The organism is Paenibacillus profundus (assembly GCF_021369635.1).
Lineage (GTDB): Bacteria > Bacillota > Bacilli > Paenibacillales > Paenibacillaceae > Paenibacillus_B > Paenibacillus_B profundus.
The window spans coordinates 1-57,671 of sequence record NZ_JAJNBZ010000029.1 but is presented as its reverse complement, the minus strand read 5'-3'; the positions used below and the strand labels follow the sequence as shown (position 1 = coordinate 57,671).

The 57,671-nt window shown below is 48.6% G+C and carries 52 protein-coding genes, 1 tRNA gene and 1 pseudogene (1 of these 54 running past the window's edge); 44 read left to right on the top strand and 10 right to left on the bottom strand.

Going from position 1 to position 57,671, the window contains the following annotated elements:
• Positions 1–315, bottom strand: the 5' portion of a protein-coding gene (gene dnaA / locus LQV63_RS24495) for a chromosomal replication initiator protein DnaA (protein WP_019423238.1). The gene continues 1,041 nt to the left of window position 1, outside the view; the window shows 315 of its 1,356 coding nt (coding positions 1–315); it begins with the start codon at positions 313–315; its stop codon lies off the left edge, out of view.
• Between the two features lie 898 nt (positions 316–1,213).
• On the opposite strand from dnaA, the gene rpmH reads away from it, so the two are divergent.
• The 13 genes from rpmH (at position 1,214) to LQV63_RS24430 (ending at position 16,145) form a co-directional block, all read left to right on the top strand.
• Complete coding sequence (gene rpmH, locus LQV63_RS24490; protein WP_019423239.1) at positions 1,214–1,348, top strand: 50S ribosomal protein L34; 135 nt, start codon at positions 1,214–1,216, stop codon at positions 1,346–1,348.
• Between the two features lie 214 nt (positions 1,349–1,562).
• A complete protein-coding gene (rnpA, locus tag LQV63_RS24485; RefSeq protein WP_026011241.1) occupies positions 1,563–1,901 on the top strand; it encodes a ribonuclease P protein component in 339 nt (112 codons plus the stop codon).
• 90 nt (positions 1,902–1,991) lie between these two features.
• Positions 1,992–2,780 carry a YidC/Oxa1 family membrane protein insertase gene (locus tag LQV63_RS24480; protein WP_019423241.1) on the top strand — a complete coding sequence of 263 codons (789 nt, stop codon included), beginning with the start codon at positions 1,992–1,994 and terminating at the stop codon, positions 2,778–2,780.
• Positions 2,777–3,556: an RNA-binding cell elongation regulator Jag/EloR gene (gene jag / locus LQV63_RS24475; protein ID WP_019423242.1), complete on the top strand. Its 780-nt coding sequence runs from the start codon at positions 2,777–2,779 to the stop codon at positions 3,554–3,556. Before LQV63_RS24480 ends, jag begins: the two co-directional genes overlap by 4 nt.
• Before the next feature lie 257 nt (positions 3,557–3,813).
• Positions 3,814–5,190 carry a tRNA uridine-5-carboxymethylaminomethyl(34) synthesis GTPase MnmE gene (gene mnmE, locus LQV63_RS24470; protein ID WP_233698644.1) on the top strand — a complete coding sequence of 459 codons (1,377 nt, stop codon included), beginning with the start codon at positions 3,814–3,816 and terminating at the stop codon, positions 5,188–5,190.
• A gap of 101 nt (positions 5,191–5,291) precedes the next feature.
• Entirely contained in the window at positions 5,292–7,199 is a 1,908-nt protein-coding gene (gene mnmG, locus LQV63_RS24465; protein WP_233698643.1) for a tRNA uridine-5-carboxymethylaminomethyl(34) synthesis enzyme MnmG, read from the top strand.
• A 72-nt stretch (positions 7,200–7,271) separates the two neighbouring features.
• Positions 7,272–7,994, top strand: coding sequence for a 16S rRNA (guanine(527)-N(7))-methyltransferase RsmG (gene rsmG, locus LQV63_RS24460; protein ID WP_019423245.1), 723 nt, complete (start codon positions 7,272–7,274; stop codon positions 7,992–7,994).
• A gap of 222 nt (positions 7,995–8,216) precedes the next feature.
• Positions 8,217–10,592, top strand: coding sequence for a S8 family serine peptidase (locus LQV63_RS31570; RefSeq protein WP_325175917.1), 2,376 nt, complete (start codon positions 8,217–8,219; stop codon positions 10,590–10,592).
• A gap of 567 nt (positions 10,593–11,159) precedes the next feature.
• On the top strand, positions 11,160–11,975 hold the full coding sequence (gene noc, locus LQV63_RS24450) for a nucleoid occlusion protein (protein WP_019423247.1): 816 nt from the start codon (positions 11,160–11,162) through the stop codon (positions 11,973–11,975).
• A gap of 369 nt (positions 11,976–12,344) precedes the next feature.
• On the top strand, positions 12,345–13,106 hold the full coding sequence (locus LQV63_RS24445) for a ParA family protein (protein WP_019423248.1): 762 nt from the start codon (positions 12,345–12,347) through the stop codon (positions 13,104–13,106).
• Complete coding sequence (locus tag LQV63_RS24440; RefSeq protein ID WP_019423249.1) at positions 13,099–13,953, top strand: ParB/RepB/Spo0J family partition protein; 855 nt, start codon at positions 13,099–13,101, stop codon at positions 13,951–13,953. Before LQV63_RS24445 ends, LQV63_RS24440 begins: the two co-directional genes overlap by 8 nt.
• A 499-nt stretch (positions 13,954–14,452) precedes the next feature.
• Positions 14,453–15,604 carry an aminotransferase class V-fold PLP-dependent enzyme gene (locus tag LQV63_RS24435; RefSeq protein WP_233698642.1) on the top strand — a complete coding sequence of 384 codons (1,152 nt, stop codon included), beginning with the start codon at positions 14,453–14,455 and terminating at the stop codon, positions 15,602–15,604.
• Positions 15,605–15,638: 34 nt separating this feature from the next.
• Positions 15,639–16,145, top strand: a complete 507-nt coding sequence (locus LQV63_RS24430) for a DUF4446 family protein (RefSeq protein WP_233698641.1) — start codon at positions 15,639–15,641, stop codon at positions 16,143–16,145.
• Positions 16,146–16,172: 27 nt separating this feature from the next.
• Here the strand turns inward: LQV63_RS24430 and yyaC are convergent, their stop codons facing one another.
• The gene (gene yyaC, locus LQV63_RS24425; RefSeq protein WP_233698640.1) at positions 16,173–16,760 is read right to left on the bottom strand and encodes a spore protease YyaC; all 588 of its coding nucleotides are present in this window, start codon (positions 16,758–16,760) and stop codon (positions 16,173–16,175) included.
• An 89-nt stretch (positions 16,761–16,849) separates the two neighbouring features.
• Here yyaC and LQV63_RS24420 point away from each other — a divergent pair, with 89 nt between their 5' ends.
• From LQV63_RS24420 to LQV63_RS24405, 4 genes are all read left to right on the top strand, one after another.
• Entirely contained in the window at positions 16,850–17,137 is a 288-nt protein-coding gene (locus tag LQV63_RS24420) for a DUF3343 domain-containing protein (RefSeq protein WP_233698639.1), read from the top strand.
• A 19-nt stretch (positions 17,138–17,156) separates the two neighbouring features.
• On the top strand, positions 17,157–18,086 hold the full coding sequence (locus LQV63_RS24415) for a mechanosensitive ion channel family protein (RefSeq protein WP_233698638.1): 930 nt from the start codon (positions 17,157–17,159) through the stop codon (positions 18,084–18,086).
• A gap of 2 nt (positions 18,087–18,088) precedes the next feature.
• Positions 18,089–18,292 carry a DUF951 domain-containing protein gene (locus LQV63_RS24410; RefSeq protein ID WP_019423255.1) on the top strand — a complete coding sequence of 68 codons (204 nt, stop codon included), beginning with the start codon at positions 18,089–18,091 and terminating at the stop codon, positions 18,290–18,292.
• A 60-nt stretch (positions 18,293–18,352) separates the two neighbouring features.
• Positions 18,353–18,443, top strand: a tRNA-Ser gene (locus tag LQV63_RS24405).
• A gap of 389 nt (positions 18,444–18,832) precedes the next feature.
• On the opposite strand, the gene LQV63_RS24400 is transcribed toward LQV63_RS24405, so the two are convergent.
• Positions 18,833–19,027, bottom strand: a complete 195-nt coding sequence (locus LQV63_RS24400; RefSeq protein WP_019423256.1) for a YjzC family protein — start codon at positions 19,025–19,027, stop codon at positions 18,833–18,835.
• Positions 19,028–19,337: 310 nt separating this feature from the next.
• Here LQV63_RS24400 and rpsF point away from each other — a divergent pair, with 310 nt between their 5' ends.
• The 18 genes from rpsF to LQV63_RS24310 all read left to right on the top strand — a co-directional run bounded on the left by rpsF (position 19,338) and on the right by LQV63_RS24310 (position 38,174).
• Positions 19,338–19,622, top strand: a complete 285-nt coding sequence (rpsF, locus tag LQV63_RS24395) for a 30S ribosomal protein S6 (RefSeq protein ID WP_019423257.1) — start codon at positions 19,338–19,340, stop codon at positions 19,620–19,622.
• Positions 19,623–19,670: 48 nt separating this feature from the next.
• Positions 19,671–20,168, top strand: coding sequence for a single-stranded DNA-binding protein (ssb, locus tag LQV63_RS24390; RefSeq protein WP_019423258.1), 498 nt, complete (start codon positions 19,671–19,673; stop codon positions 20,166–20,168).
• Positions 20,169–20,236: 68 nt separating this feature from the next.
• Complete coding sequence (rpsR, locus tag LQV63_RS24385; protein ID WP_019423259.1) at positions 20,237–20,509, top strand: 30S ribosomal protein S18; 273 nt, start codon at positions 20,237–20,239, stop codon at positions 20,507–20,509.
• A 322-nt stretch (positions 20,510–20,831) separates the two neighbouring features.
• Positions 20,832–21,053 carry a hypothetical protein gene (locus LQV63_RS24380; RefSeq protein WP_233698637.1) on the top strand — a complete coding sequence of 74 codons (222 nt, stop codon included), beginning with the start codon at positions 20,832–20,834 and terminating at the stop codon, positions 21,051–21,053.
• Positions 21,054–21,850: 797 nt separating this feature from the next.
• Positions 21,851–22,828 carry an LCP family protein gene (locus LQV63_RS24375; RefSeq protein ID WP_233698636.1) on the top strand — a complete coding sequence of 326 codons (978 nt, stop codon included), beginning with the start codon at positions 21,851–21,853 and terminating at the stop codon, positions 22,826–22,828.
• Positions 22,829–22,952: 124 nt separating this feature from the next.
• Positions 22,953–23,375 (top strand): CBS domain-containing protein, encoded by a 423-nt coding sequence (locus tag LQV63_RS24370; RefSeq protein ID WP_019423262.1) that lies wholly within the window; start codon positions 22,953–22,955, stop codon positions 23,373–23,375.
• A 145-nt stretch (positions 23,376–23,520) separates the two neighbouring features.
• Entirely contained in the window at positions 23,521–24,447 is a 927-nt protein-coding gene (locus LQV63_RS24365; RefSeq protein WP_233698635.1) for a DUF2232 domain-containing protein, read from the top strand.
• A gap of 11 nt (positions 24,448–24,458) precedes the next feature.
• Entirely contained in the window at positions 24,459–26,417 is a 1,959-nt protein-coding gene (locus LQV63_RS24360) for a DHH family phosphoesterase (protein ID WP_233698634.1), read from the top strand.
• A complete protein-coding gene (rplI, locus tag LQV63_RS24355; RefSeq protein ID WP_019423265.1) occupies positions 26,414–26,857 on the top strand; it encodes a 50S ribosomal protein L9 in 444 nt (147 codons plus the stop codon). Before LQV63_RS24360 ends, rplI begins: the two co-directional genes overlap by 4 nt.
• Position 26,858: 1 nt before the next feature.
• Positions 26,859–28,214, top strand: coding sequence for a replicative DNA helicase (gene dnaB / locus LQV63_RS24350; protein WP_019423266.1), 1,356 nt, complete (start codon positions 26,859–26,861; stop codon positions 28,212–28,214).
• Positions 28,215–28,383: 169 nt separating this feature from the next.
• Complete coding sequence (locus LQV63_RS24345; protein WP_233698633.1) at positions 28,384–29,667, top strand: adenylosuccinate synthase; 1,284 nt, start codon at positions 28,384–28,386, stop codon at positions 29,665–29,667.
• A 182-nt stretch (positions 29,668–29,849) separates the two neighbouring features.
• Complete coding sequence (locus LQV63_RS24340) at positions 29,850–30,656, top strand: spore coat protein (RefSeq protein WP_233698632.1); 807 nt, start codon at positions 29,850–29,852, stop codon at positions 30,654–30,656.
• A 239-nt stretch (positions 30,657–30,895) separates the two neighbouring features.
• Positions 30,896–32,434 (top strand): peptidoglycan DD-metalloendopeptidase family protein, encoded by a 1,539-nt coding sequence (locus LQV63_RS24335; protein ID WP_233698631.1) that lies wholly within the window; start codon positions 30,896–30,898, stop codon positions 32,432–32,434.
• Between the two features lie 234 nt (positions 32,435–32,668).
• On the top strand, positions 32,669–33,397 hold the full coding sequence (gene yycF, locus LQV63_RS24330; RefSeq protein WP_233698630.1) for a response regulator YycF: 729 nt from the start codon (positions 32,669–32,671) through the stop codon (positions 33,395–33,397).
• Entirely contained in the window at positions 33,398–35,260 is a 1,863-nt protein-coding gene (gene walK / locus LQV63_RS24325; RefSeq protein WP_233698629.1) for a cell wall metabolism sensor histidine kinase WalK, read from the top strand. It abuts the gene before it with no gap.
• Positions 35,257–36,564, top strand: a complete 1,308-nt coding sequence (locus tag LQV63_RS24320; protein ID WP_233698628.1) for a YycH family regulatory protein — start codon at positions 35,257–35,259, stop codon at positions 36,562–36,564. Before walK ends, LQV63_RS24320 begins: the two co-directional genes overlap by 4 nt.
• 51 nt (positions 36,565–36,615) lie before the next feature.
• Complete coding sequence (gene yycI, locus LQV63_RS24315) at positions 36,616–37,356, top strand: two-component system regulatory protein YycI (protein ID WP_233698627.1); 741 nt, start codon at positions 36,616–36,618, stop codon at positions 37,354–37,356.
• Entirely contained in the window at positions 37,353–38,174 is an 822-nt protein-coding gene (locus LQV63_RS24310) for an MBL fold metallo-hydrolase (protein ID WP_233698626.1), read from the top strand. Before yycI ends, LQV63_RS24310 begins: the two co-directional genes overlap by 4 nt.
• Here the strand turns inward: LQV63_RS24310 and LQV63_RS24305 are convergent.
• The gene (locus tag LQV63_RS24305) at positions 38,128–38,352 is read right to left on the bottom strand and encodes a hypothetical protein (RefSeq protein WP_233698625.1); all 225 of its coding nucleotides are present in this window, start codon (positions 38,350–38,352) and stop codon (positions 38,128–38,130) included. The two genes, LQV63_RS24310 and LQV63_RS24305, sit on opposite strands and share 47 nt — an antisense overlap.
• A 300-nt stretch (positions 38,353–38,652) precedes the next feature.
• Here LQV63_RS24305 and LQV63_RS24300 point away from each other — a divergent pair, with 300 nt between their 5' ends.
• The 4 genes from LQV63_RS24300 (at position 38,653) to LQV63_RS24285 (ending at position 41,883) form a co-directional block, all read left to right on the top strand.
• Positions 38,653–39,897: a S1C family serine protease gene (locus LQV63_RS24300; RefSeq protein ID WP_233698624.1), complete on the top strand. Its 1,245-nt coding sequence runs from the start codon at positions 38,653–38,655 to the stop codon at positions 39,895–39,897.
• Positions 39,898–40,091: 194 nt separating this feature from the next.
• Positions 40,092–40,262 carry a CxxH/CxxC protein gene (locus LQV63_RS24295; RefSeq protein WP_019423277.1) on the top strand — a complete coding sequence of 57 codons (171 nt, stop codon included), beginning with the start codon at positions 40,092–40,094 and terminating at the stop codon, positions 40,260–40,262.
• A 330-nt stretch (positions 40,263–40,592) separates the two neighbouring features.
• Positions 40,593–41,330: an MBL fold metallo-hydrolase gene (locus tag LQV63_RS24290; RefSeq protein ID WP_233698623.1), complete on the top strand. Its 738-nt coding sequence runs from the start codon at positions 40,593–40,595 to the stop codon at positions 41,328–41,330.
• The gene (locus tag LQV63_RS24285; protein ID WP_233698622.1) at positions 41,308–41,883 is read left to right on the top strand and encodes a TetR/AcrR family transcriptional regulator; all 576 of its coding nucleotides are present in this window, start codon (positions 41,308–41,310) and stop codon (positions 41,881–41,883) included. The genes LQV63_RS24290 and LQV63_RS24285 overlap by 23 nt, the downstream gene beginning before the upstream one ends.
• A gap of 82 nt (positions 41,884–41,965) precedes the next feature.
• Here the strand turns inward: LQV63_RS24285 and LQV63_RS24280 are convergent, their stop codons facing one another.
• Together LQV63_RS24280 and LQV63_RS24275 are read right to left on the bottom strand one after the other, a co-directional pair.
• A complete protein-coding gene (locus tag LQV63_RS24280; RefSeq protein ID WP_233698621.1) occupies positions 41,966–43,240 on the bottom strand; it encodes an MFS transporter in 1,275 nt (424 codons plus the stop codon).
• Between the two features lie 161 nt (positions 43,241–43,401).
• On the bottom strand, positions 43,402–45,630 hold the full coding sequence (locus LQV63_RS24275) for a YhgE/Pip domain-containing protein (protein ID WP_233698620.1): 2,229 nt from the start codon (positions 45,628–45,630) through the stop codon (positions 43,402–43,404).
• A 207-nt stretch (positions 45,631–45,837) separates the two neighbouring features.
• Between LQV63_RS24275 and LQV63_RS24270 the strand changes: the two genes are divergently transcribed.
• The 4 genes and pseudogenes from LQV63_RS24270 (at position 45,838) to rlmH (ending at position 53,631) form a co-directional block, all read left to right on the top strand.
• Positions 45,838–46,755 carry a response regulator transcription factor gene (locus LQV63_RS24270; RefSeq protein WP_233698619.1) on the top strand — a complete coding sequence of 306 codons (918 nt, stop codon included), beginning with the start codon at positions 45,838–45,840 and terminating at the stop codon, positions 46,753–46,755.
• Complete coding sequence (locus LQV63_RS24265) at positions 46,742–46,849, top strand: AraC family transcriptional regulator (protein ID WP_233698618.1); 108 nt, start codon at positions 46,742–46,744, stop codon at positions 46,847–46,849. The genes LQV63_RS24270 and LQV63_RS24265 overlap by 14 nt, the downstream gene beginning before the upstream one ends.
• Positions 46,850–47,095: 246 nt before the next feature.
• Positions 47,096–52,335 (top strand): annotated as a pseudogene (locus LQV63_RS32155) (phosphodiester glycosidase family protein); the annotation flags it as partial.
• 816 nt (positions 52,336–53,151) lie between these two features.
• Entirely contained in the window at positions 53,152–53,631 is a 480-nt protein-coding gene (rlmH, locus tag LQV63_RS24250; protein ID WP_233698615.1) for a 23S rRNA (pseudouridine(1915)-N(3))-methyltransferase RlmH, read from the top strand.
• A gap of 507 nt (positions 53,632–54,138) precedes the next feature.
• Here rlmH and LQV63_RS32150 read toward each other — a convergent pair.
• From LQV63_RS32150 to LQV63_RS24245, 3 genes are all read right to left on the bottom strand, one after another.
• A complete protein-coding gene (locus tag LQV63_RS32150; protein WP_407672963.1) occupies positions 54,139–54,345 on the bottom strand; it encodes a zinc ribbon domain-containing protein in 207 nt (68 codons plus the stop codon).
• A 32-nt stretch (positions 54,346–54,377) separates the two neighbouring features.
• Entirely contained in the window at positions 54,378–54,650 is a 273-nt protein-coding gene (locus tag LQV63_RS32145) for a recombinase family protein (RefSeq protein WP_407672965.1), read from the bottom strand.
• Positions 54,651–54,911: 261 nt separating this feature from the next.
• On the bottom strand, positions 54,912–56,297 hold the full coding sequence (locus LQV63_RS24245) for a hypothetical protein (protein WP_233698614.1): 1,386 nt from the start codon (positions 56,295–56,297) through the stop codon (positions 54,912–54,914).
• 504 nt (positions 56,298–56,801) lie between these two features.
• Between LQV63_RS24245 and LQV63_RS24240 the strand changes: the two genes are divergently transcribed.
• Positions 56,802–57,125 carry an ABC transporter ATP-binding protein gene (locus LQV63_RS24240; RefSeq protein ID WP_267934188.1) on the top strand — a complete coding sequence of 108 codons (324 nt, stop codon included), beginning with the start codon at positions 56,802–56,804 and terminating at the stop codon, positions 57,123–57,125.
• A gap of 103 nt (positions 57,126–57,228) precedes the next feature.
• On the opposite strand, the gene LQV63_RS24235 is transcribed toward LQV63_RS24240, so the two are convergent.
• Positions 57,229–57,671 (bottom strand): transposase (locus LQV63_RS24235; protein WP_233698613.1); only part of this gene is annotated, 443 nt, incomplete at its 5' end.

The following is a 57,671-nucleotide window of genomic DNA, read 5'->3' as shown; positions in this document are numbered from 1 at the left end:
ATCATGGACCGCTTTGCTAATTAGCGGAGTCTGTGGCTGCACGATTTCCGGCTCTGCTTGGGCCGCTTCTTCGATTATGAACTTGACGTCCACTTGTTTGCCCGTCATTTCCATGATCGTCGAGCTAACCAGCTTCGTATAGCGGCTTTCCAGCCATTCGACCGCAAAAGTGGTCGGCGCGGTGATGAGTAGTTGCGTGTCCGTAAACTTGACCGCTTTTGTGGCCTTAAACCAAGTATCGAAGCTTGGCTTGCTTAGCTTGGTCTGGATGACGGACAATATTTCCTGCCAATGTTCATTCGCTTGGCGCTCCACAGATTGCTTCACTCCTTCAAACCTGCTGCGTCGTCACATGACGCGCTTACCGGCGTTAAACGCCTTACGTACGGCTCAGCCCTTGTAAAATGGACGTGTGTTTCTAAGCGATGAATAGAATTCGATGAGTATTCATCAAAAAAGGACAATTGCCCCGACAAGACGCAAAGAAGGCTCTCCAAGGCGCAGAAAGCCCTCTTTATAAGGGCGTTTTGTCGGGGTCTATGCTGACATGACATGACAATATTCCGCTTCATCGCGTACGTGAAACGGACATAAAAAATGTCGAAGTATACCGTTTCGTGCTATTATTTATCCACAATACGCAGAGTGTGTCGGACAATTTATAACAACAAAAACTGAATTGTTCACAACTTTATCCACAGGTTGTTGATAATTATATATCCACAATCACTATTCACAACCGAAAAGCAATATAATCATAGCAGATGAGCCCTTATTTTTCAACGACAGCCCGTTTTTTATCCACAAATTCAATAACTTGTGTATAAAAATTATATACACCACTACATATTGTTCATAACATGTTGTCTTTCGACAGCTGTGGACAAGATCGTTCGAATTGTTATACACAAGATAGAATGGTAAATTGTCGATTTTCAAAATGTTTTGCACATGTGTGTAACTAAAAACGGAGAAATGAATAGACTCGGACTGTGGATAGGAAGACGATGCGTATGAATCCGATGGAACATAAAAGAGTGATGCAAAAATGAGCAAGTGGAAAGACACCACCAGATGATGGATAAATATTGACTTTTCATCGGGATTCTGATTAACTATATAAAGGAATTTTGCGCAATCAGACCGAAAAGAGATATAATGAAACAATGGATTGGTTCACCATGACATATATCATTTGAGGAGGTGCAGTACGTTGAAACCGACATTTAAACCAAACGTGAGCAAACGCAAGAAAGTTCACGGTTTCCGTAAAAGAATGAGCACGAAAAACGGCCGCAAGGTGTTAGCTGCTCGTCGCCAAAAAGGCAGAAAAGAATTGAGCGCATAATAGGCGTGAATGCAAGACCACTGCGGTGGTCTTTTTTTCTTATTTTACTAAAGAGGTTGTTCAAGAGGCTCCTTTTGAACTCTTACTTTAAGGAAATAAGGGTAACGTTTATTCCTTTTGACAGTAGCGCATACTTTGTTAATGTATTTTGTCGGCATCATTGCGGTGGTACATACAGGTGATTGCTTGTCAGAGGAAAGATAGGAGAATGGACGTGCAGAAAAAGTATCGGCTTAGGGACCGCGCAGATTTTACCCGGGTATACCGCTACGGTCGCTCATTCGCGAATCACCAGCTGGTTCTTTATGTTTTTAACCGCCCTCAAGTGGACAGATTTCGCGTTGGGGTGTCGGCGAGCAAAAAGATTGGCAATGCCGTCATGCGCAACCGCATGCGCCGAATGATTAAAGAAATTGTCAGACTTCAATCCGACCGCGTGGTTGATCATGTCGATTTGATTTTTATCGTGCGCAAAGGGGCGACGACGATGAATTATGAGCAGCTGTCCAAAAGTGTTCATCATGTGCTCCGCAAAGCTTCCGTACTGAAATAAATGGTGCGGCGGTACGTGATCGAACCGTTTCCTTTGACGCTGGAAATATGATATATTTACTTTGGAATCGGATGGTTGAAGAGAGGGGTTATGCTATTGTCGTTATTGTCGCTGAAGAAGTTGTTTTCGAACCGCAAATGGCTCTTAGTGGCGGTATCTGTTCTGTTACTAGTTGTACTGACTGGATGTACGTCATCGACCACTACGCTGAAGACTGAAGACTTGCTGCAGGGAAACTTCTGGGAGCGTAATGTGGTCTATTATTTTTCGTTGGCGTTGGATACGTTTGCAGGGTGGTTTCAAGGAGAATACGGGTTTGCTATCCTGCTCCTGACCGTTATCGTGCGTGCTTGTATTTTACCGCTTACGATTAAACAAATGCGCAGCTCGAAGGAAATGCAGAAGCTGCAGCCTCAGCTCGCTGAAATAAAGAAGAAGCATAAAGACAATCCGCAAAAGCAGCAGGAAGAGACGATGAAGCTGTTCCAGCAGCACAATGTCAATCCGCTTGCCGGTTGTTTGCCGGTATTTATTCAAATGCCGGTGTTTATCGCATTGTATAACTCTATCTATATGAACTCGGCAATTCGCGAGCATACATTTTTATGGCTGAAGTTGGGACAACCTGACCCATATTATGTGCTCCCGATTATTGCTGCTCTGACGACGTTCGTGCAGTCGAAGATGATGGCTAGCCAAAATCCGATGCAGTCATCGATGCAGTTCATGATGCTGATTTTCCCTGTACTGATTTTTGTCATGTCGCTCAACTTTCCAGCTGCGCTCCCATTGTACTGGGTATTTAGCAACACGTTTACCATTGTACAGAACTATTTCCTTTATCGTTCCAAAGATAAGGAGGTTCAACCGGCGAAATGAAGACGCTGATTGTATCAGGAAAAACGATCGAAGATGCAGTACAAAACGGATTGGAACAATGGAACGTTACGGCAGATCGAGTAGCGGTTCGCGTGTTGGTCAAGCCATCGCGCGGACTGTTCGGTCTTATCGGAGTGCGTCCTGCGAAAGTGGAACTCACGCTCCGTGCGGATGCTTCAGCATCGCCGCACCCTGAACCAAAGTCAGAATCAACATCGTTTGCTAAGCCGGTTCATGTCGCGGCAGTAAAGGTGGAAGAGAGCGCAGCTAGCTTGTCGTCAAGAGAAGAGGGCACATTCAATGTATCTTCGGATTCCTCTATCGACGGGAAAGACCCGATTGAGGAAGCGAAACAGTTCATTACCGATGTGGCGCGCTCGATGGGGCTTGAAGTAGAAGTTACGGTACATAAACGCAAAGATACCGTTACTTTGGATATATGCGGCTCGGATTTGGGGCTTATTATTGGGCGCCGGGGTCAAACCTTGGATTCGTTGCAATATTTAACGAACCTGGTTGCCAACCGTTATTCCAAGCATCATCTCCGTATTATCCTTGATGCAGAGCAATTTCGCGAGCGCCGGAAGAAGACGCTTGAATCGCTTGCCGACCGTCTGGCGAGCAAAGTGATTCGCACACGGCAAGAGGTTGTATTGGAACCAATGACACCGCAGGAACGCAAGATCATTCATGCGAAGCTGCAGGATCACCAGAAGGTGAAGACCTTTAGCAAAGGCGAAGATCCTAACCGCCGCGTCGTCATTACGTTGAAATAAACACGATTGCCATTATGAATCCATATTTATAAATGCGTAAAGACAGACTCAAGATGCAATGGTTGCGCCTGATTCAGGAGTAATCATTGCATTTTTTTAACCAATAAGAAATGGTTAAGTTCTGTAAATCGATAAAGCGAAACCAAACATTCCTTAAGAGAAAGTAAAGGTGAAAAATAATCTGCTGAAAGGCAGATAAACGGGTTATAACTTGATATATAGAACATGGATGGCTCATGTAAGGAGGGTATCATAGCATGATGTATGAAACGATTGCGGCGGTGTCAACTCCGCTTGGCGAAGGTGGCATTTCCATTATACGTGTAAGCGGGGAAGGGGCGCTTACCGAGGTGGAGCGCATTTTTCGCTCGAAGACGAAGCTGACGGAGGCGGACAGCCACACGATTCACTACGGTCACATCGTTGACCCTGATAACGGTGAAAAAGTGGAAGAGGTGCTGGTGACCGTCATGAAAGGGCCGCGTTCGTTCACGGCCGAGGATGTGGTGGAGATTAATGCGCATGGCGGCATTATCTCGGTGCGCAAGGTGATGGACCTGCTTCTGCAGCAGCAAATTCGCGTTGCGGAGCCAGGAGAATTTACGAAGCGCGCATTCCTGAACGGGCGTATTGACCTGTCCCAAGCTGAAGCAGTCATGGATTTGATTCGCTCCAAGTCGGACCGCGCCTTCTCCGTAGCGATGAAGCAAGCGGAGGGACAGTTGTCCACACGTATCAAACAGCTGCGGCATATTTTAATCGAGACGCTTGCCCACATTGAGGTTAATATCGATTATCCGGAGCATGATGTGGAGGAATTGACGAGCCTCTTCATTCAAGAGCGGTGTGGACAAGTGATATCGGAAATTGAAAAGTTGTTAAAGACGGCCTCAGAAGGGAAAATATTAAGGGAGGGCATCGTGACCGCCATCATTGGGAGACCGAATGTGGGAAAATCATCGCTGCTGAACGCCCTCGCTCAAGATAATAAAGCGATTGTGACGGATATTCCTGGCACAACCCGCGACGTTATCGAGGAATTCGTGACGATAAATGGAATTCCGCTTCGTCTACTCGATACGGCAGGCATTCGCGAAACTTCAGACATTGTCGAACGCCTCGGGGTGGAGCGGTCCAGAAGCGCGCTGCAGGAAGCCGACCTTGTTCTGTTCGTCGTGAACCACAATGAACCTCTTCATCCGGATGAACGGGAGTGGATGCAGCAAATTGTGGGTAGACAAGTGATTGTAATTGTGAATAAAATGGATCTGCCTAAACGGTTAGAGGAAGATGAATTGAAAGCCGTGTTTGGAGAGGGCAGTATCGTAACGATGTCTGTCAAAGAGCAAGAGGGGATGGACTCCCTGGAGAAGTCGATCTCCGCTCTCTTTTTCAGCGGCAGCATCGAGTCAAACGACATGACGTATGTCAGCAACGTTCGACACATCTCCCTGTTGAAAAAGACGCTGCAGTCGCTTCATGATGCGGTTGAGGCCTCTGAACAAGGCATTCCTATCGATATGATTCAAATTGATGTACGCACTGCGTGGGAGCTGCTTGGAGAAATTATTGGCGATGCCGTAGGGGATTCGTTAATTGATCAGATCTTCTCCCAATTCTGTCTAGGCAAATAATTTTAGTGCGAGTTCAAAAAAAGGTTCGTGATCAAAAGTGGACTTTTTGAACAACCTCTAATGGTAACAGAGCAAGTGTGCAGGATAAAGGAGGGAGACGCATGTCATTTGTAGCAGGACAATATGACGCCATCGTTATCGGTGCCGGTCATGCAGGCTGTGAAGCCGCGTTGGCGGCCGCACGCATGGGCTGCAATACGCTGCTGTTAACGATTAATTTAGATATGGTTGCTTTCATGCCGTGCAACCCGTCGATCGGCGGACCAGCCAAAGGGCACGTCGTACGCGAAATTGACGCGCTCGGTGGTGAAATGGGGCGCAACATTGATAAGACATTCGTCCAAATGCGGATGCTGAATACCGGTAAAGGACCGGCCGTCCACGCATTGCGCGCGCAGGCGGATAAATTTTTGTACCAGCAAACGATGAAGGAAACGATAGAATCGACACCAAACTTGACACTGCGTCAAGGCATGGTGGAGGAGCTTATCGTAGAAGACGGCAAATGCGTAGGCGTTGAGACAAAGACGGGCGCCCAGTACCTTGCGAAAGCCATTGTGCTGACGACAGGAACTTATTTGCGCGGAAAAATCATTATGGGCGAGTTAATGTATGAGAGCGGCCCGAATAACCAGCAGCCTTCTTTGAAGCTGTCGGAGAGCTTGCGCAAGCATGGCTTTGAGCTAGTGCGCTTCAAGACGGGAACGCCGCCGCGCGTCCATAAGCATTCGATCGATTTTTCCAAAACAGAGATCCAACCTGGAGATGAGAATCCGAAATTTTTCTCCTATGAGACCAAGTCCTCGGACAATGAACAGCTGCCGTGCTGGCTTACGTACACATCGGAAGACACGCACCGGATCATTAACGAGAATTTGCACCGCGCCCCGATGTTCTCTGGGGTTATTGAAGGAACGGGACCGCGTTATTGTCCGTCTATAGAAGACAAAATAGTGCGTTTTGCCGATAAACCGAAGCATCAAGTGTTTCTGGAGCCGGAAGGGAAGAATACGGCTGAATATTACGTGCAAGGATTATCGACAAGTATGCCAGAAGACGTGCAGTTAAAGATTTTGCGTTCGGTTCCCGGCCTGGAAAACGTAGAAATGATGCGGACTGGGTATGCGATTGAATATGACGCGGTCGTTCCGACACAGCTCTGGCCTACGCTGGAGTCGAAGAAGGTCGAGGGCTTGTTCACAGCAGGACAGATTAACGGAACATCCGGTTATGAGGAAGCGGCTGCGCAGGGAGTAATGGCGGGTATTAACGCCGCTCGTAAAGTACAGGAGCAGCCTCCTGTCATTTTGGACCGCTCGCAAGCTTATATTGGCGTTCTGATTGATGATTTGGTCACGAAGGGAACGAACGAGCCATATCGTCTGCTCACTTCACGTGCTGAGTATCGTCTGCTGTTGCGTCATGATAATGCTGATCTGCGGCTCACGCCAATTGGTTATGATATCGGACTTATTACCGAGGAGCGCTATACATCGTTCAAGTGTAAGGTGGAATTGGTGGAGCAGGAGCTGGATCGTCTGAAGACGACGAAGGTGAAGCCGGATGAAGCGGTGCAGGCGATGCTCGCCGAAGTAGGATCGGCCCCGCTGGTAAACGGCTGTGATGTAATGACGCTGTTGCGTCGTCCTGAAGTGACCTACGCTCATGTGGAGCAGCTCTATCCGTCCACGCTGGAATTGGATGAAGAGATGAAGGAACAGGTCGAGATCCAGATCAAATATTCTGGATATATTGAGAAGCAGCTTCTGCAAGTGGAACGGCTGCGCAAGATGGAGAAGAAGCTGATTCCACATGATATCGATTATCATGACGTGCACGGAATCGCTTCGGAAGCGAAGCAGAAGCTGGCGAAGATCCGACCGCTCTCTATCGGCCAGGCTACCCGCATATCTGGGGTATCGCCTGCGGATATTTCCATCCTGCTCGTTTATTTGGAGCATTATAACCGTGTAACGGCAATTAAGCAGTCTCAGAGCGACGAGGAATAATCGCAGTCGGCTTAGCTAGCGGCTGTAAGGCACATAAATTGTGCACATATTGCTGTATAGGAGATTCAGATGATGGATGCCGTACAAGAACAGTTTGCGGGCTGGTTATCCGAGCACGGATGGTCAGTCTCGGACACACAGTGGGAACAGTTTGATATGTATCACCGCATTTTGGCGGATTGGAATGAACGAATGAACTTGACGGGCATTACGGAGCGGGCTCTTGTGTATGAGAAGCATTTCTATGATTGCTTGACGCTCGGCTTCCATGTTCCGATGGCCGACGTTCAGTCGATGGCCGATATCGGATCTGGCGCGGGATTTCCCGGGATTCCGTTAAAAATCATGTTTCCGCATATCCAGTTGACGATTGTGGATTCGCTTAATAAACGAGTCCAATTTTTAAACCATTTGTCGCAGGAACTAGGACTAATCGGCGTCACCTGCATTCACGGGCGGGCGGAAGAGGTGGCGCGCAAGCCAGAGCATCGCGATCGTTATGATTTGGCTACGGCGCGTGCGGTAGCAAGGTTGAATGTATTGAACGAGTTCTGCTTGCCTTTCGTCAGACCAGGCGGTACATTCGCTGCCATGAAGGGGACGAATCCACAGGAGGAATTGGTGGAAGCGAAGCGTAGTCTACAGGTGCTGCAGGCACAGTTCGTGTCTGATTGTGCATTGAAGCTGCCCATTGAGCAAGCGGAACGCCACATTGTAATCGTGAAGAAGACAGGGCCTACACCTAAGGCATACCCGCGGAAGCCCGGAACTCCGTTAAAGTCCCCGATAGTATAATTTTATAGTTTGAAATGGTAGAAGAGTCGAGCAATCGGCTCTTTTTTTATATATTTTTGTAGTATTTTCTAAAAAAAGTAACAAATTATTTAATTGTGCGTCAAAAGATTAAGTTACTATAAATGCGTGATCGGAAAAAATAGTGCTAAAAGTACGTTAGAACAACCTTTATAAACAGTACCAAACACATCTTAGAACAACTTAGAAAGAGGGAATCAAGTAATGTCCACATCATCTTGGCGGCATCGCATGATTGCAGTGACTTGTGCGTTCGCTATGGCCGCTTGCTTATTTGCGCCGTTCTTCCATGCGGGTACGGCTTCGGCTGCAGGAGGGTCTCAAGGAAAAATAGCGAAGGCGGAACAACCGGATAAGCAAGGAAATGGCTCCTCTCCAACGTCATCCAGCATCCCCTATACGGGAAAAGGGGTTAAGGTTGCGATCATTGATTCGGGAGCAGACGTCAATCATCCATTACTAAAAGATCGGATATCCGGCGCCTATGACTTTGTGGAAAATGATGCGAATCCACAGGATGAGAAGGGCCACGGCACACATGTCGCTGGCATCGTAGCTCAACAAGCCTCTGGCGCTTCATTGCTTGTGTATCGCGCTATCGGTACCAAAATTCATGATAACACGACACCGGTCGTCGCTGCGTTGAAGCAAGCTGTGAAGGATGGAGCGAAAGTTATCAATTTGTCGATGCGTGCTGATATTAACGCTCCGGGCGAACCATTGTCTATCGCAATTGCCGATGCGGTCAAGCAGGGGATCGTCGTCGTGACATCTGCCGGCAATGACGGCATTGAAAAATGGAACATTACGGCTCCTGGCGGAATGGACGAGATCATTACGGTAGGGGCGGCGACCTTGACACAAGAGATGCCGCTGCTGCAGCACGAGGATAGAACGGTGCGGCTTATTCCAGCCAAAGATGTGCGGGCATTCCCTAACAATGGTACGGTAGAACCGACCTTCCTGAACAAGGTTACGGCCGAGCAATTGGCGAAGCAGTCTCATAAAGGAAAACTGCTGGTCGTTAATGCGGGGGAGGAATGGCCGAGCGATTGGTATGAAGCTGCAGTCAAATCCGGGGCAAGCGGCCTGCTGCTGTACAAGGACGGGAAGCAAGAGTGGGAATTGGAACTTGGAATAACGGGCGGAGATGAATCCAAATCGATTCCAGCGGCCAGTCTTTCAGCGCAAGGCGTCGAACAATTGCGGACGTCTGGACAAGCGGATTGGAATTGGAAATCGGAGAAGCGAGCTCGCGTGTCCGATATGAGCTCCCGCGGTCCAGCTATCGGCACATGGCTTATGAAGCCGGATTTGGTTGCTCCGGGCATCGACATTCGCAGTTCCTTGCCGCTTGACTTGAAAGACGAAGGATACGGCAGGATGAGCGGAACAAGCATGGCTTCCCCTCAGGTGGCTGCGGCTGCAGCTATTCTAATTGAGGCGCATCCTGATTGGACGCCGGCCATGATTAAGTCGGCGCTCGTCGCGCATGCCGAATCATTAATAGACGTGAATGGAAATCCTTATCCACGGAGCGCCCAAGGGGCCGGGCTGCTGAACCTTGAGCAGGCTTTAAACACTGACGTATTCGTACAGCCGGCTGCGCTTTCCTTTGGCTTGATGACAGAAGCAGATCAAAATAAGACGTCACGCGAACAATCGTTCACGATTACGAACCGTTCCGAGGAGACGCAAACATACGAGATTAAAGCAGAACGAGAAAATATGACATCTGAGTTAAGCATGGAATTCCCGGCATCGGTTACGGCTCGTGCGGGAGAGACGGTATCGGTGCCCGTAAAATGGAATGTCGGTGGATTGCAAGAAAACGGATTGCTGACAGGACTTTTACTTCTTACGAGCGGAATGGGGCAGATTGAAATTCCGTTCCAATTGATTGCCGGCGCGAATGATTATCCGCTTGTGACGGGGCTGTTCGCTGATGGGCAATTGTTGACGCCAAACGGTGATTTTAGCAAAGCGATACAGTTTCATTATTACATTACCGTTCCTTCTGACAGAGTTGTCATGACGGCTGAACGGATTGACGACACGGAGAAGGCAAGAGGCAGACAATACATTATCAAGAATGAAAAGCAGCATGCTGCTGGTTTATTTGATATGTCTTGGGGCGGTATGGATGTTGTCGGCAACAAGGTACCTGACGGTTTATACAATATAAAGGTTAAATCTTTTGTGGAACAACGCCAAGGCATGGATGATGACCAAATCATTCTCATTGACCGTAAGGCTCCACAAGCCGTCGTCGATCAGAAAAAAGCAGCTAAGGGCGTGTTAAACGGCAAGCTTCAAGACTTGATGCTGGCGCTCGATTATGCTGCCCGCCCGATGTTTGGTGAAGCGGGATATGATGAGAGCAAGCCGCTCGTTACCGTGCAATGGAGCTTGTCTAACCAAGGCGAATGGAAGCCGGTGCATGTCAATGAAGAAAACAAGGCGTTTTATGTCTCCTTGGACAAGGCCGGTCTGAAAAAAGGCAAGCATACCGTGTGGCTGAGACTGGCAGATGCCGCCGGAAATACGCAAAATCAAGCCATTACCGTAATTATTAAGTAGTAAATTTGAATGTTAAATTATGGAGGTAGAGTGGCGAGCACTCTACCTTTTTACATAGAAGTTCATGTATCAATTTACATGTATTCATATGCACAAACAATGCATGAATAAATAAAGTTGGCAGTCCCGTCTCTTTTTGTCAGAAATATATGAAATAAACTCGCTATTTGTGATAGGATAGAGAAGCAAGCTTTTGATGATTTGGGGAAATGTTCCACGTGAAACATTATTTTTTTACTCATGTTCCCAAAAGGCAGGAAAAAGGCAGGAGCTTGGAGAATACATATATAGCGGAAAAGCATTCATTCTGTCGAAGAAAAGATTTGTAGAACTCATTGCAACTCTAATGCATTCACGACATCGTGAATGATAATGGGTGATTACGTCGTTGTTACATGACAGCATCTTTGTCCTGGTTTACTATAGGAAGCGCTTAGGAAAGAACCATTTCATGTCCCTAATTGCGCTTACGTATAGTGAAGGACTAACGCAATGAGAGTGGAGCAGAGCACTACCGCTTCTTCATGTGCCTGGCATTATTTTGAAGTTAGGTGGTATTATACGGAAATGAAAGAACAACTGTCTCGGTTATTCGGTTTTGCGGAGCGTCAATCGCTGGATGAGGTGAAACAACTTCCGGTGGACGAGATTGTCACCAGTCCTTATCAACCACGCACAATTTTTGATGATGATAAAATTGATGAATTATGTCAGACCATTAAAACACATGGTGTAATTCAACCCATCGTCGTCCGGCAGCGTAATGGGAAATTCGAAATTATCGCCGGTGAGCGTCGTTGGCGTGCTGTGAAAAAATTAGGTTTGGATACAATTCCGGGTATCGTCCGAGAAATTAATGACTCCCAGGCGGCATCCATTGCCTTAATCGAGAATTTGCAGCGTGAAGGACTTACAGCAATAGAAGAAGCGATTGCGTATCAGAAATTAATTGATTTACATGAGTTAACGCAGGAGAGCTTGGCGCAGCGGTTGGGCAAAAGCCAATCCACCATCGCCAATAAGATTCGTCTCTTGCATTTGCCGGATGGAGTCAAACAAGCTTTAATGGGACGTAAAATTACGGAACGCCACGCAAGGGCGTTGCTTGGGCTTGATTCGGAAGAGATTCAATTGAAGCTTCTGGAAGAGATTATTGCAAAAGAACTGAATGTGAAGCAGACGGAAGCAAGGGTTGCTTTTTATAAAGAAGTCCATAAGTCCAAAAAATCAAAGCGGGTTTCCTTTACGAAGGATGTTCGTTTAGCGCTCAATACGATTCGTCAATCGATTGAGATGGTGTCAGGATCGGGGCTACAGATAAAGACAGATGAACATGATCATGAGGATCATTATGAGATTGTCATTAAAATACCAAAACGATAAACGATAACATACAACATAGGATCGTGTTCAAAAAGATCACTTTTCGGCACCGAGAAGCACAAGTTTTCGCAAGAAAACTAGATCGGAAGCAAAGCTCTTCAAGAGTGAATGCAAGATTCGATGTCGAATGACAACTTTGGAAGATCAAAAGTTTTTTTGAACAACCTCAACTAGATTCACCTGGTACACGTATCGTTGATTTTCTTTAATAAGGTGTTGCTCGAGTAAGAACAAAGCCACGATTTGGTTGTCATGCGTAGTGCTAATTAAAGTGCGGCAGCAGGCAAGAGGGCCGCTCTTTTTCTGTTTTACGAAACAATATAGTAATGCAACTAGAATCGCGAAGAAACAACATTGAGGTGAAGAGGAATGGCTAAAGTCATTGCCATTACCAACCAGAAGGGCGGCGTCGGCAAAACAACGACGACGGTAAATTTGGGTGCAGGTTTGGCACTGTTGGGGAAGCGGGTATTACTTGTAGATATTGACCCGCAAGGGAATACGACCAGCGGGGTTGGTATCAACAAAGCAGATGTGGCGAATTGCATCTATGACGTCATTATTAACGATGTGCATCCGAAAGATGCAACCATTCCGACTATGGTGGAAGGTCTGCATATTATTCCAGCAACGATCCAATTGGCTGGTGCAGAGATCGAGTTAGTGCCGACGATTTCTCGTGAAGTTCGTCTTAAGAAATCATTGCAGCTCGTCGCTCATCTTTATGATTACATTTTGATAGATTGTCCACCTTCATTAGGGATTTTAACGATTAACTCGTTGACGGCTTCACACTCGGTCATTATTCCGATTCAATGCGAATATTACGCATTGGAGGGTTTAAGCCAATTGTTGAATACCGTGCGCTTGGTACAGAAACATTTGAACACCTCATTGCAAATTGAAGGTGTACTGTTGACTATGCTCGATGCCCGTACGAATCTAGGAATTCAAGTCATTGAAGAAGTGAAAAAATACTTCCAGCAAAAAGTGTATCAGACGATCATTCCACGAAACATTCGTTTAAGCGAAGCACCGTCGCATGGTCAATCCATAATGACCTATGACCCTAAATCTAAAGGGGCGGAAGTATATTTGGAACTTGCGAAGGAAGTGATTTCGTATGAGTAAGCGCTTAGGACGTGGATTGGACGCACTTATTCCGTCGCTGTCCGTGAACGATGATGATAAGGTGGTCGAAGTATCACTGCAGCAACTGCGTCCCAATCCTTATCAACCGCGAAAAAATTTCGATGAGCAATCGATCCAAGAGTTGGCCGAATCGATAAAGCAGCATGGTGTCATTCAGCCAATCATTGTACGCAGTGTATTAAAAGGATATGAAATCATTGCAGGTGAGCGTCGTTTCCGTGCTTCTCAACTGCTAGGACAAGCAACGATTCCAGCAGTCGTTCGTAATTTCTCGGATCAGCAAGTGATGGAGATTGCCCTGATCGAGAACTTGCAACGTGAAAACTTGAATGCAATTGAACTTGCGCTTGCGTATCAAGCATTGATGGACCAATTTGCATTAACACAAGAAGAGTTGTCTGTAAAAGTAGGGAAGTCGCGCTCTCATATTGCCAATTTCCTGCGCCTGCTGCAACTTCCAGAAGAAGTAAAGGAATATGTTTCACGTGGAACACTATCGATGGGACATGCCCGCGCTATCGTTGGAGTGAAGGATCCAGTGAAGGTGAAGCAATTGGCTAAGTCCGCCATAAGCCAAGAGTGGAGTGTGCGACAGCTGGAAGAAGCGATTCAGCAGCTTCATAAAAAGGGAAAAACGGCTGATAAGGCGAAAACAGCGCGTAAGGATCCATACTTGGATGAGTTAGAAGAAAACTTAAGAGAACGGTTTCGCACAACCGTTAAAATAAAGCAAAACAAAGATAAAGGAAAAATCGAAATTGCTTATTTTAGCAAACAAGATTTAGAACGTTTATTAGAGATGCTGCAGACGTTATCTTCCAACTAAAAGGTGAGAGTTCAAAAAGCCTCTGGGGCCTTTTTGAGCAACCTCTAAAAAGAATAAAAATGATTGAAAATACACTAGTATTGTTAGTTGTCATCCGATGCAGGAAGGATTAAACTAGGAATGCTAGTTTTTTTTGTGTAACAGCTAAAAGGTTACAAAATTGTACTATATACACGTAACCATTTGCGATAAAGTTATAGATATTAAAATGCATCTGTAAGCTAGAAATGAGAGTTCAAAAAGGACCCTTTTCAGCACCGAGAAGGTTGCAAGAACTTGAAGCGTATGCTTCCGAAGCGAGTTTTGCTCCGCAAAACTTGAAAGGGGGAGCGTAGTGTAGGCAAGACTACATGAACACCTTAACTGTTTTCAAAGGAAACATACTGCGGAAGCATAAGAACTTCGAGAGTGAATGCAAGATTCGATGCCGAATCATATCTTGGGATGCTTCGTGATCAAAAGGGAACTTTTTGAACAACCTCTAGAAGGAGGAATTCATATGCCGCATTCCCCTATAATTTATTTCGATCATGCGGCAACTTCATGGCCTAAACCCCAAGCCGTTGCGGAAGCGGTGCAAGCCTCCATGCTAGAAGAAGGAGCAAATCCGGGGCGCGGTGGACATGTAATGGCTAATCGCGCAGGCAAGCGTCTGCTGCGGGCAAGAATGGCGCTGGCAGAGCTGTTCCATGTATCTAATCCCATCGATATTGCCTTCACGTACAATACGACGATGGCACTCAATATGGCGATACATGGCTACGTTCGGCCAGGGGATCATGTTGTGGCAACAGCGGTTGAACACAACTCGGTCAGAAGGCCTCTCGAAGTGTTGAGGCGAAAGCACGGGGTTCTGGTTACTTATGTGGATACAGATACACAGGGGCACTTACATGTAAAGCAATTGGAACAGGCGATGACTGCCCGCACGAGGCTAGTCATCTGCAACCATAGCTCAAACCTGTTTGGGTCCATCATTCCTGTAGAAGAAATTTCCGTTATTTGCCACCGTCATGGGGCGAAATTGTTGGTCGATGCGGCGCAATCTGCTGGACTGCTGCCGATCCAGGTGGAACAAATGGGAATAGATATGCTGGCGTTCCCAGGACATAAGGGGCTGCTCGGCCCTCAGGGGACCGGTGGCTTGTATCTTCATCCAGATATAGATATTGAGCCCTTGATTCAAGGGGGAACGGGAAGTCACTCGGAAGAGGTGACTCAGCCATTAACCCGGCCTGATCGATATGAAGCAGGAACACCGAACACGGCGGGAATTGCTGGATTGGAAGCTGGAGTAAAGTATGTTCTGAATGAGTCCGTTGAAAAAATTTATACTAAGGAATGGAACTTATCACAGCGTATTATGGAAACGCTGCTGTCCTTGGATGGAATACGAGTGTTGGGACCGGAACTGGGGCGCCCGCGTACCGGAATTGTGTCCTTTGTGTCAGAACAGGCAGATAGTGCTGCGATCGCCCATCGTCTAGATCGAGAATTCGGGATTGCCGTAAGAGCGGGTTATCACTGTACACCGTTGGCGCATGGGGTAGCTGGCACGCTCGGGCAAGGAGCGGTTCGCATTAGTGCAGGTTGGAATACGTCTGAGGATGATGTGGATCGTTTGTTGGAAGCCGTACAGTGGATTTTGTAAGGGATAAGTTAGAGGCAGGAGAGAACTGAGACCTATGATGAATGAAGTCAACGAGTGGTTGCCGTGGATCGTTTTATGTACAGCAGGTTTGTCATTGATGCTAGTTATTATTGTTCTTGTCCAAGGGGCGAAGCTGCGCAAGCTTCGTCGTCAATACTCAGCTATTATGGGCGATAGTGGGGTTGAACATTTGGACATGGTCTTGTCCAGCATGCATGAGGATGTTGCCAAACTTCAGCATGCCAACGAATTGCACGATATGGACTTGAAGCAAGTTCGCAAGTCATTGAAAAAGATGAAATCCCATGTTGGCATTCAGCGTTATAACGCCTTTGCGGAGCATGGGAGCGATTTGAGCTTCTCGATTGCATGGATTGACGATGAGCAGGATGGCATCGTAATAACAGGGATACATGGACGCGAACACTCCTATGTATATGCGAAGCCGCTTGAGAAGGGGCATTCCCCATATTCTTTATCTCCGGAGGAAAAGCAAGCGATTGAAGTAGCTGAAGCCCAGCGACGTGCAGTCGCCAACTAGCTTGGACAAGGATGAGGCGACAGTATTTCAATTTAATCTACCCGTACTTGTAACGGATTGATGAACGGTCTCTGCAATTATTTCTGCCATGCTCATCACAAGGTGGAGCCGTGTGTTTTGCAATACAAAATATTCCATAAAGCCTCCGACGTTGACGATTCCAGTAATATGCATATCGCCGACCGGGGGCAATTGTTTGTTTACCCCTGCACCAGGGCGCACTGGACCTTGTTGAATCTGGACGGCCCCGACGCTGCTGCTCTGGCCAAGACAGGCATCTACGGCAACGATAAACGAATGGGGGTCTGCCGCTTGCAATGATTCTATCGTTTCCTGCAAATTCATAGCATGAACCGGTTGATTAAGCGTGCCGAGCACCTGATAATAGGGAGAAGACTGCTTAACAAGGTGCGTGCCTACTAACGGACCTAAGCAGTCTCCGGTGGAGCGGTCCGTTCCGATACATACGACGGTTACCGAGCGATATGGGGCCCGTAATGTCAAATGCTCCTGACAGGAACGAATCAATAAAGGCAGAGCATCAGGTGAATCATGAGCGACTTTGCAAGGATGACATTCGATAGGAGCTGGGTCGTTGAATAAGGGATAAGACATCGTGCAGCCTCCGTTTCTACTAATGGTAGTAACTAGTATATGGATGAAAGAGAACTTTTATACTTCTGTGCTAGGAAAATGTATCCTCGATGGAAGAAGGGGAAGATATGGAAAGCGGTCATGCGAATGAAGAATTAGTAATGGCATTTGATTCCACGCAGCAAGCATTGCGGGCCGAAATGCTGATGGAATATGTCGGCTTGGACATTGATACCTGTCCGACACCGAAAGAAATTACGGCTGGCTGTGCACTATCGATCCAATTTCATTCCGATAATCTGGAACAGGTGAAGTCGTTAGTTGCAACAGAGCATATTGAAATAAAAGGAATCTTTTGTAAGCAAGGAGCGGAATATATAATCATAAGCATTACGTAGTTATTAGGGAGTGAAGTCAATGTTATGGGCAGAACCGGCTACCCCACCAACAGTGGAAGATAATATCGAAAATACGTTATCCTTGTTCGAAAAATGGCAGCATGGGATTATTGATTGGCTGACCGATAGCGGAACTTGGGAAATGATTTTGGTCAAAGCGATCAAAATCGCACTTATTGTGCTCATTACGCGCATCGTAATTCGAGTGGTGTACCGGATGATTAACCATACGGTAATCAAGCGTGAGAAGAATAGAATGGGAATGAACCCGAGGCGTCTCCTTACGGTAGGGAAGTTATTGAAAAATGTAACTTCGTTAGTTATGAATTTCATTATGATCTTATTGATTCTATCCGAATTCAATGTGAACTTAGCGCCGCTGCTGGCTGGGGCGGGGGTCGTAGGCCTTGCCGTCGGTTTCGGGGCACAGAGTCTGGTGAAGGATGTGATGACTGGTTTTTTCATTATTTTTGAGGACCAGTTTGCGGTAGGGGATGTAATCAAAGTAGGCCAGTTCCAAGGAACGGTCGAGATGATTGGATTGCGCTCCACTCGCATTCATAGCTGGACGGGAGAGGTTCATATTATTCCGAATGGAATCATTACAGAAGTAACGAATTTTTCGCTTAACAATTCCATTGCTGTTGTCGATATTTCCATTGCTTATGAGGAGAATGTGGAAGAAGCGATTGATGTCATGTCGAAGGCATTAGAAACGCTGCCAGAACGCAATGAGAATGTCGTCACCTTACCGCAAGTATTAGGGGTGCAAATGTTAGCGGCATCTGAAGTGACAATTCGTGTTATCGCAGAATGCAGACCGTACACGCAGGCGGGCGTATCCCGGCAAATGAATGCAGAAATGAAGAAGGCGCTTGAAGATCATGGTATTGAAATACCGTATCCGCGCCTCGTAACGTATCAGCGAGTGGAACAGGGGGAGAGTTGACCATGGAGCGTAAAACCTTTGCCTTGGGTGACATTGTGCAGATGAAAAAGCCTCATCCGTGCGGCACAAATGAGATGGAAATTATCCGCATGGGGATGGACATTCGGATTAAGTGCGTCGGCTGCAAGCACAGTGTGCTCGTTCCGCGTGCCAAGTTCGAAAAAAACATGAAAAAAGTGCTGAAATCGGCCCAAGCGGAAGAGTAAGGGAAAAACAGAAAGGGATATTGCAATTCAGTGGAGCCTATGGTAAAATAATTTTGCTATGGAAAGGTACCCAAGAGGCCCAAGGGGGCTGACTCGAAATCAGCTAGGCGTCGCAAGGCGTGCGTGGGTTCGAATCCCACCCTTTCCGCCATTTTATTGCAAATGAGTCTCCGGAGCGATATGCTTCGGAGTTTTTTGTATATTTACCGGTTCATAAAGAATGAAGGGACTTTGCGTACGCAAAGTCCCTTCCTCGTTGACGGTGCTTTATTTGACTTCTACACTTCACTTCTTCAGATGGCTTAGGCTATCGCATATGGTTTACGCCATACAGGAAACTCGTGTGTCAGACAGAATAGTCTTTAGCACAACCCCTCGCTTCTCTTGTGTCGTAAAGAGTTGATGTCTCCACTTGGTTTCTTCGCTCCATCATTCAACGGAACCCACCTCGCTTCGCACCGTCAGTTGTTATTATGGCCGAACTCATCTTTTATATACATCGTTTTGCACAAAAATTAATGTAAAAATGGAAATGTACAATCAGTGCGTCAGCGCATGCGATTTTTTCTTCCATTTGCGGTCTTTGTTTGTGGTCTCAGGAAATCGCTCGCCTTTTTTGAGTCTGATCTGCTTTGGATCTTGAATTTCCGTATGGAAGCTCACTTCACCCACTTCCATATAGACAGCATCGTTCGGTGCTTTATCGCCTGGCTCGAATTCGGTTTTTTCGCCCATATTGAAGACCTCCTGTACATTAATGATATGTGGATCGATATCGTCTTTAGTGTACTCGGGTGGATTGAGCTTCATGAGTGGAGAAATGTACAAGTAGATCAAACTTCTTTTGTATGGTGAACTTGGGTTTCCCATGGAGAACGTCATGTGGACTGTAATTTGTCTAATGGATGAGACAAGGGGGATGACTAAATCTGATTTAGACTTGCGTCATGCGGTTCATTTTGGTATATTATTTTAGTGCGAGTTTTCTCGCTCCTTGCTCCTGACTTGATCAGGGGCCTGAAGTCCAAGAGGAGGTGAACGTGAAATGCGCAAATACGAATTGATGTACATCATTCGTCCGGACATCGAGCAAGAAGCTGTTCAAGCTATAGTCGATAAATTCCAGGGCGTCATCTCTAACGGCGGTGAAATTACGAAACACGACGTGATGGGTAAACGCCGTCTTGCGTATGAGATTAAGAAGTTCCGTGACGGTATCTATGTTCTCGTGAACTTTACTGCAGAACCTGCAGTAGTAGCGGAGTTGGAGCGTCAATTGAAGATCTCTGACGAAGTTATCCGCCATCTCGTAGTAAGCGACGTGGCTTAATTGCCAACCATCGTGAGTTCGTAAGGAAACGTCGAAGGAGGGGATATCATGTTGAATCGCGTGATTTTGATTGGTCGTCTGACGCGTGACCCTGAATTGCGCTACACACCATCTGGAGTTGCGGTAACGCAATTTACGTTGGCGGTCGATCGGCCGTTCTCGAGTCAGAGTGGTGAACGTGAAGCGGATTTCATTCCAGTCGTCACTTGGCGGCAGTTGGCAGAGACATGTGCAAACTACTTGCGTAAAGGTCGGCTGACAGCAGTAGAAGGACGCATCCAGGTACGTAACTATGACAACAATGAAGGTAAACGTGTATACGTGACGGAAATTGTTGCAGATAATGTGCGTTTCTTGGAATCCAACCGCGACAGCGGTGGAACGCGCGACGATATGGGTGGGGGTTATGGTGGCGGTGCACCTGCGCCGAACAACAACTCGCAACCGCGCGGTGGCGGTTCGAACTATTCTCGCGGGCAAGCAGCGGATCCTTTCTCTGACGACGGCAAACCGATCGATATTTCAGATGACGATTTGCCATTCTAAGGGACCGATTACGAATTGATTCGTAAAGTTGCCTGGAACGGAATTTTAACGACAAGGAGTTGAATAGAATGAGCTTCAGAAGCGAAGGCGGCGAACGTCCAGAACGTAAGTTTGGCGGTCGTAAAGGCCGTAACAAGCGCCGTAAAGTGTGCTACTTCACAGTGAATAAAATCACTCACATTGACTATAAAGACATTGAGTTGTTGAAGAAATTCGTTAGCGAGCGCGGCAAAATTTTGCCACGTCGTGTAACTGGCACAAGCGCGAAGTATCAACGTGCATTGACAATAGCGATCAAACGCTCTCGTCAAGTAGCATTGCTGCCATACACAACGGAATAATAGGACAAGCCGGGATAACCGGGTTGCCTTTATTACAGAAACCCTACATTCAGTTGTAGGGTTTTTCGTTTTTCACATTTTATTTTTTTCAGGTCAGTCCAGAGACCGAAGCCACGATTCCGTTCAGGGACCGATTTCACAGTGAAGAGATGGTGCTACAATGAGAAGCAGTAACTCATGATGAAGGGGGATGCTTCATGTGGTGGAATAACCGATTGTTTACAACGTTGCGGGGGGCATTTTTAGTATCGGCCTGCTATCGCTCGGAGTGTTTACGGTTGGCTGGTTGATGGCGCTCGGTGCCGTCGCATTAAGTGGAGTTATGTCTGTAGGAGCAGTATCGATTGGAAGTGCCTTCGCGTTAGGGGCGGTAGCAATATCTGCGGAAGTGGCTGTGGGAGCCATTGGCATCGGAACATGGGGGATAGGGGCCATCGGTATTGGCCAATACGCTTACGGGGTCATTGCGATTGGCAATCATGGCTTTGGTATTATTCCATTAACGCTGGATGCGGCACGTTGGTTCAGAAGTTGGTTTGACTAGCTTTCCGTACTTGTGATGGGGTAATCGTGAGGGTCGGTTTCTCTTTCAAATAAAGACGTGAATTAAGTGTTAAATAATGGGATATATTGCCGGTCATACTGTTCGGATTGTGCGCAAGGAATCATAATCTGACTTAAACGATAGGGATACTATGACCAACACAGCTACATAAGTCAATTAACGATGTAACGCAGCATAAAAAGTCATTATTGAATCCGTATTTATTACGTATTTATACAGTTTTTATCGCCTATCTATTCGTTACGAAAGCCGCCTTTATAGGCGGCTTCTTCCTTTCCTGCTGCTTTATTTCCATAAATGTGACGAATCTTTATTTTATTTTTCGATCGATTGCATGTAAAATAAAAATATTGTTTCTTGCATAAACATCACAACAACATCGAACTCACAGAAAAGGGCTTAATTTCAAGGACCGAAAAAGACAGATAAAATCGGTCACGCATGCTCATCCTAATTCCGATCCGTTTTCCCGCCATACGAGATAAAGCGCAAGCAAGCGGGATGATTGCTGAAGGAGGACAGGAGCACGTCTGTTGGATCATGGAACATGTGCCAGACTTGGAAGGACAAAGGTTTCTAGGGGAGTATTATAGTCCGTGTGAGTGCTTACTTCTTTTTGTATGTTGGCAGCTCTAAGAACAACGATTCCGAGGTGCTGCATACCCAAAGTCCGCCTGTTATTCATTATGTTCAAATATGGGAACAAAATATGCATAAACAACGATTATGGTTTGATGGGAACCGTATAACACATCATTAGGAAGAAGTGGTTTTGAATGAAAAAATATAAAAAATGGGGAATAGCGTTTGCAGTCATAGCCATTATAGGTTTTAGCGGATTTTTCTTCCGTAAGCAAATCGCTGTCTTGGCCTTTGATATGTTCTTGTCGGGCCATGTGGAGGAAACGTTAGATAAGTCTTATAAGCCGATTGAGGGAAAAGAAGAAGTTGTCCGCAAAGTAACGGAACCGTTCTCGGTGCTGCTGCTCGGGGTGGACCAGCGGGATAAGGAGATAGGCCGCTCCGATACGATCATTTATTCTGTTGTCCGGCCGCAAGATAATAAGGTGCTGCTGCTCTCGATTCCGCGGGATGCGTACACGGAAATTATCGGAAAAGGGTTTAAAACGAAATTAAATCACGCATACGCTTATGGCGGTGCCAAAATGAGTATGGAGTCGGTAGATAACCTGCTTAATCACAAAGTGGACCATTACGCGACAATTAATTTTAACGGGCTAAAGGACGTCGTTGATGCGTTGGACGGCGTGAAGCTGCCGATAACGAAGGATATCGTCAACAAGGACCCGAATCACGAGAAGTTCAGAATTGAAGCCAACAAGCCGATTTATAATGGGCAAGAAGCGTTGTACTTCGTTCGTTACCGTGAGGATTCTGATATGAATCGGACTATGCGTCACCGCATCTTTTTGAATTCGGTTATGGAACGGGCTATCGAAATGGATAAAATCGCACGCATTCCGGAGCTTATTGAAATTATGGGTGATAATTTTACAACGGATATGCGTCCAAAATATATGATTGATTTGGCCAAGACGATGTTCACGCAAGATGCTCCACCGCAAATTAGCAGTTACATGCTGCACGGCGATGGTAAAATGATGGATAACGTCTGGTACTACATGGTGGATGACGAAGATTTGGAATATGTGCAGAAGCTGCTTAACAATTGGTTGGATGCAAGTACGCCAAAAGCAGAGTTAATGGCGCCGCGTCCTATGCGTGAAGATTGATGAATAGCAAGTCAGCCGTATTTACGGCTGACTTTTTGTTTTTGATCCGGGAAATGTGTTAATTTAGTCTTAGGGAGTTATGGATAAATACGGCCCCTGCTTGATTGAGGAGGAGACCACACGGATGAATATCGCTTTTTTCTTAACACCGAAACATGAAGTCGTCTGCTTAACCTTGAACGCAACGCTGCGCCAGACGCTTGAACGGATGGAATATCATCGTTATACCGCGGTGCCCATTTTGAACGAAGGCGGGGAATATGTCGGCACCGTGACTGAAGGAGATTTACTATGGCATATGAAAAATTCAAATGGCGAAGTCACATTTGAGAACGCTTCAAAGTTTATGCTTAAGGAAGTCTCGCTCAATATGCGCAATAAAAGTGTTCGCATTGATTCAAATATGGAGGATTTAATCAATCTCGCCAAAATGCAGAACTTCGTTCCGGTTGTAGACGATATGAACCGATTCATCGGTATTGTGCGCCGGAGTCAGATCATCGAATACTGTGAGCAGTTCGTTACCAAAGCTATGGACGTGAAATAATTATGGTATAATGAAAGATGACGGTTTTTTAGAGGTTAAGGTAAAAAATAGAAAAACCAAACTGCTGATCCGCCCTAAACCGCCACGGGTTTTATAAGCATCGAATGGAATAAGGAAACAATTTTTGCGCAAGAGGTGAACATTTTTGAAAAACCGCTGGTCATCGATTACATGGGCGATTGTCGCGCTCGTGTTGCTACTATCTATCTTTCAGCCGATACAGGTGTTGACGATGAGCTTTATGGCGGTTCCGTTTGTAATGCTCTACGCGACGCAATCGACGCGCAGGTTCGCATTATTTGTGGTGCCGGTGCTGGTCATCATATTTTTCTTGTTGGGCAACTTAGGGTCAATTGCCGTGCTTACGGCGCTCTATTTCATGATTCCGGGTATTGTATTCGGGCATATGTTTAAAAAGAAGAAGCCTGCACTGAATGTTTATTTTGCAGGAACGGTCACGTTTCTCATTCAGTCCTTGGTTGTGCTGGCTTTAGCCAAATGGGCGCTTAATTTCAACTTTTACGATTATATTATGACGATCATGAACGAGTCCCTGCTGGGACTTGAACAGACTGCACTGTTCCCTACGGGGATGACGTCCGATATGAAAGAGCAGTTCGTTCTGCTGCTCAGTCAAATGATTCCGTTCATGCTTATCATCAGCGCGCTTTATATGGGTACGATTACGTATGCGATCAGCAGACCGCTGTTAACGGCCCAAGGCGCCGGTGTGCAGAAGATGAAGCCGCTTCATCAATGGATGCTGCCGAGATCGCTGCTCTGGTATTACTTGATTACGATTATTTTGGATTTGGTTGTGACGAAATCGTCGGACAGCTTCTTGACACTCATTTTATTAAACTTGGCGCCTCTGCTTCAGATGGCGTTTATGCTTCAAGGGATTTCTTTTCTCTTCTTCTTGGCGAATGCAAGGCGGTGGAATAAGGGAATACCTATCGTTATGACAATAGCGGTCATATTCCTGCCAGTGCTTCATGCAATATTACGTATTATTGGAATTGTGGATTTGGCGTTTCCTATACGGCAATCCATTTCCAAACCAAGAGTATAGGGTGAGAAGGCATGCCTAAACTATTGTTCCATCGCTGGTATACGAAGTATACGAGCTGGACGTTTGTCTTGCTGTCAGCCTTAACCATTGTCGTGACTTTCTACAATTGGATTGTTGGCATACTGGCGTTTGTCGCCATTGTTGTGCTTGCGATTGCGTCACTTGCGGCGGAGCGCAAATTCCGTCATGAGATGGAGTCATATTTGACAACGCTAGGGTTAAGGGTGAAACGAGCAGGAGAAGAAGCAGTTGTTGATTTGCCTTACGGCATTTTGTTATATAGTGATGAACGGGTTATTGAGTGGCATAATCCTTATTTGGCGCAGCTAGCTGCTCTACCCTCCCTAGTGGGGGAAGATCTGTCCGAAGCCTTTCCTCAGCTTCATATCGGGAAGGAGAAGGAACGATCGGTAGAGCTGTTTATCGGCGGACGCATCCTGCATGCGGACATCGTGCCAGAGGAGCGGGTCGTCTATTTCACGGATATTACGGACATATGGACTTTGCGCAAGCGATACGAAGAGGAACGGATCGCGGTTGGCATCGTCATTATGGACAATTTGGAAGAATCGACTCAAGGTCTGAATGATCAACAACGCGCCGCTCTGTTGGCGCGTGTTACTGGCCAGATTACAGCATGGGCAAGCGAACATGGCATTCTGATCAAGCGACTATCCTCGGAACGTCACTTTATGGTGATGGACGTGCAGACGTTGAAGGCGCTGGAACAGACGCGCTTCGTCATCCTCGATGAAGTAAGGGAGACGACGCTGGATAACAAGCTGCCTGTAACGCTTAGCATGGGGATTGCGGCCGGTGCAGACAAGATGACGGAGCTTGGCCAGCTTGCGCAATCGAGCCTCGACATCGCGCTCGGCCGTGGCGGGGATCAGGTAGCCGTCCGTCTAGGGCAGCGTCTGTCCTTCTATGGCGGTAAGTCGAACGCTGTGGAGAAGCGCACGCGGGTGCGTGCCCGCGTCATTGCCCACGCGCTGCGTGATTTCATTCAACAAAGCGATGCCGTATTCATTATGGGGCATAAGAACCCGGACACGGATTCCATCGGGTCGGCGATCGGCGTGCTTAATGCTTGCCGCTCGCTGAATGTGGAGGCTTATATCGTACTGGAGGAGAGCAATCCGTCGATCGACAGAATGGTCGCATACTTGGAGAAGGATGAAATCTTATGGTCCCGCTTCATTTCACGAAGCGAGGCGATAGAGATGATTACTGAGGATAGCTTGGTCGTCGTTGTCGATACGCACAAGGCGTCGATGGTGGAAGAACCGCGGCTGCTGCAATCGGAGCGCATCGTCATAATCGATCACCATCGCCGCGGCGAGGAGTTCATCAATGATGCGGTGCTCGTCTATTTGGAGCCCTATGCGTCATCTACAGCCGAGCTCGTCACCGAGCTGCTGCAGTACATTAATAACCGCCTAAGCTTGAGCACGTTGGAAGCGACGTCCTTATTGGCGGGCATTACAGTGGATACGAAGCACTTTACGTTGCGGACCGGGTCACGGACGTTCGATGCGGCAAGCTTCCTGCGTCGGCAAGGAGCTGATCCGCTGCTAATTCAGAAGATATTGAAAGAAGATTTAGAAGAGTTCATTCAGAAGGCGGAAATTATTCGCCATGCGGAAATGCTATACGGCAATATCGCTATCGCGGTGACGGAACCGGGACGCAAATTTTCACAGTTGCTCATTGCGCAGGTAGCTGATACGCTGTTAAATATGACCGATGTGTTGGCCTCGTTCGTCATTAGCGAACGTCCGGACGGCATTATCGGAATCAGCGCGCGCTCTCTAGGTCAGATGAACGTGCAAGTCGTTATGGAACGGCTGGGCGGCGGGGGACATCTGACGAATGCTGCCGTGCAAATGCAAGGCACACTCGAAGAGGCGCAGGATAAGCTCAAGCGCGTGCTGGAAGAAATCGACGCGGAAGAGGGGTTGTTCGAATGAAAGTCATTTTGTTGCAGGATGTAAAAGGACAAGGCAAAAAAGGACAAGTCAAAGAGGTCTCCGAAGGATACGCACAGAACTTTCTTATCAAGCAAGGGTTGGCGCGTCCGGCGACGGAGGGCAACCTGAAGACGCTGGAGCAGCAGCATAAATCGGAATTGAAACGCAAAGAAGAGGAAAAGGAAGACGCCGAAAAGCTTGCAGCGACATTAAATGAAACGACGATTGAGCTAAAGGCAAAGGCAGGAGACGGCGGACGTTTGTTCGGTGCCATCACTTCCAAGCAAATCGCGGAAGCGTTGAGCAAGTTGAAGATTAAAGTGGATAAGCGCAAAATCGAACTTCCTGATCCGATTCGTGCGTTAGGATATACAAACGTGACGGTGAAACTGCATCCGGATGTCAAAGCAACGATGAAGGTACACGTAACGGAGGAATAAAATGAACGAGATGTTTGTCGATCGTGTTCCGCCGCAAAATGTGGAGGCCGAGCAAGCGGTAATCGGCGCCATTTTGCTGCAGTCGGAGGCGTTGATTACATCGATGGAGCGGGTGCAATCCGAGGATTTCTACAACCCGTCCCATCAGATGATCTACGAGGCAATGATCGAGCTTGGGGAAGATAATCAGCCGATCGATCTCGTCACGCTGACGGCAAAGCTGCAAGGTAAGCAGCAGTTGGAAGACATCGGCGGCGTGTCCTATTTGACGAAGCTGGCCAATGCGGTTCCTACCGCGGCCAACGTTGATTATTACGCGCAAATTATTGAAGAAAAATCGATGATGCGCCGTCTCATTCGCACCGCCACGCAGATTGTAAGCGAGGGGTATACGGGCGGTGACGATGTCTCCGGACTGTTAAGCGATGCGGAACGTCGTATCTTAGAAATATCGAACCGCCGCTCATCGAGCGGATTTATCGCCATTAAAGACGTCCTGATGGACGTATACGAACGAGTGGAACAACTGAATTTGCAGCAGGGCATCACGACCGGCATTCCATCGGGATTTCCGGATCTAGACAAGATGACATCGGGATTTCAGCGCAACGATTTGATTATCGTCGCGGCCCGTCCTTCTGTAGGGAAGACAGCCTTTGCGCTCAACATTGCCCAGAACGTCGGTGTTCGGGCAAAAGAGACAGTAGCTATCTTCAGTCTCGAGATGTCGGCGGCCCAGCTCGTACAGCGGATGGTATGCGCCGAATCGAACGTCGATGCCGGGCGGCTCCGCACGGGTCAGCTGGAAGATGATGATTGGGAGAAGCTGACGATGTCCATTGGCGCATTGTCAGAAGCCGAGATCTATATCGACGATACGCCGGGCATCACCGTCGCGGACATCCGTGCCAAGTGCCGGCGCTTGAAGAAAGAGCGCGGCCTCGGCATGATTCTAATCGACTACTTGCAGCTTATCCACGGACGAGGCAAAGCGGGGGATAACCGTCAACAGGAAGTGTCCGAAATATCGCGGACGCTCAAGATGATTGCAAGGGAGCTTGAAGTTCCTGTCATCGCACTCTCCCAGCTTAGTCGAGGAGTCGAGCAACGGCAGGATAAGCGTCCGATGATGTCTGACTTGCGGGAATCGGGCTCGATCGAGCAGGATGCCGATATCGTTGCGTTCTTGTATCGGGATGATTATTATAACCAGGATACGGAAAAGAAAAATATAATTGAAATCATTATAGCCAAGCAGCGGAATGGCCCGGTCGGCACCGTAGAGCTCGTATTTCTGAAAAATTTCAATAAATTCGTTAGCTACGAGAGGAATCATCAGGACTTATCTGCGGGATAATACAATATAATTTATAGGAGCGAACGTCAGTTTCCGAACATTAGTCTAAATCCGGAAATTAACGTTCGCTTTTCATTGACTTTGTGCCATATCGCTGATAAACTAGAAATGCTGCTTTTCGGTGAAGCAGCGAATAACCGGTGTGTGAACACCCGACGGGGGTATGAATATGTCTACAGTAGTCGTCGTAGGAACCCAATGGGGTGACGAGGGAAAAGGGAAAATTACCGACTTCCTCGCCGAAAGCGCCGACGTGGTCGCGCGTTATCAAGGTGGTAACAATGCGGGGCACACGATCCTAATTGATAATAAAAAGTATAAGCTGAGTCTGATTCCGTCCGGTATTTTTTATACGAACAAAATCTGTGTCATCGGCAACGGAATGGTCATCAATCCTAAGGCATTAATCGAAGAAATTGGATATATTCACGATAATGGCTTCTCGACCGACAATCTCCGCATCAGCGATCGCGCGCATGTCATTATGCCGTATCATATGGTGCTGGATGGGTTGGAAGAAGAACGCAAAGGCCCGAACAAAATCGGCACGACCCGCAAAGGGATCGGCCCTTGCTATATGGACAAAGCGGCCCGTAACGGCATTCGTATTGTCGACTTGCTCGATAAGGACGTGTTCGAAGAGAAGTTCCGCCATCTGGCGAACGAGAAGAACGAACTCATCAGCATGTACGGCGGCGAACCGCTTGATATTGAAGCAACACTGCAAGAATACTTAGAATATGCCGAATTTATTCGCAAGTATGTCCTCGATACTTCCGTTGTATTGAATGATGCGATTGATGCTGGCAAGAAGGTGCTGTTCGAGGGCGCGCAAGGCGTTATGCTCGACATTGACCAAGGTACCTATCCGTTCGTTACATCATCGAATCCGACGGCAGGCGGCGTCTGCATCGGCTCTGGTGTAGGACCTTCCAAAATCGAAGAGGTTATCGGCGTAGCGAAAGCTTATACGACTCGTGTAGGTGATGGACCGTTCCCTACAGAGCTTAACAACGAAACCGGTGATTTCATCCGTGAAGCAGGTCATGAATACGGCACTGTAACGGGCCGCGCCCGCCGCGTTGGCTGGTTCGACAGCGTCGTTGTCCGTCATGCCCGCCGCGTAAGCGGAATTACAGGCTTGTCGCTGAACTCGCTTGACGTGTTGACTGGCTTGAAGACCGTCAAGATCTGCACCGCTTATAAATACGGCGACGAAATTATCGAGCACTATCCGGCGAACTTGAATATGCTGGCCAAGTGCGAAGCGATTTATGAGGAAATGCCAGGCTGGTCCGAAGATATTACACAATGCAAAACATTGGGAGACTTGCCGGAATCGACGCGCAACTACGTACAACGCGTATCGGAGTTGACTGGTATTCCAATCTCTATTTTCTCCGTCGGCCGCAACCGTGAGCAGACGAACCAAGTTCGACCAATCTACCGTTAATATGGAATCCGGCTTCTTCCTTAGGAAGGGGCCGGATTTTTTTGATGAATTACGGGCATACTAAGCAGTAAATGATTTTGCGCCATTCCGTGACTTTCAAGGAAATGATAGAACTAGAAGCGCCGTCGTATCGCGGTCAAGAAGCGACTAGTAACGGGAAGGCTAGCTGGGAGGCATCATTTATGCGATGGACGATGCGCGTAGTTCGAATGGTGATTACGATATTGATGGTAAGTTTGATTTCAAGTCTATTAACGGTAGGAACGACAGCAATCGTCGTTGACCAGTATATTCAGACGGCGTTAAATACCTTTCACATTCCGTTGGAACGAAAACCGTTAACACTAACATCGATGTGGGGCGTTCTGCTCGGCTCAGGATCGGCAACCGATCCGAACAAGGCATCTGGGTCTGTGACGGGAGGAGTCCAGCCTGCAGGAGAACGAGGCGATGCAGGCGACACGGAATCAGGAGAAGCAGGGGGAGCAGGAGGCGGGTCGTCAACAGGGAATCAATCCAAGCCGGATCCGAATGCAGCCGCTGGTGAACCGTCAGACGGCGCGTTGCCGGTAATGGGGGGCATATCATCAGGGCAGGAGGCCCGTCAGCAAGAGCGGGTCGTCGTTCCGCCGGATGTGCTGTCTAAGAACAAAGACGATATGTCCAAGACGAAGAAAGAAGAGCTGTTCACCGCACTCATGAAGAAGCTCCCGCAAGAGGAATGGCAGCATCTCTCCACGTTAATGGAGGATGGCTTAACATCGAGTGAGCTGACGGAAGTGGAGCAAATTTTAGCAAAGCATCTCAATGATGAAGAGTATAAGCAGATACGGGAATGGCTTGTCGGAGAGAGCGGGACAGCCATAAAAGAAGATGGCGGCGGCTCAGGGGCTGCCGCACAAAATACACAGGAAGTCGAACCGGGATCCGGGCCGGAAGCCAGCTCAAGATTGGGGCCTGAATCCGGGCAAGATACGGGACAAGACTAATCCAGCAATAAATACCATGTATATAAAACGCGAAAAGAGTCATCTTCAATAGAAGAGGCCATTCGCGTTTTTTTCTATATATATGACTTTCCAGGGGCAGGCGCTTGCTCCCGGCGTCAGTTGCATTGTTCTTTCGACCTGTGTTACATTAAACAAGATGAAAAAAGATGACAAAACGTTAACCTTTGTCACTTTGTGCTGAAATCGTAATGGATGAACTTGAAATAAAGGAGACCAACATGGAACGTTTCAACGGAAATCGTCGGGACAACGAAGTCGGACAAGACTCGAAGAACCGATGGCAACAATGGACGGCAGCATGGCGGCAGCGGCTGGCATCGAGCACCGCTACACGATGGGTTGCGAAATCTCGCAAGCAAATCGTGCTTTCAGTTGGCGGATTGGCGCTCATTGCGTCTGCCGTATGGGGCGGTACAGCCTATGTACAAGCAAATACAGTATCTTTCTTTCATGTATATAAAAATAATGAGCTCGTAGGAACGATATCTGCTCTTGATGATTTGGAAGGCTTCTACGCTAAGAAGCAGGATGAAGTACAGGCAAAGCATCCGAATGCGCATATGCAGCTTGATATGGAAGGCATCCGCACGGTGGCTGATTCCGGCTTCAAGGCGCAGCCCGCAACGAAGGAGACGCTGGTGAAGCTCGGCGGCATGATGACCGCTTATGCGGTAGGCGTAGAGTTGAAGGTAAATGGCCAGAGCGTCGGCATTGTGAAGGACGAAGCGACGGCTGAGAAAATATTGCAGCACGTCAAAGGAAAATATACAGAGAAAAGCACGAAGAACAGCAAGAATGCGAAGGAAGTCAAAGTGCTGTCTGCTCCGGTGCGATCCGTTAATGCGACAAAGGCGATGTCGCGTCTGGAGTCGGTGAGCTTCCGCGAACGGGTAAGCATGGAAGGCAGCAACACGGATCCGGACAAGCTGCTTAGTCCGCAAGAAGCAATTAACAAATTGACCACTGGCCAGAATAAGCCGAGTAAATATAAAGTGCAAAAAGGTGATACCGTCTCCTCCATTGCGAAGAAGATGAACGTATCGATTCAAGCGATTTATACGAATAATCCATCTGCCGGCGAAGAGGTACTGCAAGTGGGCCAAGAGCTCGATCTGACGGAAGCGAAGCCGTTGATTACCGTAAAGACGGTCGAAGCATACAGCGAGTATATCGTGACAGAGCCGCAAAAGATTGTGAAAGAGGACCCGGAAATGCGAGCGGGGGAATCTAAAGTCGTGCGTGAAGGCAAGCAGGGCTTAAAGCGCATGTCGTACCGTCTCATTAAAGATAACGGTATGCTGTCGAATGAAGAGTGGATCGATCAAGAAGTAATCGAGCCAGCGATTCCAGAAATTGTCATACGGGGAACGAAAGTCGTGAGCGGAGAAGGGACTGGCTCGTTCGATTGGCCGGTCAGCGGCGCAACGCTGACGAGCGGATACGGCAAACGCTGGGGACGGATGCACAAAGGCATTGATATGATATCATCCGACCGTTCTATCATGGCGGCCGATGAAGGGGTTGTCGTGTTCGCAGGCGAGAAGAGCGGTTACGGCAACTGCATTATTGTGAACCATCGCAACGGTTATAAGACGTTGTATGGACATCTAAGCAAGATTGATATCAATGTCGGCGATATTGTGGAAAAAGGTCAGAATATCGGCGTCATGGGCAGCACGGGAAATTCAACGGGAACGCATCTTCACTTTGAGATTCATAAAGATGATGAAGTGCAAAATCCTCTAAAATATTTATAAACAAGCAGAAGGCGGGACGAATCACGTTCCCGTCTTTTTCGTTATAGAGGTTGTTCGTGCTGAAAAGCGGGTCTTTTTGAACACGAGCCTATAGGCCGTCTAGACTCACTTTTTCAATCCTCCAACGTTTGCTATCGGGATGAAGAGACAATTATGGTAAAATAGAGTGACACTTGTTAACATGAATAGGAATCGAACTAAGTGATATTGAAATTGGAGAGAGGTGCAGATTCCATGTACGGCAAAATTCTCGTCGTGGATGATGAACAGCCGATTGCGGATATTTTGAAATTCAATCTGGAAAAAGAGGGCTATGAGGTCGTGTGTGCCTTCGATGGAGGAACAGCGGTGGAGCTGGCTTTATCGGAGAAGCCGGACCTGATACTGCTCGATTTGATGCTGCCCGTCAAGGACGGGATGGACGTGTGCCGTGAAGTGCGTCAGCACCTTCAAATGCCCATCATTATGCTGACCGCGAAGGATACGGAGATCGACAAGGTGCTTGGTCTCGAGATGGGCGCTGATGATTACGTGACGAAGCCATTCGGCACAAGAGAGCTGCTGGCACGAGTCAAAGCGCATTTGCGGCGTCAGAACAAAGTGGCAGTCCAAGGCGAGGATGCTGGTGCAGGGGCGGCGGAGAAGCAGGGCTTGCGCTTGCACGAGCTGCTTATCGATACGGATATGTATGTCGTCTATAAAAATGGGGAGATGCTCGATTTAACACACCGTGAGTACGAGCTACTCTATTACTTGGTGCGCAGCTCTGGAAAGGTGATGACGCGGGAGCATCTGCTGCAGGCCGTATGGGGATACGAATACTTCGGCGATGTGCGCACCGTCGATGTGACGATTCGCCGTCTGCGCGAGAAGATCGAGGACGATCCGAGCAAGCCGGAGTATATTATTACGCGCCGCGGTCTCGGCTACATGATGCGCAATCCTCGTAACGGAGGCTTCTAGATGAAATGGGGCATCGGCCGCTTCTTTCGAACGATACAGGCAAAGCTCATCATTATTTATGTGCTGCTCATTTTGATTGCGATGCAGCTTATCGGGGTGTACTTCGTCAGTTCGATGAAGCATTCCCTTACGAACAATTTTACGAAAGATTTGCAGACGACGGCCGAGCTTATGTCCATTTATGCCGGACAGACGTTGAAGGGCGAGGAAATGCTGGAGAACGAACGCACATTGGAAGAGTTGAATACGTATGTGCACAGCTTCTTCAATATGAACGGTGTCGAGATTCAAGTCATCGACGCAACCGGGAAAGTACTCACGACTTCCGTGCAATCTAACATGGAAATCGTCGGCCGCAAAAATACGGAGACGGTGGTCAACCGCGCGCTGCAAGGAATTCGCGACAATCAGCAAGTTATTATTGACGAGGACAATGTGCGCAAGCAGGTGCTGGCTAAGCCGGTCTTTTCGAACGACAAAAACAATAAGATCGTGGGCGCCCTCTATATCGTCGCGTCGATGAAGGAACTGTATGCGACGATTGAAGGCATTAACCGCATCTTCGTCTCGGGTATGGCGATTGCGCTCGGACTAACGGCAGTGCTCGGCATCATATTGGCGCATACGATTACTCAGCCGATTAAAGAAATAACGAAGCAAGCGACGAAGGTGGCGGAGGGGAACTTCGCCGGGCAAGTGCCTGTATTGGGAACCGATGAAATCGGCCAGTTGAGCGAGGCGTTCAATTATATGACCCGGCGCCTGCAGGAAGCGCTGAATGCGAACGAAGAGGAGAAGGAGAAGCTGGCATCGATTCTGACCAACATGAGCGACGGCGTCGTGTCCACCGATGAGAACGGCAAGGTCATTCTCGTCAACCGCCGTGCCTGCAAAATGCTGGATGTAGATACGGAAGGCGCGGAAGGGCGCAATATTGCCGACTTGCTGCGCGTGCCAATGTCACAGGTGGAGCAGCTTGTCAGCGGTCAGCTCAATTGGATTCTAATCTCTCCGGTGGAAGGAGAGGGGCACGCTCAAGAGGAGAGCGATACAGTGCTGCGCGTTTCATTCACACCGGTTCACCGCCGCGGAGAAGGAATGACAGGCTCTATCGTCGTGCTGCAGGACGTGACCGAGCAGGAGAAGCTGGAGCAGTCTCGGCGCGAGTTCGTCGCGAACGTGTCGCATGAGCTTCGTACCCCGCTTACGACCATTAAGAGCTATGTGGAAGCGCTCGATGACGGGGCGCTTGAGGAGCCACAGCTGGCTGAACGCTTCGTCGGCGTCATACGCGATGAGTCGGAGCGCATGATCCGGCTCGTAACCGACCTGCTTCATCTGTCGCGGCTTGATTCCAAGCAAGCGACACTGCGCAAGCAGCCGACGGATATCGTGGAGATGCTGGAGGATGTCGTAGACCGCTTCTCCTTCCAATTCCGCAATCGGGGGATTGTGGCGAAGGTAGAGGCGGAAGATGGCATCGGCAACGTCGTCATCGATCGCGATCAGATCGACCAACTGCTGGACAATCTCGTATCCAATGCCGTGAAATATACACCGGACGGCGGCGAGGTGACGTTGTCTGCCTCCCTGTCTGAGACGAAGCAGATGGTGCACTTGACGGTGAAGGATACCGGAATGGGCATTCCAAAGAAGGATTTGGAGCGAATCTTTGAGCGATTCTATCGGGTCGATAAAGCCCGATCGCGCAATATGGGCGGGACAGGCCTCGGGCTGTCCATTGCCCGGGAAATTGTAAGAGCGCACGGAGGCGACATTCGGATTGAGTCAGAGTGGAATGTCGGCACGCAAGTGACCTTTAGTTTGCCGATGACATTCGAAGGGAGTGAAGCAAGCGAATGATAGAGCGGGTTAAAACGGTGCTGCTCACCGTTCTCGTGCTGCTCAGTCTTGTGCAGAGCTTCTTCCTCACCTATGACATGCCGAACTTTGATGTGGTTGAGAAGACGTCAAGCGACTATATTAAGACCGAACCGTTAGGCCCGGAGGAAAAAGTAGAGAATTTGGTGTTCCCTGATCAGGTCGTGCTTCATCTTGGAGAGAACAAGCATACGGTGCTGTATCCGGGGATGACGTTCTATAACATCATTATGAAACGGCTGCAAGGCCGCTCCTATGATGGGTTCCAGGGCCGCCCGGTCTCATCGGTCGAATGGACGCGAATCCGGGAGCAGAACGAAGGTGTGGAGCTGCGCTTCTTATCTCCCGTTCCAGCTAAGCTCCTGCAGAAGGAGTTCCCTATTGCCGATGATGCCGCATTTTTGACCGAGAACATTCGTAGTATTTGGCTGTACGCGACGAAGGATGCCAGTGAAGTACGCGTATTCTTCTTCAATGAGAAGAGGGATACGGCATACGAATCCACGCTCGCGAATTTAACGGTGCAGGATGTGAAGCAGCAGGTTGAATTCGGACGCACATGGACACCGTACAAGCTGGTGAACGGAACGTATTACGTTCCGGAGCAGCCGCTCGAATTAATGGACGTGACGCTGCCCTTCGAACGAGTTACGATAGAGGAGATGCAGCGAAGCTTATTCTTCGATCCGACCGTAACGAAAAATATCGAAACGGGAAGCTCTGAAATATATACAGATGCCAAGCGCGGGCTAGAGGTTAATCGGGCACAGCAGTGGATTATTTATTCCGATCCGGCGGTGCCGACAGAGGGCCGTCAAGATGTCGCGGCCGACGTGACGGGCGCGGTGCGGTTCATCAATCAGCACGGCGGGTGGAACGGCCGCTTCCGCTTCGTCATGATGGACCCGGATGAGAAGCCCATCGGGGTGTTCGGTGGATCGAAGAGCTTGGGCAGGGTATTTCGCTTCCAACAATATTGGGGCTCGTATCCGATTATAAGCACGAGCGCCTTCCGCTTCGGATATATGCAGGTAACAATGCAGCAAGGCACCGTAACGAGCTATGAGCGTTCACTCGTTCAGCTCTTGCAGCGGGCAACCGAGAAAGAAGTGCGCCACCTGCCAAGCGGCGATGCGCTTATTAACAAGCTGAATTTGCTGGACAAGGGAAAAATGATTGAATCGCTTGACCCGGTCTATGTTCCGTCGCAGGAGAAAGATGTAATACGGCTTATTCCCACCTGGCAGGTGAAATATAGCGACGGCACGGTGTCATTGCTGAAATAAACATTCGTAATGCATGGCAGAATTCAATTACTCACAGAGGGGAGGATCCGCATGGATTGGAGTCGAGCCAAAAATGTATTAATCTATGCGTTTTTATTGCTTAATATCGTGCTCGGTTATCAGCTCTGGCAGGATGTTCGAGATCGGATGCACTCTGATCTCGACTGGACGTCTTTATCCGAGGAGACACGTCAAATTATGGACGTGAAGCACATTCAAGTACCGGCGAAGATACCAGCGGAGACTCCGACGTTGAGGGAGATTACATACCGATTCGTTAATCGCGGGACGGAGCGGGTACCGATACAGACACCGAAGGATAGCACGATCATCTTTTTAGAAAAAGAACTGATACGCTCGCTGCAAGGCGACATCCGGCATATCGAGATGTACCGCTATGATGAGCTGTCGGGCAAACCGGGCACATTTGTGCTTCATCAACGGCTGGCGAACGGCTTGCCAATCTTCGAGGTATCCTTGGAACTATCTGTGAGCGAACAGAAAATAACGGCATACCGCCAGCAGTACGTGGAGCTCATCGAAACCAAGAGCAATAAGGAGCAGAAGATTTTGCCGGCCTCGCAGGCGCTTGGCAGTGTAATCGAGAAGGTGATGCCGGGTTCGATCGTGAAGGATATCCGGCTTGGATACCACGGGCAAATTTTCGACGCGGAGACACAGGTATCCGCCCCGTCTTGGCGAATTATGTTGGAAAATGAGGTTTATTACGTAAACGCCATTAACGGCGCGGTCGATAATTCGCAAGCAGGAAAGAAGGAGATAGACAAATGAGTTTACGATTTACCGTATTGTCGAGCGGATCGACGGGCAATGCGACAGTGATTCAAAATGATGAAGCGACGCTTATGATTGATGTCGGTTTAAGCTGTAAGCGTACGGAGCAGCTGCTGGAGGAACAGGGCCTCTCCGGCAAGCAGATAGACGGCATTCTTGTTACGCATGAGCATTCGGACCACATCAAAGGGTTGGGCGCGTTTGCCCGCAAGTATGATGTGCCCATTTATGCCAATGAAAATACGTGGGAGGCGCTGACGAAGCATGTCGGTGCGATCGCGGACGAGAAACGGATCGTGATGCAGACGGGCGAAGCACGCGATTTTGGAGATTTGCGCGTAGAATCGTACGGTATTTCCCATGACGCGGCTGAACCGGTCGGCTACAGCTTCTATGAAGGGGATACGAAGCTGAGCGTCACGACGGACCTCGGTTATATGAGCGATAAGGTTAGAGAAGCGGTCATCGATTCCGACGTGCTCGTTATGGAGTCGAATCACGATGTTGAAATGCTGCGGATGGGACGATATCCTTGGAACATTAAACGGCGTATTTTGGGCGATATGGGCCACTTGTCGAACGAAGCAGCAGGCGAAGCGTTAGGTGAGGTCGTGACGGGCAATACGCGCCGTGCTTATTTGGCGCATTTGAGCCGCGATCATAACATGATGGACCTCGCCCGCATGTCGGTGCAAAACGTGATGGAGGATAACGGACATTTTTTCAAAGAAAGCGAGTTTCAATTACGAGATACGTATTATGACAAGCCTACGCCATGGGACACGGTTCATGCGAAGTCTCCAGTTCGCCTGTAAGCCACAGCTCGAGCTGCTCGGCTTTGAGGGCGATGTCTTCATGCGTAAGCAAGCCTTTCTCCACGAGCAGTTCCATTAACGTGGAAAGGGCTAACGTCAGGCGATATTGGTCTTCCTTCATATCGGCAAGCTTCCCGATCAGATCCACGTCCGACCAGACAGAAGATGATGATTTCATAGGCATGTACTCCTTTCAATTGGAATAGGATGATAGTGCTGAACAGGAAACCTTTGACCACGCATTATAGTGGTTACAATCCCGATTCTTTTCTCTCAATTTCTCTTTTGTATGATAGAATATGTACAAGGTTGCAAATCTATGACATTTCATTTCACATTATAGGCTCATAGTAAGCATTAATATATAGTGTTGACCGATTGAACGCATAACATTCAGGTGAACGGGGTGTTATGGCGGTAAGGTGCGGTGGATCAACCGGACATGGCGAAGAGCCCGTGTTGAGGGGAGTTGGGTCGGATGAGCTTTTTTGATGATGATTTTTTCTCGCCGAAGGTATCGCGTCGGATCAAGAGAAAATGGCACGGGCAAACGGAAGCGCCGGGATGGAAACAGAAGAAGCTCAGACGGAATTCGGGTCGCAAATGGTCAACCGTACAAGTTGCGGTCGTTAGTTCGGTAATTAGTGCGTTGTTAGCGGTCGTTCTATACAGCTGGTTAGTCGGTGCCGGAACGGCTTCGCAGCAGCCGGTTGCAGTAGCGGGCGGAGAGAACGCGTATGATCCGTATGAACGGATCGTGCAGGCTGCGGAGAAGGTGAGCCCTGCTGTCGTCAGTATCGTGAATCAGCAGAAGAGTATTATGGATGACAGTGAAGCAGTAAAGGATACGAACTTGGGATCCGGGGTTATTTTCAGTCAGGAGAACGGAAAAGCGTATGTGCTGACGAATGAACATGTCGTGCAAGGCGCCGATAAGCTCGAGGTTGTACTGGCAAATGGACAGCGTAAGAACGCGGAGCTGATCGGTAAAGACCGTGTGATGGATATTGCAGTCATTCGCATGGACGATGCTGGTGTGACGGCGGTGGCGGAGATCGGAGATTCCAAGAAGCTGCGGCGCGGCGAGACGGTGATTGCGATTGGCAATCCGCTTGGATTCGGGGATTCGCTTACAGCGGGAATTATCAGCTATACGAACCGCGTCATACCAGTGTCGCTCAATCAAGACGGCATATATGATTGGGAGCAGATGGTCATTCAGACGGATGCGGCCATTAACGAAGGCAACAGCGGCGGTGCCTTGGTCAATCTGAACGGGCAAGTGATTGGTATTAATACGATGAAGATTGCGACGACCGGTGTGGAAGGACTGGGCTTCGCCATTCCGACAAATGAAGTGATGTGGGTTGTAGATCAAATTACGCAGTACGGCAAAGTCGTGCGCCCTTACTTGGGCGTGTACACGGTGGATTTGAATAATCCGTATGCTCCCATCACTCAAGAACAACGGGAAGATCTGCAGCTGCCGCTAGAGGTAACGGCGGGTGTTATTGTTTTGGAAGCGACCGGACCGGCGAAGAAGGCTGGCATGCAGCTGAACGATGTAATTGTCCGGTTCGATAACGAGCCTATCGGTACGACGCTTGATCTCCGCAAATATTTATATGAGAAGAAGAAGATCGGGGAGAGCTTGGACGTGAAGTTCTACCGGGACGGCAAGCTGATGACGACGTCGGTGGAACTGTCGGATAAGCCAGAGTGAGCAGGATACAATAAGAGCGAATCACACATTTCTCGGCGCTGAAAAGTAACCTTTTGAACACGCATATATATGCATTACATCTTACGGGAACATACAGAACTATGATATGATGGACAGGGAGCGCTGTGCCGAACGGCTGAGGCGTGCCACATGGTGTTAGAGGACAGCAGGACTGGCAAGAAAGAGGGAACGACATGTACGTAGTATGCAAAGATCATGTAGAATTGGCTATCGACAAATTCGTAGATGAATTCGAGGACGCTCCGGACATTGTCGATCTGGATGAAGTGGAATTCAGCGATTGGGAAAGACCGATCAAATGCTGCATGGATTGTGAGCATGAAGCGAATTTCCTTGTCGTGTAACGTGCCAAGGACGTAAGGCATATCGTAAGAGACATTCTTACGTCAGGCTGAATAGGGAGAAGAACGGAACAAGGGCGAGAGACCGCAAGGGTCGCAGGCCCTTGTTTTTTGATCATTATGGAATGTTTGAATTCGGTGAGGTGATTCGTTCTGTTTTGACTGTGAGCAACTTCCGGATCGGGTGTGGATAATGGGGAAAAGGCGAAAAACGTCATGAAATTTAAGTTATCCACATGTGGATATTGAAATAAAGGGAAAAATACCGCTTGCCAAAACTAATATAATTAGTTATTATACTAATAACATTAGTTTGGTTGGGAGTTGGTTTTTATGCGGATGCGTAAACACGGTTTTATTATTCAATTGACATTTTTACCTCATCTGTTTCCGGTGAATTGTTACTTGGTGGAGGAGGAGCATGAGTTGACCTTGGTCGATGCGGCGCTTCCCTTCAGCGTTAAAGGAATATTAAAGGCGGCGGAACGGCTTAGCAAGCCAATTACACGCATTGTACTTACCCATGCACATGACGACCATGTCGGTGCGTTGGATGCGTTAAAGGAAGTTCTGCCGCAGGCTCAAGTCTTGATCTCGGAACGGGATGCCAAATTGCTGCGTGGTGATCGCTCCCTTGAAGCGGGTGAGCCTCAGACTCCAATACGGGGAGGCGTTCCGAAAGCGGTGCGCACGCAGCCGGATGTGCTCCTTCAGGATGGAGATCGCATTGGTTCGTTAACGGCGATATCTGCACCAGGGCATACGCCAGGCATGATGGCTTTCCTGGATGAGCGAAGCGGTGCTCTCTTGGCCGGTGACGCGCTCCAGACCCGCGGCGGCATCGCCGTTTCTGGCAAGCTTAAGCCGCTGTTTCCGTTCCCGGCCTTCGCCACCTGGGACAAGGCCGCTGCGCTCGATAGTGTGTGCAAGCTCCGCGCATTGTCGCCAACGCTGCTGGCGGTCGGTCACGGCGAGATGATTGCCGATCCGCAATCGGCGCTCGACCGGGCCATTAGGGATGCAGAACAAGAATGGGGGAAGATGGAGCATGTCCAGAAAATCACTCGATAAAGCGACTATTCTGCAGGCAGCAATTGAGCTGGCCGATGATATGGGATTGGAACAAGTGACGTTGTCCTCCTTGGCGCAACGGTTGGGCATCAAGTCGCCATCACTTTACAATCATATCGATGGCATGCGGGGCTTGCGGAGGGAGCTGGCGCTCCACGGACTGCAGCTGCTGTGCGATTCAATGACGAAAGCTGCGGTCGGCAAAGCGGGAGAGAAGGCGCTCCTCTCCATCGGAATCGCCTACGTGGCGTTTGTGCGAGAGCATCCCGGCCTGTACGAGGCGACGCAGCCCGCGCCCGATCAGATGGACGAGGAGCTGGTGGCTGCATCGTACCGGAGCGTGCAACTGCTGCTTGACGTGCTGGATGAATATCAGTTGGAACGTGACGACGCACTGCATATGGTGAGGGGGCTGCGCAGCATGCTGCATGGGTTCGCTTCATTGGAGCTGAGGGGGGGATTCGGCCTGAAGCTTGATACCGATGAGAGCCTGATGCGCATGCTTCGGACGTACCTGTCTGGCATGGAGCTGCAAGTACGGACAATCGATTGAACATAGGAATAGCCTAACTTACAAAAAGCGAACCGCCTTAAAGGGGTTCGCTTTTAACATTAATATCACTGCAATCCACTGCTTACTTGGCGATTTCCTTGCTTATGCCGAGCGGGATGTGGGCCTTTTTCTCTTTGAACATGAAGTAGTAGCAAATGGCTGATGTCACATACAAGATACCCGTCATGCTGAACGTTATTGCGTACCCCCAATAGTAGCCGTATGTGGTGACCAAGTACGACTGCACGGATCCCATGCTGGCCCAGCCAAGCATGAAGGCCGTCTGCGTGAGCGAGTTGGCGATTCCCCGGCGGGAGTCTGAAATCCGATCCACCATGACGGCCGATTGAATGGGATTGGCAGCATTCATAAGCGCTTGCCGGAACAAGAAGCTGATACTGGCGATTAGGATTAGGTTCGTAAATCCGGTCAAGAGCAGAAATGGCAGCGACAGCATTTGAAAAATAACGATCGCTTTCACTTGGCCTACCCGCTTAACCAATGTCGGCCCGATAAGCATAGAAATGATCGTCATTACTTGTCCGAGTGAAATGAGAATGCCCACCGCCGTTAGCGACACAGAGAACCGATTCGTAAAATAAAGGTTCAAATAAGGCACGACCAGTCCTGATCCGAGGCCGACAAGGAGCTGACAGTATGTAAGCCGGCGAATGTCTCTCCATTCAAGCTTGGGATTCAATGACTCCGGACGAATTTCTGTCGCGGATGGCGACACAGTCGGCACCTTTTTCTGCTCCAACACGAAGAGGAGCGGAAGAAAGGCGGCAAAGCTCGCGACGCCGCCAACCATCAAGACGCTCTGCAGACTCGCAACTTTGCTCCAGCCGGCGGTCTGCAGCAGGTCGGCCATATATCCGCCCCCCATGCTGCCTAACACCTGCCAAGCAAGCCCTAGCGCAAAGTGATAGCTGAACAGCTGCAGCCGCTGCTCTTTGCGCGTATTTTCTGCAAGGAATGGTACCGCTATCACTTGGAAGCACGCAGCGAACAGTCCGGAGAAGATGGCGAGGGAATGCAAGCCCCACTCTGACACCACATACGAACGCCCGACGAAGCCTAGGCCGGTGAACAGCGCACCGGCAATCAGAATCCATTTGCGGCTCGTCCGGTCTCCGAGAAAGCCAATCGGGACAAACATCAGTGCAGTCGCCAACGATTGTAGACTAATAATTGTCCCGTTCATCTCATCGCCGTAACCGAGCGATTGAATATACAAGTTATACAGCACCATGAACATGCCGCTGCCGATTTGAAATAAGCCGTTTGCCAGAAAAAACAATCTTATATTGCGATTCCATGTCTTGAAGTCCATTACCGCTTGCTGATAAAAACGCATGATCGCTCCTCCATTAAAGCGCGTAATCGAAAAGGCTTTGGCTTTTGGAATAGCCACTAAAGTCGATAGCCTTCTCCATTGTAACAAGGGAACCCTTTCCAAGGAAGAGGATCATGCAATAATGTGCGCGGAACGCGGACAACGTGGAGCCCCAATTCTGCTTAATGAATGAGCTTGCTTTCCTTCGCCTTCTTGACGAACTTCGCGCTGGATCTATTAATCGGTGTCTTCAATGCCAAGCCGATGACGAGCGTAAGCCCCACATAAATGCACATCATGAGCAAGTCGCGCTGGATGACATCCCACGATATCCCGCCCACGGCCTCGCGCATCATGCTAATTCCGTACGTGAAGGGAAGGTAAGGATGAATCGCTTGAAAGAACGGCGGCGTCACTTGAATCGGGAACGTCCCCCCGGAACCGGCAAGCTGCAGCACGAGCAGGACGATGCTGAGCGCTTTGCCGACATTGCCGAACACCGAGACAAGTGTGTACACAATGAGCATGAAGACAGCGCTCAAAATGAGGCCGAACGTGACGAACCACAGTTTATTAAGCACGTAGGCGCCCAGCACGTAAATATCGCCTGTCGTGACGAGAAGCGACTGGAGCAAGGCAATGGTGACGAACGTCAAGTATCTGCCGAAGTAGACGTGATGGTCCTTCATCGGGGAGGCGAACTTCTCCTTCCGTGAATGGAATCCGTTCTCGGGATCAGGATTGGTATTCGCTTGAATGCTGTTCATCTCCTCTGGTTCCCTATGTACCTCCACCGTTAGCAATGACACGAGCAGCAAGGCGCCGACCCATAGCGATAGGGTAGTAAAAAAGGGTGACATCGCGGAACCGTAGTTCGGGATTGGGTACAACTTGTTCTCCTTCAGTACAACCGGCTGAGCGAAAAATTCACTTTCCTTCTCGAAGTTGTTCCGCAGCAAATCGATAATTTCATTAATATCGCCCTGAGCTTCCAATGCGCGGATTTTATCGGCGATATGTTTGATTTTCGACTGAGCGACGGGAAGGTCGCGTTTCAGTGCGATAATTTCTTGATTGCCGAAAGTGAGCGCCTTTGCCGCATCGTTCAATATGTTTTTGACGTCGGGAATCCGCTTGAGCGCATCGTGCAGCAGCGTTTGTGTATTAGCTACCGTGCTGCGCGCCTTATTGACACCTTGCAAGATTTTCGGCTTGATTTCGCCGTCATATCTACCGAGCAAGTCGCCGGCAATGGCGGCCGTATCGCGGGCCAACCTGTTCAGACGGTCGGCAAGCTCACCGGATATGGTTCTGCCTGCATTGACGGCTGTCTTCATCTCGCTGATGGTGGATAATTGCTGCCCAAACTTATCGGCAATCCGCTGCAGCTTTCCGATCTCGGACCCGAATATATTTCCGGGGGTTAATTGGTTCAGACGCCCCAGCCATTCTATCGTTCCATTTACGATCTTCAGTGCGGTATCGAGCCGCCGCGAAGCTTGATCCAGCGCGTTGAGGACGACAGACGGCTTTGCATTCACATCCTGCACGATGGCGGTCAATTGCTCCATCGCGAGCGATGTTTGCTGTACGGAAGCGAGGTCCTGCTTGATAAATGGGGAAATGGCCTCGATTCCTTCCTGGCTGTACTTGAGAAGCTCCCCGATGCGCTGCGAGAATTGTTCTCCCTCGGCGGCGATCTGTGCGACAAGGGGGAGGTTCTTCTGCGCTTCTTGAACGATTTCATTCGCTTTGCTCACGTCGGCCAAGGCGGTGTTCGCGATGCGGACGAACTCGGGAAAGCCTTTTTCCAGCTTGAAGACGAGGCTCTTCACCTTCTCAATCGTCGGCAACTCATTTTTCAACTCGACTCCGATCTCATTGAAGATTTGAAAGATGGTCCGGTTCGCCGTCTTGACGAAGTTGGAGCTCACCTGTTCGATGATGCTTGATGCGCCTTTTGACGTAATTTTCGGGGAAATGGCATTGATTTTTTCGTTCACGTAATAGACGATCTCCGCTTTCACCGGCTCGTCTGAGAGCACGGTCCCGATACGAGCAGAGAAACTGTCTGGAACGATGATGCTTGCGTAATAGGTTCCGCGTTTTACCCCGGTCAACGCTTTTTTCTCGTCGACGAAGGTCCAGCCGATCTGCGTATTTTCTTTCAGCGATGCAACGATTTCCTTCCCGATATTAATCGGTTTATCGAGGATGGTCGTTCCTTTGTCGTTGTTGGCGACAGCGATGGCGATGCCTTTCGTATTGCCGTATGGATCCCAGGAAGCGAGAATATTGAACCACGCATATAAGGAAGGCAGCCCGATTAGACCGACAATGATGATGAATGCGGCCCAATTGCGCGTTATGTTTTTTAAGTCCGTTGCATAGATGGAGAAAATGTGTTTCATGATGGCCCCCAATGAATCCTTTTGACTTCATTATGCCTAAGATCCATTTTGACCATCCGAATAGGGAGATGATTGGTTGGCAGGCCGAGTGATAAGACTTTAATAAGATTGGCTGCAAGCCCGCTGTATATGGCTGGTAATATGTTACTTTGAAGAGGTTGAACACGCACTTGAAAGAAACAACCTATTTAGAAGAGGGGGGGGCATATGATGTTACAGGTGTTGCTAGTGGATCATAATCCGTCTGAGCGTAAGAAAATAGCAGATATGATAGGGGTATGCGGGCATACCGTCGCGGGGGAAGCTGGAAATTTTGGAGAAGCGCTGGCCTGGATCGAACGGGGTTGGCCTACTGTAGTAATGACCGATCTGACAGTTCCCCATCCGGAAGGACTCCGGCTTGCCCGCTATGTCCATGAACAGCGTTTGCCCATCGTCACCGTCATGCTGAGCACATATGCGGACTTTGGCGCTGTTCGACAGGCGATGCGTTATGGAGCGAGCGATTATTTAATTAAGCCTGTCAAAAGAGAGGACGTCCAGCGGGCATTGGAGCGTGCAGAGCGCTCGGTCCATTATTTCTGTTCTGCGCATCAGAAGTTGGCGGGAGTGCAGAGCTTTTTTACCCGATTGGAGCGCATGACTCCGAGCGAGCTTCTGAAGGAGCAGCATGAACTGATTCAATCCTTGCTGCTGTCGCAGGGCGATGCGCACGGAATGCATATGGATGGCTTGCGATTCTTCGCAGTTAAGTGGCGGCAAGTGCTCGGCGCCTCCGCGTTGCCTGTCTGTACGAGTCCGTGGCCAGACACCGACCATGACAGAGCGGCATATGTTTCGCAGCTGGCTGAAGTGTGGATCGCACATACATATACTTCCTCGTTGGGGAACCGAAACGTAAAGCTTCTTTTTAAGATGGCTTGCGATTACATTCACGAGAACTACCGCAAGGATATAACGCTGCCTGACATGAGCAGGCGATTCGGGATGAGTGATTCGTATTTCAGCACCCAGTTCAAACGGTGGACCGGATACTCCTTCGTGCAATATGTGAACCGGATTCGCATCCAGAAGGCGAAGGAGCTGCTGTTGGAGCCGGACCTAAAAATATATGAAGTGGCTTGAGGTGGGCTATACGACGCTGCAGTATTTCAACCGCGTATTCAAGCAGTCGGTATCTGTCAGTCCGATCGAATATCGGAGGATGCTGGGCATGTGAAGAGGTTGTTGGACTTTATATTTTTTGTTAAGAGCAAAATCGGCGAAGAAATCGAAAATCCGTTTCATTACATCTCGCAATCTCGCATCTATACTAGTATTTGTCAATGGTAGAAAGGAGTGTTGACAGCTGTGCGTATGAAGCTGGATTAGACAACCCGATGGTATATCGGCGCGGTCCGCGGCATACACATAGCTTCTTAAAGAGAGCTCTCTGAAATTTAATTTTAGGAGGAATCGATTACGGATGAAATGGAAACGTCAAAGGCCGGCCTTTATTTTATCTCTGTGCATGATTTGGTCGCTGTTTGCTCCGGTCGGACAGGCCCTTGCGGCAGATTTGCCGCAGCCCGTGTTCGGACAAGTCATGGATACGCGAAGCATGGAGATCGGTCCCGGGGCTAACTACACGTGGTACAACATGAATCTGCCGCAGGGATTGGAGAAGGTCCACTTTTTGGAATTCGACCCGAAGAATCAGGCCTTGGATATGCAGCCAGGTATGACTGACGGAAAAGTATACGGAATGCAGGGCGTTACGAAAATGGCAAACGATGCCGACAAAGAAGGCAATCGGGTCATCGCAGGTATTAACGGAGATTTTTACGATATGACAACAGGCGTGCCGCTGGGGCTGTTCATGGGCGACGGCGAAATATTGGTCAGCCCGCCCGCGCCTGCCGATTGGTATGCGTTTGGACTGAAAAATGATGGCACGATCATTTACGGACTTAGTCCGACGCTCAAGAGAACGCTCCACATTAGCGGGAAGGACATTGAAATTTCCGATATCAACCGCATGCGGGAGAACAGCAGCAAGCTAAACCTGTACACGTCCTCCTTTCATACGTCGACGATGACGAATGATCTGGGTGACGAGGCCGTGCTGGATATTGTGTCCGGCGAAGTGAAGAGCGGCAGCACCTTGAAGCTGAAGGTGGCCGAAGTCAATAAGGACAAGGGGAATACGCCGCTAGTGGCAGGCAAAGTCGTCTTGTCCGCATCCGGCACTTACCGTGACGCGCTGCAAGGACTGCAGGTCGGCGATGAGGTAACGGCTCAATTCGAGTTTGAGGAGGCGTGGAAAGACGTCAAGATGGCTATCGGCGGTGTCGCGCAGCTGTTGAAAGACGGCGAGGTACAGCCGCAGGATGATAAGGCGCTCTATCCGCGCGTGGCGATCGGCACGAAAGCGGACGGCTCGATCGTCATGATCGAGATTGACGGCCGGGCGCCAGGATTTAGCGAAGGCGTGTCTTACGACGACTTGGCGAAGGTCATGAAGGACATCGGCGTAGTCAACGCGTTCTGCCTTGATGGAGGCGGCTCGTCGACCTTCGTGGTGAAGCTGCCGGGCGAATCGGTGCGGAAGATTCTGAACCGTCCGTCCGACGGCGGAGAGCGGAAGACGGCGAACGGCATTCTGCTCGTGAATAAAGCGCCGGAGGGTGCCGCATCCAAGCTGGTCGTCCAGCCGAATATGGAGCGGGTGCTTGTCGGCTCCTCTTATTCGCTTAAGACGGCGGGCGTCGATGCGAACGGGCATCCGGCGGCCATTACAGGAACGCCGCAGTGGAGCGTCGATCCGGCATTTGGCACGTTCGATGCGAACGGCGCATTTACGGCGGAGCAGACGGCGGGCGAAGCGGATGTGACCGTTACCGCAAACGGCTTGACCGGGAAAGGACGTGTCGAGGTTGTGAAAGACCTGACAGAGCTTCGCTTTCCAGATGCGGTGAATTCATATGCACCTGGCGAGAAGGTGGCCATGCAGGTAACGGCGCTGCGCGACGGACAGGTGATTGTGTCGGACAACCGTCAATTTGCATGGCGCGTGGAAGGCCCAATCGGCAGCATCGATGAGCAAGGTGTCTTTGTGGCAGCCAATGAGTCGGAGAAGAGCGGTAAAATTATGGTCAGCTACGGCGGCATTGAAGCTTCGATGGAGGTCAATGTCGGACAACCTCCGGTCATATTGGAAGACTTCGAAGACGGAGTAGGGCGTTACAAGGAGATTAGCGGGGCCCGTTATAAGAGCGTCCGCGTCAGTGAGGAGACCGGAGAAGATTACATTCGATTCGGCAGCAAGGCGGCCAAGCTGGAGTATGATTTCACGGAAACGGTCGGCATTTCCGGTGCCTATCTGGAAGCGAAAGACACTGCTTCCCAAATCGAAATTCCGGGCTATCCAGAGAAGATTAGCGTCTGGGTATACGGTGACGGCAAGAAGCATTGGCTGCGCGGACAACTGCGGGATGCCAACAACGGAGCGGTTGATTTGAATTTTACGGATGAAAAGGAAGGTCTCGGATTCGTAGGCTGGCAGTACTTGGAGGCCGATGTTCCGAAAGGCAAACCGCTTCCGTTCCGCATGACGATGCCGATTCGTTATATGGAAACGAAAAATGACAACAAAACGGCGGGCGTGCTCTACATCGATCAGATTCGGGCGTTGTATGGTTCGGCCACTGACGATATGGATCCGCCGATTCTGAAGGATTTCTCTCCGGTGGATGGCAGCACGATTAACACAGCGACACCGGAAATTCATGTCTTCGGTGAGGATTATGGGTACGATCCTGTCGCGCATCCGGCAACGACGCTCATCGATCCGGATAAAACCCGCATGTATGTGGATGGTGTCCTCGTACAGCACGGCTTCTATCCACCAAAGGGCAAGATTCATTACACGCCGAATGTGCCTTTGGCGGACGGCGTTCATACGGTCAAGGTGAAAATACGGGACTTATCCGGCAATCAGACGGAGAAGGAATGGATGTTCGTCGTCGATACTGGCTCTTCCAAGCTGACGTATGACGGCCCGGATAACGTGTATGCGGGCAATGCATACACGGTGGATGTGAAGAGCGTGAAGGCGTCGAACATTAAGCGTGCGGACATCGCGTTCGCCTTCGATCCGTCTAAGGTCGAGAGTCTGGAAGTGGTGCATGGAGCTAAGCTGGCAGATGCAAACGTACAGTCGACGATTGACGCTGGTACCGGCGCTGTACAGTTGAAGTTCAGCGGCCTCAACTCATTGTCGCTGACGGATGATGACGTGTTGGCGCAGATTAAGTATCAGGTGAAGACGAATGCCGAAAGTGAGCTAAGAGTCAGCTTCACGTCCGGCTCGATTGCCTTTATGGATAAGGGCGAGACAGACTTCGGTTTCTTCGGACTGCCGCTTGTGGCGGCGATTCAGTATCATCTGCGATTGAATTGGAATCCAGACGGGGTGGCCGAGGGGCAGGAGACGGTATTCGGAGTCGTTGACGAGAAGGGCGCGCCGGTCGAAGGCGCCCGCATTATGACGGCGGATGGCACGGACATCGGCGTCACCGATGCGGACGGCAAGCTCGCCACGAAGGCGTTAACGGACGAGGTGAAGGAATATTCGCTGCAGGCAGTGCAGGCGCAGGATAACCGCTACAGTCCGGTAGTGAAATTCAAGGTGTCGCCGCTGGCAGGCAGCGATGAGCCGTACAATATTAGCGTGTCGATGGGCGCGGATCCGGCGACTTCCCGCGGCATACTCATGCGAACGTAGAGACGACGGTCATTGAAATGGCGAAGAAGGATGGATTCACCGACTTTGCTGCACCTGGCGTCAGCAAGGTGGTCGGCACGAGCAGCCTGTATCATACGTGGGATATTGGCACCGTGCGGGTTCACAAGGCAGTAGCTGATGGGCTTGAACCAGGCACGGAATATGTGTATCACGTCGGTAACGGGGATGGAAAGGTCAGTGAGCAAGGCTCGTTCAAGACAGCGGAAGTGAATGGAGAACGGACGAAATTTTTATTTTTTGGCGATTCGCAAGCGTCGAATGAAGATGGATTCAAGCTGTGGAGCGATATCGCCCATAAGGCTGTATCCGATCACCCGGATTTGGACTTCATTTTACAGGCAGGAGACATGGTCGAGGATGGATTCAAGGAGAAAGAATGGAGCATGTGGTTCAAAGCAGCCCAGGATATCTTCTTGCAGACAACACTCGTATCGGTGGTCGGCAACCATGAGGTGACCGGTACGAGGAAGAATGATGATTTCCTTGCTCATTTCAATAACCCGCAGAACGGGTTGGATAGCTTGAAAGGCAGCAATTATTCCTTTGATTATCATAATGCGCATATTGTAGTGCTGAACAGCGAGTACGATTTCGAGGAACAGAAAGAGTGGCTGCGCCGCGATCTGGCCGCTACGGACAAAACGTGGAAGATCGTAACGTTCCACCGCGGACCATATGGCAGCCAATACGATTCGGAGCATATCCGCAAGGCGTGGACGTCCACGTTTGACGAATTCAACGTTGATCTGGCGATGAATGGACACGACCACGTGTACGTCCGTACCTATCCGCTGCGCGGTGGGAAGCCGGTCGGCGAAGGGGAAGGCACGACGTATGTCGTCGGCGGTTCGTCCGGTCCGAAGTTCTATCCAGTGACGCCGCGCGAGTGGCAGCTCAAGGTGGACGGCGAGCAGACGCAAATCTACGGCGCAATCGAGATTGTTGGCGGTGAACTCAAGTTCACGGTGAAGACGATTGGCGATCGTTTGGTAGACGAGTTCACGCTCCACAAAGGAGATCTAGCGGTACCTCCGGCTGAGGTCGTCATCGACCAGCCGGAAGTGAATTTGGCAGTCGGCGAGAGCGTGAGGCTGAACGCCACCGTGCTGCCAGCCAATGCCGCTGATAAGACGGTAACGTGGTCCGTATACAGCGCTTCGGCGGACGGAACGGTGAAGGTGACACGGGATGGAGTCGTCACCGCCCATGAGATGGGGACAGCGGTCGTCCGTGCAACGAGCGTGGTGGAAGCTGTTTATGCAGACAGCTTGATTACGATTGACCGTCTGCCAGACGTGAAGGTGGGCGAAGTCCGTCTGGAACGGACCGAAGGCAAGCTGAAGGTGGGAGAGACGCTGCAGCTGAACGCTACCGTGCTGCCAGAGGATGTCAGTAATAAGACCGTCATCTGGTCTGTGTACGGAGCAGCGCCGGACGGTGCGGCGAAGGTGTCCATTGAAGCATTGGCGGCAAGAGGCATCATCGACGGTGTAGGCGAGAACCGCTTCGCGCCGCAGCTTGACATAACGCGAGGGGACTTCACTGTCATGCTTGTACGGGCGCTTGGTCTTCAAGCTTCCGGCGGCGGTTCCGCCGGGTCAGGCGCGGGCTCTGGCTTCGCTGATATCAATGCAGACGCGTACTATGCCGAAGCGGTTGGCATGGCGAAGGAGCTTGGTTTCGTGAAGGGCAAGGGTGATAATGCGTTCGGACCGCGGGATAGCGTATCGCGTCAGGACATGTTCACGATGGCAGCCCGCGCCTTGGAGATGACAGGCATGCTGAAGGTTGACGGCGATTCGGATGTGTTAGCGGCGTACACGGATTCGGCGCAGGTATCTGACTATGCGAAGGGTAGTCTAGCCGGTCTGCTGCAGGAAGGGCTCATTCAAGGCAGCGGCAGCAAGCTGAATCCAGATAGCCGCGCTACGCGGGCGGAAGTGGCCGTCTTCTTGAACAGGGTGCACAACCGCGTGTATGAGTGAATAAAAGCGGAAAAGTGGTAGTGAAAGGGCGTTCTCTAAGAAGAGCGCCCTTTTTGCAATTAATTATGTGATTGGGAACGTGGGGCGGTCCCGGCGAGCATGTTGTCTGTAAAAGTGTATATGGCCACTCTCCCCCTCCTTCAGAAAGTGCATTGCGTTATGAGCCGATCAGCTTGTTGCGTGGATAAATTAGGTCTGGCAGAATCGTTCTTGCAATGGCCACTCGTCGTTAGTTGTTTAGTTGACTGGTTATCTAGCTGTCTGCCGTGAGCTGCTGTCTGAATGCTCAACGTAGAGATAGGAAGTGAATTTTCTGCTGGAAATAGTCCAATGAATGTTCGTGCTAAGTATTCTAATCATAGGTATCATTGGAAATCGTGCAGTAGAATCGCCTTCAAGGCGGCTATTCAGTGGAAAAACGGCCATTTGATTGGATGATTTCCAGTAGAACGTTGAATGGGCGCTTGGAGAAGAGTTTCTGTTGGATGTTTTCCAACGGAAGGTGCATCACAACTCGACTGGGAGGGATATAACGATATAAATAAGCGTATACACATGAAACCTGCTATGGCTATGACAGGTAGAGCCGCTGTTACATAAGCACGGTATGATATGTCATAGTCCCCGCATGGACGAAAGATATGGCAGTCGGGTACACTATAACAATATTGCTGCAAGAGCGGAGGGTGAACAGAGCTCTTCTTTTACATATCAGGATACGGAATAAGGAACGGGGTTGAAGTCAGACAGATGTTTATACAATTGGTGTGCGTGGGAAAGTTGAAAGAGAAATATTTGGTGCAGGGGATTGCGGAGTACAGCAAACGATTGGCGCCGTATGTGAAATTTCAAATTACGGAGCTGCCGGACGAGCAGGCGCCGGAGAAGATGAGCGATGCCGAGCTGGAGCAGGTGAAGGAGCGGGAAGGGGAGCGCATTCTCAGTCATATAAAGCCCGATGCGCATGTCGTGGCGCTTGCCATCGACGGCCAGCTCTGGTCGAGCGAGGAGTTGGCGGCGCAGCTTGATCGCTTGGCGACGTATGGGACGAGTCACATCGTGTTTGTGATTGGCGGTTCCAACGGTCTGTCCGATGGTGTTCTGCGCCGTGCCCAGACGAAGCTGTCCTTCGGCCGCATGACGCTGCCGCACCAACTGATGCGCCTCGTGCTGACGGAACAATTGTACCGTGCGGTGAAGATTAATCGTGGTGAACCGTATCATAAGTAAGCACAAAGGTGTCGTTAAATGAAGCGTCAAAGAACAATTCAATGCCCCTTGACGCTTCTCTGGTCGGGATTATCCCCAAGGTTTACGGTGCTCTTGTTTATTATGGAGTGTAGCAAATCCTTCTGTTTCACTGGCTCAGCCTTTGTTATGACGCTTGAGAAGCCTTTTAATACTTACTTGGTGAACCTGCTCAAAATAAACCTCTTTTATCGTTGGTCTGTTGAGTTCATACTCTGTATCCCTCTTATGTTCAATTAGCTTTTTCTTTTCATCTTCCAATGAAACTAATTTGTCTAATATCGATGAAGGAGGGGTGTCAGATGTTTCAATTACAGCTAGAAACCTTTTTATGTTCTTCTCGATATTAAGAAGTTGCTTCGTAATGTATTCAAGATGATCTTGTAGGGGTTGTTTTAATGTTCTGACCTTATCGTTTACATTACCTACAATTTTCTCGAGGAGATCAGGATTCGATGTAATCTGTTCTATTCTCTTAAAGACGAAATCTTAAGCTTCATCTGCTCTTACCAAATTGGTCTTACATACCGTAGAACCTTTGGAACGTAAGGACGCACATTGATAATAGCGGATGTATTCACCTGTTGAGTTTTTAGTTCTATGTCCAATTATTCCGTGTCCGCACATTGGACAACGCAATAGGGTTGTAAGCGGGAAGTGTCCGTGAAAGGTCTTTGTTGGCTTATGAGATTTCATTCATTGATTTGGCTCTCTCCCAAACTTCCATATTAAGGTTCGTGTTCCCCTTGGACAAGAGTAAAGTGTTCATTCTTACCTGCTCTTCTCTTTTCGTTCCAATTTTGAACCTGATTAAACCGAATGAAACCTGCATACAAAGGATTAGTGATGATTGTCCTTATTGTTGGGATTGCGAAGAACGCATTCCTTTTGGTTTTGTAGCCCTCTTTGTTCAATTGGTTGGCAATCGCCTTATAGCCCTTACCATTGATATAGAGGTCAAAGATATACCGTACAAGGGCTGTTTCTTTTTCATCTACAATAAGTCGTATGTTTTCTGAATCTATAGACTATAACCATCATCTTAATGAACAGGATAAAAAAGCATTTCGTGCCTTGCGCAGAAATGCAAAGAGGGACTGGTCAAGATATGTTTGTGAGTCAGCTAGGCGAAGAATTAGGGAGAAAGCAAAAGAGCAATCAACCAACTTGTATGAACTCTTTGTTTCGCATGGAATCGAAAATCAACTCAAGTGGTAAAAATAATGCCCCCTCCTCGTATTTGAGAAATGGGGCTTTTTATATTAGCCGTTTATTAATTCAGGTGTTTCTTTAGACCCTGGCATTGACAGTAAAGTTAAACTTGACTGTTTTAAATCTTTTACGATACCGCCACCAATATTTGTATACATTAGAGTCGTTTGGTTTAGGTTTTTCATTTCATCCTCAGCTATATCCCACCTGATGTTATCAATAATTTCCCCTAATTTACTGGTCAAACTCTCGAAACTTTCAATGTAACATAAGCTTGCATCAGGTTTGACTTTGTTAAAGTGTTCCTTTACTTCAGGAGCAATGCCCTTAGTAGCCCAAATTACTCCCGTATCTGCATTGTAAACACCTAGTCGACTTTGAAATGCATAGGCATGTCCTAAAGAAAATTGTGAATCTTTCAATTCAAACAATAGCAAATTTTCTCCGATAGTAATAATTGCATCTATTTCTTCTGGTCCTTCTTCGATGTTGACTAATATTTCATCCAAAGGAATACCGAAACTGAGCAATTTATCAACAAGAATAATTGTCATCCATAGGCTACCATCAAGCATTTTATTGCATGAAGAGGTGGTAGTAAGCAATTCTTCGATTATTTCGTCTGCAATTAAACGATTACACTTGCTGCATTTGATTCCATGTTGCCCCATAATATCGATACTTTCTCTTGTAGGTGCTTTATTAAGTTGCTCAGATGTTTTCTTACATAAGACAACGTACTCGGATTTGATTAAATCGTCTTCCTTTAATTGTTCAATGCGTGTGGAAATATCATCAATATTTTCAAATTTGTTTCTAAGGTCGCGAACTATGAGGCTTCCTGATGATTTAATCGCTAAGAGTATATTTTGGTTCTGGCTATCACTTAGCTTTCTAGCAACCGAGTTTTGGTGCTCTGTAAATAAAGGAGACTCATAATTAAGACTTAGTTCATCGAACTTCTCATTCCGTTTGTTAGCTTTCTTCCATTCTTCGATTCCAAATCGTTTATTTTTCAATGTCTCTAAAATCAAATCGATTTCAGTGATTGATGAATCAATCGAAAGGAAAGTCATGCTAATTTTCATCGCTTTCTTCTCTGCTTTTTTACTTTTTGGTTCTGATTCTTCACTATCCAAGATTTTAATTATGCCATAATCTATTTTATTCGAAAGTTTGAAGAAGGAAGACCAAGAGGCTCTACCTCCTCCACTACTTCCATATAGAAAACCCATTTCAAAAATCATTCTTTGTTCATACGAACTTCTAGGCTTAAAGTCGGGACAGTCAAGACCTAACACCTCGTTGTATTTCGCCTTCGCTTCTTCAATAGGAAGAGTGTAATTCAAGCTGGAAAGTGTAGAAAGTATTCCTATTTTTGTTTCCTCAAGCGGACTTTTTAGTTCATTGGATTCATAAATATTAATGAGAATCACGTTTTCCCCTCCCTTTATTTACCGCTACTCCTTTATTATACAGGTAGAGTTTTTTTTGTATAGCTGATTATCGGGCGCTATGACGGAGCGGGAACGAATCTAAATGACTATGCAAGGTCAGACATACAGCAATACATAGATTACTTATCAGCAAAGAAGAAGTCGGCGGCAACAATTAATAAACTCTGGAACGCCAATAAAGCCTTCTCTAAGTGGGTAGGAAAGAAAGATAAGATTGAGGGATATTGTAGTTGTCAAAGTAGCTGATATTAAGAAGCAAGCAAAGCAATGGATAAGATTGAAAGAAACAAGTTGATTAGAGATATTGACCGTACAGAAAATAAAAGGGACTTTGCAATTCTCATGACCTTGCTTATGACAGGTCTAAGGTGTCTGAATTAGTGTCCTTAGGAAGGATGAACATGAGAAAAAACGAAATACTTTTGATGACCGAATGTAAATTAGCCAGATTGGATTATGGGAGTAAAATAAACTAGCAAATGATTGTGCGGTAAATCAACATTGATGAATATCATTGGTGGCATGGATTCAAATTATACGGGAGATGTCCTTGTAGAAGGAAAGAACCTAAAAAATATGAAGGAAAGCGAACTCGATGATTATCGAAAAAGTAAAATTGGGTTCGTATTCCAAAGCTTTAATTTGATCCCGCACCTTACGGTATTGGAAAATGTAATGATTGCGATGCAAATGGCAAATAAAAGCGAAAAAGAGCGTAACGATAGAGCAAAAGAACTTTTGGCTGAAGTTGGTTTACAGGATCACATGATGAAAAAACCAAATCAACTGTCCGGGGGACAAAAATAACGTGTATCTATTGCCCGGGCCTTGTCTAATGATCCGGATATCATTCTAGCTGATGAACCGACAGGAGCCTTGGATAAAGAAACCAGTCAACAAATATTAGATCTCAACTTTCGCAGCATGAAATCGACAGATATGCCTTGATGTAACTGGGCAGACCGCCGATCCATTGCTGCAGTTGACGCTGAATGAGCGATGTGATCCTCTTGCCGGCTTTCGTAGCAATATCGGTAATCAAATCAACCATTTGTTGCAGGGCAACCGCCCAATCGATGATGCCAACTTCATCGCAAAGTAAATAAAACAGTCCGCCAAGAGACCGCTGATCGGTGCTTTGTCGGTGCTGCCAAGCGAGCAGAATGTAACGTGAAAACACAATCGTCGTATGGCTCACGAGGTAGCGCTTGTTATCGTTCTTCACCATGCCGATCACTTGCAGTCCGCGACGGGTGACTTCCTGAATGAGCGGTGCATGCGTAAACCAACTGTCCATGAGGACATACGACGCGGAAACGCCGGCTTGTATGGCACGGTCCAGCATAGTCGAGA

Bases quoted from the DNA above. Each gene is read 5' to 3' on its own strand.
- LQV63_RS24480 (WP_019423241.1), top strand. From the start codon at position 1,992: ATGCTATTGTCGTTATTGTCGCTGAAGAAGTTGTTTTCGAACCGCAAA.
- LQV63_RS24445 (WP_019423248.1), top strand. From the start codon at position 12,345: ATGGCTAAAGTCATTGCCATTACCAACCAGAAGGGCGGCGTCGGCAAA.
- LQV63_RS24290 (WP_233698623.1), top strand. From the start codon at position 40,593: ATGCGGATGCGTAAACACGGTTTTATTATTCAATTGACATTTTTACCT.
- LQV63_RS24335 (WP_233698631.1), top strand. From the start codon at position 30,896: ATGGAACGTTTCAACGGAAATCGTCGGGACAACGAAGTCGGACAAGAC.
- LQV63_RS24370 (WP_019423262.1), top strand. From the start codon at position 22,953: ATGAATATCGCTTTTTTCTTAACACCGAAACATGAAGTCGTCTGCTTA.
- LQV63_RS24285 (WP_233698622.1), top strand. From the start codon at position 41,308: ATGTCCAGAAAATCACTCGATAAAGCGACTATTCTGCAGGCAGCAATT.
- LQV63_RS24380 (WP_233698637.1), top strand. From the start codon at position 20,832: ATGTCTGTAGGAGCAGTATCGATTGGAAGTGCCTTCGCGTTAGGGGCG.
- LQV63_RS24270 (WP_233698619.1), top strand. From the start codon at position 45,838: ATGATGTTACAGGTGTTGCTAGTGGATCATAATCCGTCTGAGCGTAAG.
- noc (WP_019423247.1), top strand. From the start codon at position 11,160: ATGAAAGAACAACTGTCTCGGTTATTCGGTTTTGCGGAGCGTCAATCG.
- LQV63_RS24360 (WP_233698634.1), top strand. From the start codon at position 24,459: ATGCCTAAACTATTGTTCCATCGCTGGTATACGAAGTATACGAGCTGG.
- LQV63_RS24300 (WP_233698624.1), top strand. From the start codon at position 38,653: ATGAGCTTTTTTGATGATGATTTTTTCTCGCCGAAGGTATCGCGTCGG.
- LQV63_RS24435 (WP_233698642.1), top strand. From the start codon at position 14,453: ATGCCGCATTCCCCTATAATTTATTTCGATCATGCGGCAACTTCATGG.
- LQV63_RS24310 (WP_233698626.1), top strand. From the start codon at position 37,353: ATGAGTTTACGATTTACCGTATTGTCGAGCGGATCGACGGGCAATGCG.
- yycF (WP_233698630.1), top strand. From the start codon at position 32,669: ATGTACGGCAAAATTCTCGTCGTGGATGATGAACAGCCGATTGCGGAT.
- jag (WP_019423242.1), top strand. From the start codon at position 2,777: ATGAAGACGCTGATTGTATCAGGAAAAACGATCGAAGATGCAGTACAA.
- LQV63_RS24410 (WP_019423255.1), top strand. From the start codon at position 18,089: ATGGAGCGTAAAACCTTTGCCTTGGGTGACATTGTGCAGATGAAAAAG.
- yyaC (WP_233698640.1), bottom strand. From the start codon at position 16,760: ATGTCTTATCCCTTATTCAACGACCCAGCTCCTATCGAATGTCATCCT.
- LQV63_RS24420 (WP_233698639.1), top strand. From the start codon at position 16,850: ATGGAAGAAGGGGAAGATATGGAAAGCGGTCATGCGAATGAAGAATTA.
- LQV63_RS24275 (WP_233698620.1), bottom strand. From the start codon at position 45,630: ATGAAACACATTTTCTCCATCTATGCAACGGACTTAAAAAACATAACG.
- ssb (WP_019423258.1), top strand. From the start codon at position 19,671: ATGTTGAATCGCGTGATTTTGATTGGTCGTCTGACGCGTGACCCTGAA.
- dnaB (WP_019423266.1), top strand. From the start codon at position 26,859: ATGAACGAGATGTTTGTCGATCGTGTTCCGCCGCAAAATGTGGAGGCC.
- walK (WP_233698629.1), top strand. From the start codon at position 33,398: ATGAAATGGGGCATCGGCCGCTTCTTTCGAACGATACAGGCAAAGCTC.
- yycI (WP_233698627.1), top strand. From the start codon at position 36,616: ATGGATTGGAGTCGAGCCAAAAATGTATTAATCTATGCGTTTTTATTG.
- LQV63_RS24440 (WP_019423249.1), top strand. From the start codon at position 13,099: ATGAGTAAGCGCTTAGGACGTGGATTGGACGCACTTATTCCGTCGCTG.
- mnmE (WP_233698644.1), top strand. From the start codon at position 3,814: ATGATGTATGAAACGATTGCGGCGGTGTCAACTCCGCTTGGCGAAGGT.
- rpsR (WP_019423259.1), top strand. From the start codon at position 20,237: ATGAGCTTCAGAAGCGAAGGCGGCGAACGTCCAGAACGTAAGTTTGGC.
- LQV63_RS24295 (WP_019423277.1), top strand. From the start codon at position 40,092: ATGTACGTAGTATGCAAAGATCATGTAGAATTGGCTATCGACAAATTC.
- LQV63_RS24305 (WP_233698625.1), bottom strand. From the start codon at position 38,352: ATGAAATCATCATCTTCTGTCTGGTCGGACGTGGATCTGATCGGGAAG.
- LQV63_RS31570 (WP_325175917.1), top strand. From the start codon at position 8,217: ATGTCCACATCATCTTGGCGGCATCGCATGATTGCAGTGACTTGTGCG.
- LQV63_RS24280 (WP_233698621.1), bottom strand. From the start codon at position 43,240: ATGCGTTTTTATCAGCAAGCGGTAATGGACTTCAAGACATGGAATCGC.
- LQV63_RS24320 (WP_233698628.1), top strand. From the start codon at position 35,257: ATGATAGAGCGGGTTAAAACGGTGCTGCTCACCGTTCTCGTGCTGCTC.
- LQV63_RS24400 (WP_019423256.1), bottom strand. From the start codon at position 19,027: ATGGGCGAAAAAACCGAATTCGAGCCAGGCGATAAAGCACCGAACGAT.
- LQV63_RS24345 (WP_233698633.1), top strand. From the start codon at position 28,384: ATGTCTACAGTAGTCGTCGTAGGAACCCAATGGGGTGACGAGGGAAAA.
- LQV63_RS24340 (WP_233698632.1), top strand. From the start codon at position 29,850: ATGCGATGGACGATGCGCGTAGTTCGAATGGTGATTACGATATTGATG.
- LQV63_RS32150 (WP_407672963.1), bottom strand. From the start codon at position 54,345: ATGAAATCTCATAAGCCAACAAAGACCTTTCACGGACACTTCCCGCTT.
- rplI (WP_019423265.1), top strand. From the start codon at position 26,414: ATGAAAGTCATTTTGTTGCAGGATGTAAAAGGACAAGGCAAAAAAGGA.
- rlmH (WP_233698615.1), top strand. From the start codon at position 53,152: ATGTTTATACAATTGGTGTGCGTGGGAAAGTTGAAAGAGAAATATTTG.
- LQV63_RS24265 (WP_233698618.1), top strand. From the start codon at position 46,742: ATGAAGTGGCTTGAGGTGGGCTATACGACGCTGCAGTATTTCAACCGC.
- rpsF (WP_019423257.1), top strand. From the start codon at position 19,338: ATGCGCAAATACGAATTGATGTACATCATTCGTCCGGACATCGAGCAA.
- rsmG (WP_019423245.1), top strand. From the start codon at position 7,272: ATGGATGCCGTACAAGAACAGTTTGCGGGCTGGTTATCCGAGCACGGA.
- LQV63_RS24375 (WP_233698636.1), top strand. From the start codon at position 21,851: ATGAAAAAATATAAAAAATGGGGAATAGCGTTTGCAGTCATAGCCATT.
- LQV63_RS24430 (WP_233698641.1), top strand. From the start codon at position 15,639: ATGATGAATGAAGTCAACGAGTGGTTGCCGTGGATCGTTTTATGTACA.
- mnmG (WP_233698643.1), top strand. From the start codon at position 5,292: ATGTCATTTGTAGCAGGACAATATGACGCCATCGTTATCGGTGCCGGT.
- LQV63_RS24415 (WP_233698638.1), top strand. From the start codon at position 17,157: ATGTTATGGGCAGAACCGGCTACCCCACCAACAGTGGAAGATAATATC.